The sequence below is a fragment of the Kitasatospora sp. NPDC041988 genome (genome assembly GCF_055588525.1).
The window spans coordinates 117,613-173,994 of the sequence record NZ_JBVJCO010000011.1 but is presented as its reverse complement, the minus strand read 5'-3'; the positions used below and the strand labels follow the sequence as shown (position 1 = coordinate 173,994).

Below are 56,382 nucleotides of genomic sequence, written 5' to 3'. Positions count from 1 at the left end.
GGCGAGGACGACTCGATGCTGGCCGAGGTGTCGGCGGCGGCCGTCGTCGCGGCCCACAACCACGTGCTGCGGCGCTGGCTGCGGGCCGGCGGTCGGGGGGACGTGGAGGCGCAGCTGGACCACTCCTTCGAGGTGATCCGGCGGACCTTCTGGGCCGCCTCCGCTCCCGGCGCCCGCCGGCGCGGGTCACTGGTGGCACCCGGTGCCAGTGTGACGGGACTGGAGGAGGCGGCCGCAAGCGCACTGAGTGCCAGCCCCGGAGGTGAGGTACTCATCACAGTGGCCCGGACCGACGCTCCGCTGGATGTCGTGGTGGACAGCATCAGGGCCGCGCTGAGCGGCGCCAGGGGGGCCTGACCTCCATCATTTTCGCAGGTCAAAGCCGTTTGAGGCGATTTCGAGGGCCCGTACCGGAGTGCCGGTGCGGGCCCTTTGCACAGCCGCGCACGGGCGCTCGAACGCGGATTTGGTTCACCTGAATTGATGACACCCGGTGTCTTTACGAGTGGCACAGGGTGCCACTACCTTGTTACCCACCAGTCCGCGGCGCCGCGGCTCCCCACCTCGGCGCGCCGTCGTCCGGCGCTCCCACACCCCGGGAGCTGTGCCCCGCACGCCAGGCCCACCAGCCACACCACCCACCACCCATTTCAGCGAAGCCGGTGTCCGCTCCCGGCTCCCCCAGACGCCCTGTGCCCCTCACACAGGTACGCCTTCGGAGGCAGCCATGCAGGAAATCCTCGACGCGATCCTCAGCGACAACGCCACGTCGGAGGACTACGCCGCGATCAAGCTCCCCGAGTCCTACCGAGCCGTCACGCTCCACAAGGACGAGGAGCAGATGTTCGCGGGCCTCGACAGCCGCGACAAGGACCCGCGCAAGTCCCTTCACCTCGACGATGTCGCCCTGCCCGAGCTGGGCCCCGGCGAGGCGCTGGTCGCCGTCATGGCGAGCGCGGTGAACTACAACACCGTGTGGAGCTCGATCTTCGAGCCCGTCTCCACCTTCGGCTTCCTGGAGCGCTACGGCCGGCTCTCGCCGCTGACCAAGCGCCACGACCTGCCGTACCACGTGGTCGGCTCGGACCTCGCGGGCGTCGTGCTGCGCACCGGAGCCGGGGTCAACGCCTGGAAGCCGGGCGACGAGGTCGTCGCCCACTGCCTCTCGGTCGAGCTGGAGTCCCCGGACGGCCACAACGACACGATGATGGACCCGGAGCAGCGGATCTGGGGCTTCGAGACCAACTTCGGCGGCCTGGCCCAGCTCGCGCTGGTGAAGACCAACCAGCTGCTGCCCAAGCCGAAGCACCTCACCTGGGAGGAGGCCGCCTCCCCCGGCCTGGTCAACTCCACCGCCTACCGCCAGCTCGTCTCGCAGAACGGCGCGGGCATGAAGCAGGGCGACAACGTCCTGATCTGGGGCGCCAGCGGCGGCCTCGGCTCGTACGCCACCCAGTACGCGCTGGCCGGCGGCGCCACCCCGATCTGCGTGGTCTCCAACGACCAGAAGGCCGAGATCTGCCGGGCGATGGGCGCCGAGGCGATCATCGACCGCTCCGCCGAGGGCTACAAGTTCTGGAAGGACGAGCACAACCAGGACCCGCGCGAGTGGAAGCGCCTCGGCGCGAAGATCCGCGAGTTCACCGGCGGCGAGGACGTGGACATCGTCTTCGAGCACCCCGGCCGCGAGACCTTCGGTGCCTCGGTGTACGTCACCCGCAAGGGCGGCACCATCGTCACCTGCGCCTCGACCTCCGGCTTCATGCACCAGTACGACAACCGCTACCTGTGGATGTCGCTGAAGCGCATCGTCGGCTCGCACTTCGCCAACTACCGCGAGGCGTTCGAGGCGAACCGCCTGATCGCCAAGGGCAAGATCCACCCGACCCTGTCGAAGGTCTACTCCCTGGAGGAGACCGGCCAGGCGGCCCTCGACGTGCACCACAACAAGCACCAGGGCAAGGTCGGCGTGCTCTGCCTGGCTCCGGAGGAGGGCCTGGGCGTGCGCGACGAGGAGTTCCGCGCCAAGCACCTGCCGGCCATCAACCGCTTCCGCGACATCTAAGGGCGATCCGATGACCGACCAGAAGCGTGACCGGCCCTGGCTGATGCGCACGTACGCGGGGCACTCGACCGCGAGCGACTCCAACGCGCTCTACCGGCGGAACCTCGCGAAGGGCCAGACCGGCCTCTCCGTGGCCTTCGACCTGCCGACCCAGACCGGCTACGACTCCGACCACATCCTCGCCCGCGGCGAGGTCGGCCGGGTCGGGGTGCCGGTGGGCCACGTCGGGGACATGCGCACCCTGTTCGACGGCATCCCGCTCGAGCAGACCAACACCTCGATGACGATCAACGCCACCGCGATGTGGCTACTGGCGCTCTACCAGGTGGTCGCCGAGGAGCAGGGCGCCGACATCGCCAGGCTCACCGGCACCACCCAGAACGACATCGTCAAGGAGTACCTCTCGCGCGGGACGCACGTCTTCCCGCCCGGGCCCTCGGTGCGCCTGATCACCGACATGATCGCCTACACGGTCGGCAACATCCCCAAGTGGAACCCGATCAACATCTGCAGCTACCACCTCCAGGAGGCCGGGGCCACCCCGGTCCAGGAGATCGCCTACGCGATGTGCACCGCCATCTCGGTGCTGGACGCGGTCCGCGACTCCGGCCAGGTGCCGGCCGAGCGGATGGGCGAGGTGGTCGCCCGGATCTCCTTCTTCGTCAACGCCGGCGTGCGCTTCGTCGAGGAGATGTGCAAGATGCGCGCCTTCGCCCAGCTCTGGGAGAAGGTCACGCTGGAGCGGTACGGAATCCAGGACCCGAAGCAGCGCCGGTTCCGCTACGGCGTCCAGGTCAACTCGCTGGGCCTGACCGAGGCGCAGCCGGAGAACAACGTCCAGCGGATCGTGCTGGAGATGCTCGCCGTCACGCTCTCCAAGGACGCCCGCGCCCGGGCCGTCCAGCTGCCGGCCTGGAACGAGGCGCTCGGCCTGCCCCGGCCGTGGGACCAGCAGTGGTCGCTGCGCATCCAGCAGGTGCTCGCCTACGAGTCCGACCTGCTGGAGTACGGGGACATCTTCAACGGCTCCGAGGTGATCGAGGCCAAGACCGCCGCGCTGCTGGCCGGCGCCGAGGCCGAGATCGCCAAGGTGCTGGAGATGGGCGGGGTGATCCCGGCTGTCGAGTCCGGCTACCTGAAGTCCAACCTGGTCGCCTCGCACGCCGCCCGCCGGGCCCGGATCGAGTCCGGCGAGGACAAGATCATCGGGGTCAACTGCTTCGACACCACCGAGGAGAGCCCGCTCACGGCCGACCTCGACACCGCGATCATGGTGGTCGACCCGGCCTCCGAGCAGTCCGTGCTCGCCTCCCTGGAGAAGTGGCGCGAGCAGCGCGACGAGAGCGCGGCGCTGCGCGCACTGGAGGAGCTCAAGGCCGTCGCCGCCACCGACGCCAACCTGATGGCCGCGACGCTCGCCTGCGCCCGCGCCGGGGTCACCACCGGCGAGTGGTCCTTCGCCCTGCGGGAGGTCTTCGGCGAGTACCGCGCGCCCACCGGCGTCGGCGGCGCCCCGGTCGCCGTGGCGGCCGAGCCCGGCGGCGAGCTGGCCGCCGTCCGTGCGGCGGTCACCGCGACCGCCGCCGAGCTGGGCAGCGGCAAGCTGCGCCTGCTGGTCGGCAAGCCCGGCCTGGACGGGCACTCCAACGGCGCCGAGCAGATCGCCGTCCGGGCCCGCGACGCCGGGTTCGAGGTGGTCTACCAGGGCATCCGGCTGACGCCCGAGCAGATCGTCTCCGCGGCCGTCGCGGAGGACGTGCACTGCGTCGGCCTGTCGATCCTCTCGGGCGCCCACTCCGAGCTGGTGCCCGACGTCCTGCACCGGCTGCGCCGGGCCGGGGTGGAGGATGTCCCGGTGATCGTGGGTGGCATCATCCCGGCAGCGGACGGCGAGGCCCTCAAGGCCGCCGGCGTCGCCGCCGTGTTCACCCCGAAGGACTTCGGCATCACGACCATCATCGGCCGGATCGTGGACGAGATCCGGCTGGCCAACAGGCTCCAGCCGTGGACGCCCACCCCCGCCGCGTCCAGCAGCTGATCTCGGAAGGAATCGACCACCCCTCATGGCTAACGTCAACCGCCTGCGCCCCCGCCGCTCCTGCCTCGCCGTGCCGGGCTCCAACCCGCGCTTCCTGGAGAAGGCCCAGGGCCTCCCGGCCGACCAGGTCTTCCTCGACCTGGAGGACGCCTGCGCCCCCCTGGTGAAGGAGAGCGCCCGGCACAACATCGTCGACGCGCTGAACAACGGCGACTGGGGCAAGAAGACCAAGGTCGTCCGGGTCAACGACTGGACCACCCACTGGACGTACCGCGACGTGATCACGGTCGTCGAGGGCGCCGGTCCGAACCTCGACTGCATCATGCTGCCGAAGGTCCAGGACGCCGAGCAGGTCAAGGCGCTGGACCTCCTGCTCACCCAGATCGAGAAGACCATGGGCTTCGAGGTCGGCAAGATCGGCATCGAGGCGCAGATCGAGAACGCCAAGGGCCTGATCAACGTCGACGCGATCGCCGAGGCCTCCCCGCGCCTGGAGACCATCATCTTCGGCCCGGCCGACTTCATGGCCTCGATCAACATGAAGTCCCTGGTGGTCGGCGAGCAGCCGGCCGGCTACCCGGCCGACGCCTACCACTACATCCTGATGCGCATCCTGATGGCCGCCCGCGCCAACGACCTGCAGGCCATCGACGGCCCCTACCTGCAGATCCGCAACCAGGAGGGCTACCGCGAGGTGGCCGGCCGCGCCGCCGCGCTCGGCTTCGACGGCAAGTGGGTGCTCCACCCGGACCAGGTCTCCGCCGCGAACGAGATCTTCTCGCCCTCGCAGGAGGACTACGACCACGCCGAGCTGATCCTCGACGCCTACGACTGGTGCACCTCCGAGGCGGGCGGCGCCAAGGGCTCCGCGATGCTCGGCGACGAGATGATCGACGAGGCCAGCCGCAAGATGGCCCTGGTCATCGCGGGCAAGGGCCGGGCCGCCGGCTTCCAGCGCACCTCCAAGTTCGAGCCCCCGCAGGCCTGACCCCCTAAGGACCACTGAGATGCAGTTCGGACGCACCTACGAGGAGTTCGAGGTCGGCGCGGTCTACAAGCACTGGCCCGGCAAGACGGTCACCGAGTACGACGACCACCTCTTCTGTCTGCTCACCATGAACCACCACCCGCTCCACATGGACACCAACTATGCGGAGAAGACGACGGACTTCGGCAAGAACGTCGTGGTGGGCAACTACATCTACTCGCTGCTGCTCGGCATGTCCGTCCCGGACGTCTCCGGCAAGGCGATCGCCAACCTGGAGATCGAGTCGCTGCGGCACATCGCGCCGACCTTCCACGGCGACACCATCTACGGCGAGACGACCGTGCTCGACAAGTGGCCGTCCAAGTCCAAGGACGACCGCGGCATCGTCTACGTCGAGACCAAGGGGTACAAGCAGGACGGCACGGTCGTCTGCATCTTCCGCCGCAAGGTGATGGTGCCGACCGAGACGTACATCAAGGAGCGCGGCGGCGAGCAGCCCGGCCGTCCCACTCCCCTCTCCTGAGCCCAGGAGACCCACGGACCCCGGAGCTCCCGTACCTCGGAGCTCCTGGACCCCGGACGGGTAGGCCGCCGTCATCGGCCGATCCCCACCCGGAACGGGGGCCCTGCTGCCGCAGCCACGCCGGCAGGGCCCCCGGCAATCCCCCCCCCGCTCTTCGCTCTCTCCCCCACCCTCCGTTGCCCGCCGCCACCCTTTCCAGGGCGTGCCGCGCGCGACACCCCTTCTCTCTTCGCCACAGGAGCCGCACGATGGGACGCCTCGCACAGACCGACGGCCTCACCGAGATCCAGCGGGACATTCTCGCCACCGTGCGGGATTTCGTCGACAAGGAGATCATTCCGGTCGCGACCGAGCTGGAGCACAAGGACGAGTACCCGACCGCCATCGTCGAGGGCATGAAGCAGCTCGGCCTCTTCGGGCTCACCATCCCCGAGGAGTACGGCGGCCTCGGCGAGTCGCTGCTCACCTACGCCCTCGTGGTGGAGGAGATCGCCCGCGGCTGGATGTCCGTCTCCGGCATCGTCAACACGCACTTCATCGTGGCGCACATGATCAACGCGCACGGCACCCAGGAGCAGAAGGACTACTTCCTGCCGAAGATGGCGGCCGGCGAGATCCGCGGCGCCTTCTCGATGTCCGAGCCCGGCCTCGGCTCCGACGTTTCGGCCATCTCCACCAAGGGCGTCAAGGACGGCGACTTCTACGTCCTCAACGGCCAGAAGATGTGGCTCACCAACGGCGGCACGTCCACCCTGGTCGCGGTGCTCTGCAAGACCGACGAGGGCGGCAACACCCCGTACAAGAACATGACCACCTTCCTGATCGAGAAGACGGCGGGCTTCGGCCCGAACCCGACCGTCCCCGGCCTCACCGTGCCCGGGAAGATCGAGAAGATGGGCTACAAGGGCGTCGACACCACCGAGCTGGTGCTCCAGGACGTCCGCATCCCGGCCGACCGCGTCCTCGGCGGCGTCCCGGGCAAGGGCTTCTACCAGATGATGGACGGCGTCGAGGTCGGCCGCGTCAACGTGGCCGCCCGCGGCTGCGGCGTCGCCCGCCGCGCCTTCGAGCTGGGCATCTCCTACGCCCAGCAGCGCTCCACCTTCGGCAAGAAGATCGCCGAGCACCAGGCGATCCAGTTCAAGCTCGCCGAGATGGCCACCAAGGTCGAGGCCGCCCACCAGATGATGGTGATGGCCGCCCGCAAGAAGGACAGCGGCGAGCGCAACGACCTCGAGGCCGGCATGGCCAAGTACCTCGCCTCCGAGTACTGCAAGGAGGTCGTCGAGGACGCCTTCCGCATCCACGGCGGCTACGGCTTCTCGAAGGAGTACGAGATCGAGCGCCTCTACCGCGAGGCCCCGATGCTGCTCATCGGTGAAGGTACTGCGGAGATCCAGAAGATGATCGTCGGCCGCCGCCTGCTGGAGGAGTACCGCATCGCGGAGTGACCGACGGTGCCCGGCTCCCCGGTGCGGCGACGCGCCGGGGAGCCGGGCGAACGGCCCGATGACGGCCGGACGACGGGCGTGCGGGCCCGTCCCGGCACCCCGCCGTGCCCACCACGGCCCCGGCCTGGTCCGCCTGGGGTCCGGCACGGCTCCCGAAGCGGCCGCAGGGCGTACAGCTGCTGTCACGCGCCTTGCGGCCGCTTCGGCGCACCCTCACCCGCCCCACCGGGCGACGACACCGCGCCCCACCCGGGGTACGGCGCCACGCCGCGCCCGGTTCCGTCGGCCCGCCTGTTGAGACAAGAGTCACCAGCCCCGTCCGGACCCTTGGGAACCGGAGCGGGTCGAGCTACGGTCGTATACCAAGGAGGCGCAGCGGCGCCTCACGCAGGACACGTGAACGAGCAGGCGGGTTGCCCACCCACCGTGTGCTCCCGATAGCATCCACCGGGACAGCAGCCGTCCCTCTATTACTCGATCCCCGCGGTGGCCCCCGTCCAGCGGCCATGATCCCCCGCGACAAAGGTCTTCGATGCCCATCAGCCCGTCCCCTCACACCTCCGTCACGGACCGCGATGCCCTCGCAGCCACGACGGCCGGTCGGCGACCCCGCGTGACCATCGCGCGCGGAGCCACCCCCTGGTTCGTCCCCACCCTCGCCACGGCCGCCGTGACCACCGCCCTCACCCGGCGCAGTGGCAAGTGGGCCCTGGCGGCTGTTCCTGCCTGTGCGCTCGGCGCGGGCATGCTGTGGTTCTTCCGCGACCCCGAGCGTGAGATCGGCACCGGCACGGTGATCTCGCCCGCCGACGGCGTGGTGCAGAGCATCGACGCCTGGCCGGACGGCCGCACCCGGGTGGCGATCTTCATGAGCCCGCTCAACGTCCACGTCAACCGGGCGCCCCTGCCCGGCACGGTGACGTCCGTCGAGCACGTCGCCGGTGGCTTCGTGCCCGCGTTCAACAAGGACAGCGACCAGAACGAGCGGGTCGTCTGGCACTTCGACACCGAAATCGGCGACATCGAGATGGTGCAGATCGCGGGGGCCGTGGCCCGCCGGATCGTGCCGTACGTGGACGCCGGTACCAAGGTCGAGCAGGGCGATCGGATCGGTCTGATCCGCTTCGGGTCCCGGGTCGACACCTACCTGCCGGCCGGCGTCGAGGTCGGCGTCGAGGTCGGCCAGAAGACCACAGCCGGGGTGACGCGCCTTGACCGTGACTGAACCTGAGACGATCGTCGGTCTGGACGACGAGGAGACGGCCCTGCGCCGCCGCCGCTGGGCGCGCGACCGCGAGCTGCGTGCTCCGCGCTCTCCGCAGCACCTGTCCACCGCCGACTTCCTGACCCTGGGGAACGCCGTCTGCGGCTTCCTGGCGATCTACTCGATCACCACCGGGGTCCTGGTCCCGCACATCACCAACCCGGACGCCGCGCCGGACAAGCACAGTGCCGCCACCGCGGTGACGCTGCTGCTGATCGGTTCGATGTGCGACCTCTTCGACGGGCTGGTGGCGCGCAAGCTGCGCTCCTCCGCCCTCGGGGCCGAACTCGACAACCTGGCCGACCTGATCAGCTTCGGCATCGCGCCGGCCTACTTCGTCGCGGTCTGGGGCATGGTCTCGCCGGGCTCCGACAGCCGGCTCTCGGCCCTGATCGCGCTGACGGTGCTGCTGTCCGTGGTGCTGCGGCTGGCCCGCTTCTCGGCCGTGAAGATGCGGCCGGGGGTGTTCCAGGGCATGCCCTGCCCGATGGGCGCCATGACGGTGATCGCCATCGTGCTGCTCGACCCGCCGTTCCTGCCCGGTCTGCTGGCCATCGCGGGCACCGCGTACCTGATGATGAGCCGGATCGAGTACCCGAAGCCGCAGGGGCTGCTGGCCACCGCCACGCTCTGCTGGATCGTCCTCTCGATCGGCTGCCTGGCGGCCTGGGCGACCGGCCTCAAGGGCGGCGACTACCTGCTGCACATCGGCGCCTACGGCCAGATCACGCTGGCCGCGATGGCCCCGCTGCTGGTCATCCGGCGCAAGGTCGGCCAGAAGGTCGGGGACGTGCGGGCGCGCCGCGCCGAGTCTCGGCTCGACTGAACACGGCACAAGCGACGAAGGGCCCGGATCCGGTGAACGGATCCGGGCCCTTCGTCATACCCGGTGTCGTCCGGGTGACGCGGGTGTCCGGGCGGCTCAGGCGCCGCCGCGGTGGACGCTGAAGGCCGAACGGCGGGCCGCGCGGGCCACGCCGGGGTCGGGGTGGACTCCGGAGACGGCGTTCAGCACCGAGGCCGCCCGGGGGTGCCCGGACTGCCGGGCGCGGGCGAACAGCCGGACCGGGTCACCGGCCGAGGCGCCCTCGACATGGCCCACCAGCAGCTCGGTCTCCCCGTGGTCCAGCACGGCCGCGGCGGTGTCGACCCAGAGCCAGGCGGCGTCCTCCGCCCCCAGCACGTCCGCCGGGGCCACGCCCTCGTCCGACTGCTCGGCCAGCCAGAGCAGCGCGTACGGGCGCAGCACCGGCTCGTCCACGGCGGCCCGGACGGCCTGCTCGGCGGTGGAACCGGCCACCCGCAGCGCCTCGAAGGCGAGGCCGCGCACCAGGGCGTCGTCGCCCTGCGCGGCGTCCAGCAGCTCGGCCACGGCCCGGTCGGCCGGGCGGGCGGCCACCCAGGCGCGGAACTCGGCGCGGGCCGGGCCCGGCGAGTAGTCGGCGCAGGCGTTGAGCAGCTCGAAGGCGCTCTGCTCGATGTGGCCGGCGGCGGTCTGCGCGACGGTGCAGATCTCCTCCAGCTTGGCCCGGACCGCCCAGTGCCCCAGCGGGGACAGCTCGGCCGCCTCGTCCTTGCGGACCACCGCGCCGACGGCGGCCAGGCCGTCCAGCATCCAGTCCAGGACGGCGGCGACGTCGGCGGTCGCGGCCGGGGTGTCGATCTGCGGCTCGCGGCAGGTGCCGCGGACGGCCGAGACGGCGGACGCGGCGTGCGGCACGGGCGACAGGCCCAGCGCACCGGTGCCGCCGCCGACCCGGCGCTCGTCCAGGCCTCGGCGCAGCAGCTCCAGCAGCTCGCTGTCGGCGACCGGGCCGGCCACCAGGTGCAGGAAGGAGAGCAGCTGCGGCGCCTGGTCGACGGCCTGCCCGGCGAGCACCGCGAAGACGCCGCGCAGGGCGGCCGGCGGCACCGGGGCGAGGAGCGTCCAGGCGTCGAACAGCGCGGACCAGCCGCGGACCACGGCCTCGTCGTCGTGCTCCCAGGCGTGCAGGCGCCAGCCGGGGGCGGCGCCGCCGTCCCGGGCCTCGACCAGGCCGACCAGCAGGGCCTGGCCCCACGCGTTGGCGGCGGCGCCGACCGTCATGGCCAGCGCGCGGCCGGCCGCGCGGGCGTCCTCGGGGAGCAGCTCGCCACGCTTGTCGACCTCGGCGAGCTCACCGGCCCAGCGGGCGATCCGGACGGCGTCGACCAGCATCCGCCGGGCCAATGGGGCCAGCTCGGCGGGAGCGGGGAAGCCCTCGGGCACCGGGACCCGGCCGCGGCCAGGGGTGGGTGCGGGGCCTCGTCGGCGGGGTACGCCGGGGCCGCCCGGCCGGGCGCCGGCGGGGTGGTGGGCCGTTCCGGGGAGACGGGTAACCGTCGCACCGGAACCGATCGTCGGCGGGAGCGGGGCATCACGGTCGCGCGGGTTCCGAGACGTCACGTCGTGCAGTCTTCCCCTTGTACCGGCCATCTGTCACATCCGGTTCTTCACGGGCGCCGGGAGGCGGGCACAGGGGGTCCACAAGATCGGGCAACAGAGGCCAAACCGCCTGGCCGGATCTGTGTGGCGTGGGCACGTCAGGACAGCAGGGTGAGGGGTGGGAGGAGGAAGAGGAGGGGGCGAGGAGGCCACGGAGACGGCAGGTGAAGGCGGCACGGCACCCCCGGTGGCACGGCTCGGCCGCCGGGGGTGCCACCGGGGGTGGGAGCGGGGGCAGGACCGGGGTCAGAGGAGCGGCGTGAGCCAGCGGCGGAGGTGCTCCTCGTAGCGGGCCGGGTCGGCGTTCCAGAGGGCCGCGTGGTCGCCGCCCGGGAAGGCCAGGAGGCTGACCACGTCGGAGCGGTGATCGGCGAGCCGGGCAGCGGCCTGCCAGGGCGCCACCGGGTCGTCGGGGCCGTGCAGGACGAGGGTGGGCACCCGCAGGTCGGTACCGTCCGCGATCCGGGCGAAGTCGGCCAGGTCGACGCCGGTGCGGCCCTCCGCCGCGAGGACGCCGAGTCCGGCGGCGGCGCCGCGGAAGCCGGCTCGGGCGGCGCCCCGGCGGGCGGTGGCGGGCAGGTCGAGGACGGGCGAGTCCAGGATCAGGCCGCTGACCGAGGACGCCCAGGCGGACCGGGCGGCGGTCTGCAGGGCGATGGTGGCGCCGAGCGACCAGCCGTAGAGGAGGATCCGGCCGGCGCCGCTGTCCAGGGCGAGCCGCACGGCCGCCTCGACGTCCCGCCACTCGGTCTCGCCGAAGTGGCCGAGGCCGTCCGGGGACGCGGGGGCGCCCGCGTCCCCGCGGTAGGTGACGGCCAGGACGGGCAGGCCGAGCCGGTCCAGCAGCGGAAGCACCGGGAGGGTCTGCTGCCGGTCGGCGCCGGCGCCGTGGATCAGCACGACCCAGGTACCGCGCTTGCCGTCGAGGTACCAGGCGGGCAGGGCCCCCAGCTCGCCCGCCGCGGAGGTCTCGGAGTACGGCAGGCCGAGGGCGCTGGTCGGGTCGCCGAGGTGGACGCGGGGGGTGAAGCGGACGGCGGTGCCGGGTGTCAGGGTGCCGCGGTCCGCGCGGGCCAGCCGCCGGGTGACACCCTGCTCGTCGCTGTGCAGGATCTCGTCGACCACGGCGTGCCCGCCGTCGCCCCACTCCACGGCCCAGCGGCCGGGGCGGGCGCTCTCCGGGCTGCGGGTGAAGGTGGCGCGTCCGGCGGCGAGGGCCTGGACCAGGACGGGGCCGGCGGCCCGCTCCCGGCCCGCCGGGCGGACCATCCGCTCGGAGGCCCGTCGGCCGATGACCAGCACGGCGGCCCCGGTACCGACGACGGCGGCCGCCACGGCGGCCGCGGTTCCCCAACGCATATCGCTCCCCGCTCTGTTGGTCGCGGACTGGGCAGTGTGCCCACCAGTGTCGCGGACTGGGCAGTGTGCCCACCAGTCCACTCGCGGGGGCGGCGGCCGGCCACCGGACACGGCCGTCCGGGTCATGCCGGGCTCGCTCCGGGGCGCGTGCCGGGAAGACGCTCAGGCCGGGATCTCGGTCTCCAGCCGCCCGAGCAGCTCCCAGAACCGCTCGCCGAGCGGCCGCTCCGGCTGCGTGCTCCGCGCCGCCGGGGCCGGGGAGCCCCAGCTGCCGGCGCCCCAGTGGGAGGAGACCTGGTTCTCGTTCTGCAGCGCCGTCAGCACGGCGGCGAGCTCGCTCTCGTCGACCGGCACGATCCGGCCGATCGCCCGGACGTGCGCCTGCCAGCGGCCGTCCACACACTGCCGCAGCCGCTGGTCGAGCTCGTCCCGACGGCCCGTCACCGCGACCAGCTCGCGCAGGGTCAGGCCGAGCACCTGGGCGAGCGCGTACGTCTGCTCCTGGTCACCGTCCCAGCGGCCGGTGGCCTCGGCCCGCTGGTAGTGGTGCAGGGCCATGCCGATCCTGCGGGCCGCGTTCTCCTGGTTGAGCTCGCGGGCGACCCGGAAGTCCCTCAGCCCGGCCGGGCGGACGCCCATCAGCTGGGCCGGCGGGCACCAGAGGGCGCGGGCCAGCGCGATGAACTCCTCCTCGGTGGGGCGCAGCTCGCCGCTCTCCCAGCCGAGCACATGGGCGGGCAGCAGCCGCACGCCGTGCGCGGCCATGCCCTCGGCCACCCGCTCGGGGGTCAGGCCCAGGCCGGCGCGATGCGCGCGGGCGGCCGCGGGCGAGAAGGGCACCGGGGGCACGGCGGGTGGCTGTCTTCGTCGCATGGCCCGACGGTAGGGGTCGGTGGTTGGACTGCCCCAGCCGCCGAACACACGAAGCGCGACTGTAGGGCTCTACAGGCCGCTGGACGATCGCACAGGCTGTCATGCCCCTGCGGGGGGTGACGATCAGAGGTAGCGACGGGGACGGAAACGGGGCGGGAAACATGAAGACCGTGTGACCAAACCCTCCGTGACCTTGGTTGACTCGCGGTTCGGCCGCGTGATGGGATCCTTCAGCCAATACGGAGGCATGCAGAGGAAGCCGGTGAGAGTCCGGCGCGGTCCCGCCACTGTCACCGGGGAGCACGTCCGGACGATGCCACGGCGGGCCGTCAGAAGCCGCTGGAAGGCCCGGGAGTGCGTTCGACCCGGAAGCCAGGAGACTCTCGCCCCCGGTACGTCGATCCAGGGCGCGGACCCTGAGTGAGGACACGCACGCCATGCAGGCTGCCCCGCCCCTCCGAGCCCTCTGCTGTCCGCCGTGCGCCCGCTGACCCGCGCCGCCGCCTTCGCGCTGGGTGCCGCCGCGGGGTATCTCGCCGACGCCCGGTTCGCCGACCCGCGCCGCGGCCACCCGGTGGCCGTCTTCGGCAGCGCGGCCGGCCGGCTGGAGAAGCGGCTCTGGCGCGACCACCGGGCCGCCGGCACCGCCTACACCGCGCTCTGCGTGGGCACCGTCGCCGCCGGCGCGGTGGCCGCCGAGCGCGTCCTCGGCCGCCGGCCGCTGGGCCGGGCCGCGCTGGCCGCCGCCGCGACCTGGACGGTGCTCGGCGGCACCTCGCTGACCCGCGAGGCCCGGACCATCGCCCGCTCACTGAACGCCGGCGACCTGACGGCGGCCCGCGCGCGGCTGCCGCACCTGTGCGGGCGCGACCCGAGCGCGCTGGACGAACAGCAGATCGCCCGCGCGGTGGTCGAGTCGGTCGCCGAGAACACCGCAGACGCCGTGGTGAACGCGCTGGTCTGGGGCACGGTCGCGGGCACGCCCGGGCTGCTGGCGTTCCGGGCCGTCAACACCCTGGACGCGATGGTCGGCCACCGTTCGCCGCGGCACGCCCGGTTCGGCTGGGCCTCGGCGCGGCTGGACGACGTGGCGGGCTGGCCGGGCGCCCGGCTGACCGCCCTGCTGACGGTGGCCGCCGCGCCCGAGCCCCGGACCGCCTGGCGGGTCTGGCGCCGGGACGGCTCCGCGCATCCGAGCCCCAACGCGGGCCAGGCCGAGTCGGCCTTCGCCGGAGCGGTCGGCGTCCGGCTCGGCGGGACCCTGAACTACGGCTCGCGCGTCGAGCACCGGCCGGTGCTGGGCGCGGAGCTGCGGCCGGTGACGGTGGACGACATCGAACGCGCCTGCCGGCTCTCCCGCCGGGTGGGCGCGCTGGCACTGGGTACGACCGTGGCCGGGCACCTGGTGATCCGGGCTTTCACGAGAAGGAGGGGGAACGCATGAGCAACGCGCTGCTGGTCGCCGGAACGACCTCGGACGCGGGCAAGAGCGTGGTCACCGCGGGTATCTGCCGCTGGCTGGCCCGGCAGGGTGTCGCCGTCGCGCCGTTCAAGGCGCAGAACATGTCGCTGAACTCCTTCGTCACCGCCGACGGCGCCGAGATCGGCCGCGCCCAGGCGATGCAGGCCCAGGCGGCCAAGGTGGAGCCCGAGGCGGCGATGAACCCGGTGCTGCTCAAACCGGGCGCGGACGGCCGCAGCCAGGTGGTGCTGCTCGGCCGCCCGGTGGCCGAGGTGGGCGCGCTGGACTACCGCGAACGCAAGCCCGTCCTGCTGGAGCGCGCCCTGGAGTGCCTGGCCGACCTGCGCCGCCGCTACGACGTGGTGGTCTGCGAGGGCGCCGGCTCTCCCGCCGAGATCAACCTGCGGGACCGCGACATCGCCAACATGGGCCTGGCCACCGCCGCCGGGCTGCCGGTCGTGGTCGTCGGCGACATCGACCGCGGCGGGGTGTTCGCCGCGATGTACGGGACGCTGGCGCTGCTCTCGGCACAGGACCAGCGGCACGTGGCCGGCTGGTTCGTCAACAAGTTCCGGGGCGACGCGCGGCTGCTCGCGCCCGGCCTGGAGATGCTGCGCGAGCTGACCGGCCGCCCCGTGCTGGGCACCCTGCCGATGCTGCCGGACCTCTGGCTGGACGCCGAGGACTCGCTCGACCTGTCGACCGTGGTCGACCGGACCGCCGGGCGCGGGCCGCTCGGCGCGGACGTGCTGCGGGTGGCCGTGGTGCGCTTCCCCCGGCTCTCCAACTTCACGGACCTGGACGCGCTGGCCCAGGAGCCGGGCGTCCTGGTCCGCTGGGCCACCCGGCCCGAGGAGCTGGCCGACGCCGACCTGGTCGTCCTGCCCGGCACCCGTGCCACCGTCGCCGACCTGGCCTGGCTGCGCGAGCGCGGCCTGGAGCAGGCGATCAGGGCGCGGGCGGCGGCCGGACTGCCGGTCCTCGGGGTCTGCGGCGGCTACCAGATGCTGGCGCGCACCATCGTGGACGAGGTCGAGTCCAAGGCCGGCGCCGTCGACGGCCTCGGGCTGCTGCCCACGCACGTCCGCTTCGGTGCCGAGAAGGTGCTCGGCCAGCCGGTCGGCGAGGCGTACGGGCAGCGGGTCGAGGGGTACGAGATCCACCACGGGGTGGTGTCCGTCGAGGGCGGGGAGGCGTTCTTCTCTGATGACCAGGGGCAGAGCCTGGACGGCTGCCGGGTAGGGGCGGTCTGGGGCACGACCTGGCACGGTGCGCTGGAGAACGACGGATTCCGGCGCGAACTGCTGCGCGAGGTGGCCGGGTTGTCGGGCCGGGCGTTCGTGCCCGCGCCGGACGTCTCGTTCGCCGAGGCGCGCGAGGCCCGGCTCGACCGGCTGGGCGACCTGATCGAGGAGCACGCGGACACCGACGCGCTGTGGAAGCTGATCGAGGGCGGGGTGCCGGCCGCGGGTTCGCTGCCGTTCCTGCCGCCCGGGGCCCCCTTGGAGAATCATGAGTGACGTCCGCTACCCCTTCACCGCGATCGTCGGCATGGCCGACCTGCGGCTCGGGCTGCTGCTCAACGCGGTCTCCCCGGCCGTCGGCGGCGTGCTGGTGCGCGGCGAGAAGGGCACCGCCAAGTCGACCATGGTGCGCGCGCTGGCCGGCCTGCTGCCGTCCATCGCCACCGTCGACGGCTGCCGCTTCGCCTGCGACCCGGCCGCGCCGGACCCGCACTGCCCGGACGGCACGCACGGCGGTCCGTCCGCGTCCGAACGCCCGGCCCGGCTGGTCGAGTTGCCGGTCGGCGTCTCCGAGGACCGGATCGTCGGCTCGCTCGACCTGGAGCGGGCGCTCGCCGAGGGCGTCAAGGCGTACGAGCCAGGGCTGCTGGCCCAGGCGCACCGCGGCGTGCTCTACATCGACGAGGTCAACCTGCTCCAGGACCACGTGGTGGACCTGCTGCTGGACGCCGCCGCGATGGGCCGCTCGTACGTCGAACGCGAGGGTGTCTCGGTGCGGCACGCGGCGCGGTTCCTGCTGGTCGGCACGATGAACCCGGAGGAGGGCGAGCTGCGGCCGCAGCTGCTCGACCGGTTCGGCCTGACCGTCGAGATCGCCGCCACCCGGGAGCCGGCCGAGCGCGCCGAGGTGGTCCGCCGCCGGCTGGCGTACGACGCCGACCCGGCCGGCTTCGCCGCGCGGTTCGCCGAGGACGAGCGGGCGCTCGCCGAACACATCACCGTCGCACGGGAGCTGCTGCCGAAGGTCGAGCTGACCGATGTGGCCCTCCGTCAGATCACCGCCGTCTGTGCCGCGTTCGAGGTCGACGGGCTGCGCGCGGACATCGTGATGGCGCGCACCGCCGTCGCGCTGGCCGCCTGGGCGGGGCGGACGGAGGTGCTGGAGGAGGACGTCCGCAAGGCCGCCCAGCTGGCACTGCCGCACCGCCGCCGGCGCAACCCCTTCGACGCGCCCGGGCTGGACGAGGAGCAGCTGGACCGGACGCTGGAGGAGCACGCCCAGCCCGAGGACCCGCAGCCCGAGGACCCGCGGCCGGACGACCCGCAGCCGGAGGGCCCCGAGGACGACGGCCCCGGTCCGGACGGCGGCGGCCCCGACAACGGCGGCGGCGGCGCGCCCGAGCCGGCCGGGCCCCCGGCCCCCGAGGGCGCCGACGCCCCCGCCCCCGAGGACGCCCCCCAGGACGCCCCCGGGCAGCAGCCGGTACCGGCCCAGCACCCCGCCCCCGCACGGGAGTCCGCCCCGGTGGCGGCCGGCGATCCGTACCGGACGAAGCTGTTCAAGGTGGACGGCACCGGGAAGGGCGCCCAGGGCCGCCGCTCCCCCGCCGAGACCGACGGCGGCCACACCATCCGCGCCCGCCGCCCGCAGGGCCGGCTGGCCCGGCTGCACCTGAGCGCCACCCTGCAGGCCGCCGCGCCGCACCAGGTGGCGCGCGGGCGGGCGTCCCGGGCGCTGGTGCTGCACAAGGACGACTTCCGCGAGCAGGTCCGCCAGGGCCGGGAGTCCAACCTGGTGCTCTTCGTGGTGGACGCCTCCGGCTCGATGGCGGCCCGGCAGCGGATGACCGCCGTCAAGGGCGCCGTTCTCTCGCTGCTGATGGACGCCTACCAGCGCCGCGACAAGATCGGCATGGTCACCTTCCGCGGCGCGGCCGCCGAGCTGGCACTGCCGCCCACCTCGTCCGTCGAGGTCGGCGCGGCCCGGCTGGAGTCGCTGCCCACCGGCGGCCGGACCCCGCTGGCGGCCGGGCTGCTGCGGGCGCACGAGGTGCTGCGGGTCGAGCGGATGCGCGACCCGCACCGCCGTCCGCTGCTGGTCGTGGTGACCGACGGCCGGGCCACCGGCGCCCGGGACGCCGTCGCGCAGTCGCGGCGGGCGGCCGGACTGCTGGCCGCGCAGGGCGTGGCGAGCGTGGTGCTGGACTGCGAATCCGGGCCGGTCCGGCTCGGTCTGGCCCGTACGCTGGCGGCGCAACTCGGCGCCTCCGCCGTGACCCTGGACGAGCTGCGCGCCGAGGGCGTGGCCTCGCTCGTCCGCGAGAACCGCTCCACTCATGCGATGCGAAAGGCGGCCTGATCCCGATGCCCAAGGGTATTCCCGAGAGCGTTCCCGAGGACGGCCTGACGACCCGTCAGCGCCGCACGCTGCCGATCACGGCCGTGCACACCGGCCCCGGCAAGGGCAAGTCCACCGCCGCGTTCGGCATGGCGCTGCGGGCCTGGAACCAGGGCTGGCCGGTCGGGGTCTTCCAGTTCGTGAAGTCCGCCAAGTGGAAGGTCGGCGAGGAGAACGCGTTGCGCGTGCTCGGCGCCTCCGGCGAGGGCGGCACGGTCGACTGGCACAAGATGGGCTCCGGCTGGTCCTGGATCCAGCGCTCCAGCGAGATGGAGATGGACAGCGAGGCGGCGGCCAAGGAGGGCTGGGAGCAGGTCAAGCGCGACCTCGCCGCCGAGACCTACCGCTTCTACGTGCTGGACGAGTTCACCTACCCGATGCACTGGGGCTGGGTCGACCCGGACGAGGTGGTGTCCGTGCTGAAGGACCGCCCGGGCAGCCAGCACGTCGTCATCACCGGCCGGTACGCCCCCGGGGCACTGACCGACTTCGCCGACCTGGTCACCGAGATGACCAAGGTCAAGCACCCCATGGACGCCGGCCGCAAGGGCCAGCGCGGTATCGAGTGGTAGCCCGTTGAGAGTGGCAGCCTGTTGAAAGTAGTGGGCCGTTGAACACCATCCCCCGTCTCGTCGTCGCCGCGCCGTCCTCCGGCTCCGGCAAGACCACCGTCGCCACCGGCCTGATCGCCGCGCTCGCCGCACGCGGGCTGGCGGTCTCCCCGCACAAGGTCGGCCCGGACTACATCGACCCGGGCTACCACGCGCTGGCCGCCGGGCGGCCGGGCCGCAACCTGGACGCGTTCATGTGCGGACCGGAGCGGATCGCGCCGCTCTTCCTGCACGGCGCGGCCGGCGCGGACGTGGCGGTGGTCGAGGGCGTGATGGGGCTGTTCGACGGCGCGTCGGGGCGCGGCGAGCTGGCGTCCACCGCGCACGTGGCCAAGCTGCTGCGGGCACCCGTGGTGCTGGTGGTGGACGCCTCCTCGCAGTCCCGCTCGGTGGCCGCGCTGGTGCACGGCTTCGCCTCCTGGGACCCGGAGGTCCGGCTCGCCGGGGTGATCCTCAACCGGGTCGCCTCCGACCGGCACGAGCTGCTGCTCCGCGAGGCACTGGAGGAGGGCTCCGGCGTGCCCGTGCTGGGTGCGGTGCGCCGCTCGGCGGCGGTCGCCACGCCCTCCCGCCACCTCGGCCTGATCCCCGCCGTGGAGCGCTCGGCGGAGGCGCTGAAGGCGGTGGCCGACATGGGCGGGCTGATCGCCGCCTCGGTGGACCTGGACGCGGTCCTGGCGCTGGCCCGGACCGCTCCGCCGCTGGACGCCGCCCCCTGGGACGCCACCGCCGAGGTCACCCCGGTCGCCGGCGCGCCCCGGATCGCGGTGGCCGGCGGCGCCGCCTTCTCCTTCTCGTACGCGGAGAACGCCGAGCTGCTCACCGCGGCCGGCGCCGAGGTGGTCCCGTTCGACCCGCTGCACGCCGGCGCGCTGCCCGAGGGCACGGCCGGCCTGGTGATAGGCGGCGGCTTCCCCGAGCTGTACGTCCGGGAACTGAGCGCGAACAGGCAACTGCGCACGGCGATCGCCGCGTTCGCCGCCTCGGGTGCGCCGATCGCCGCCGAGTGCGCCGGACTGCTCTACCTCGGGCAGGAGTTGGACGGCCTGCCGATGTGCGGCGTGCTGGACACGGCGGCCCGGATGACCGAGCGGCTGACCCTCGGGTACCGGGAGGCCGTGGCACTGCACGACTCGCCGCTCGCGCCGGCCGGCACCCGGGTGCGCGGGCACGAGTTCCACCGCACGGTCTGCGAGCCCGCGGCGGGCGAACGGCCCGCCTGGGGCTGGCGGTTGCCGACCGGCCCGCGCACCGAGGGCTTCGCCGGCGGCGCCCTCGACAACGTTCACGCTTCGTATCTGCACCTGCACTGGGCAGGATCACCGCAGCTCGCCGCCTCCTTCGCGGCCGCCGCGGCCGCGCATCGGGCGGGCTGAGCGGGAGGTCGTCGGTCCAGGCCGTCGGTCTAGGGTGGCGGGATGAGCGCTGCACAGGTGATCGTCCTCAACGGAGGCTCCAGCTCGGGGAAGTCGAGCATCGCCCGCCACCTCCAGGAGCTGCTGCCCGACCCGTGGCTGACCCTCGGGGCCGACACCCTGGTCGACGCGCTGCCCGCCGCGCTGCGCGACGGGCAGGACGGCGACGGCCAGGGCATCGGCGGGCTGGACGACGGCGACGGCACGGTGACCGTCGGGCCCGCCTTCGCCGCACTGGACGAGGCCTGGACCATCGGCGTCGCGGCGATGGCCCGGGCCGGCGCCCGGATCATCGTCGACGAGGTCTTCCTCGGCACCACCGCCTCGCAGCAGCGCTGGAGCCGGGCCCTGGACGGCCTGGACGTGCTCTGGGTCGGCGTGCACTGCACGCCCGAGGTCGCCGCCGCCCGGGAACGGGCCCGGGGCGACCGCGCCACCGGCATGGCCGCCGCCCAGGCCGAGGCCGTGCACCACGGCGTCCGGTACGACCTGGAGGTGGACACCTCCCGCACCGACGCGGCGGCCTGCGCCCGACTCGTCGCGGAGCGGGCCATCCGCTGAACGCGGCCCGCCGGCGCTACGGTTGACTGGGTGCCGAAGCCGTTCCAATCAAGTGGTCAGGAGTGGGTCTTGGACCCAGGTCTGGTCACCGCGAGCATCCCGAACGGTGTTCGGGACGCCCCCCACCGCGCCCGCCACTTATGTGCACGGAAACGACCTCAACCCCCAGCAGTTCACAACCCCCCGCACGAGCCGGTGGTGACGGTGGCGGAGTGGTCGCCCTACGGCTCCCGGTCGAGCAGCGCGGCGAGGTAGCCCGCCACCTCCTCGCGCAGCTCGGCCGGTTCCGGCGTACGGCCGTGACCGCTGCCGGCCGTCACGTTGATCAGCACGCCCTCGCACCAGCGGACCAGCCGGCGGGCGTCCGCGTCCGGCGTGCGGGAGCCGCAGCGCTCCAGCGCGGAGACCGCGAAGTCGACGAAGCCCGCGCCCAACCGGTCGTAGACGGCGCGCAGTTCGGGGCGGCGGGTGGCCTCCAGGGCCAGTTCGAAGCGCGCCACGGTGAGCGCGCGGCCGGCCGTCAGCGCCTGGTACACGGCGCCGGCGGCGACCTGGGCGAGCACGTCGCGCGGCCCGGCCTCGGGGTTGGCCGGTACGGCCGCCGCGAGGACGCCCGGCGACTCCAGCACCGCGATCCGGGTCAGCGCCAGCTCCAGCAGGGCGGCCCGGGTCCGGGCGAGGTTGGAGGTCGAACCGGTGGGCAGTCCGGCCGCCTCGTCCACCGCGCGGTGGGTCAGCCCGCGCAGGCCGCGCTCGGCGATCAGGGCAATGGCGGTGTCGGCGATCAGCGTCGGACGCGGGGGTGTCATGGGTCCGATTTTCGCGGGTTCCGGGATAAGCACCCAACTCACACTACAGATGTAGTACGGTGCTCTCGACACCGAAACTACAGGTGTAGTCCGAGAGGAGTCCCCATGGACCAGGCAGAGCCACAAGCCGTCGTCATCGGCGGAGGCATCGGTGGGCTGGCCGCCGCCGTCGCCCTCCACCGCCAGGGCGTCACCGTCTCCGTCCACGAGCGCGCCGCCTCGCTCGAACCCGTCGGCGCCGGCCTCGCCCTCGCCCCCAACGCGCTCCGTGCCCTCGACCGACTCGGCGTCGGCGACCGGCTGCGCGCCCTCGCCTCCCCACATCCCGCCGTCGGCCTGCGCCGCCCCTCCGGCCGCTGGCTCGCCCGCACCGGCAGCGACGCGGTCGAGGCGTTCTTCGGCGACAAGGTGATCGCCGTCCCGCGCACCGCCGTCATCGACGCCCTGGTCGACGCCCTCCCGGCCGGCAGCATCCGCACCAACTCCCCCGCCGAACTGGCCGACCCGGGCGACGCCGACCGGCCGGCCGTGGTCCGCACCCGAGCGGGCGAGCGACCCGCCGAGCTGGTGGTCGCCGCCGACGGCATACGCTCCGCGAGCCGCGCCCTGCTCTTCCCGCACCACCCCGGCCCGCGCTACTCCGGCTTCACCACCTGGCGCACCATCATCGCCGAACCGCCGCGCGCGCCGTTCGCCGCCGGCGAGATCTGGGGGCGCGGCCGGCTCGTCGGCGTCGTCCCGCTCGCCGACGGCCGGGTGTACGTGTACGGCGCCGCCCTCGCCCCCGCCGGGGCCCGCGCGACGGACGGCGACGAGCGGGCCGAACTGCTGCGGCTGTACGGCAACTGGTGCGCGCCCGTGCCGGAGCTGCTGGCCTCGGCCGACCCCGCCAAGGTGCTGCGCCACGATGTCCGGGAGATCGCCGACCCGCTGCCCGCCTACCACCGCGGCCGGGTCGCCCTGCTCGGCGACGCCGCCCACGCCATGTGCCCGTTCCAGGGCCAGGGCGCCTGCCAGGCCATCGAGGACGCGGTCGTCCTCGCCGCCGGCATCACCCCCGGCACCGACCCGGCCGCCACCCTCCCCGCTTACACCGCCGCCCGCCTCCCCCGCGCCACCTCGGTCGTCGCCGGCTCCCGCCGCATCGGTACCCTGATCGCCCGCCGCTCCCCGCTCGCCGTCCTGCTCCGCGACGCCGCCCTCACCCTCGGCGGCCTCCTCCCCGACCGTGTCCTGCTCAGCCGCGCGGGCGCGACCTACGACTGGCACCCCCCGGCCCCTACCGGCACGCATCAGCCGGAGCCCCGCAGCAGCGGCCGGTCATCCTGCTGACCTCGGACACCGACGACATGACCGAGCTCTGTGGCGACCGCGTGCGACTCGTCGCCGTCCGACCGGGCTCGCGCGATTCGTGGCCGCGTCGGTTCCCTCTCGTTCCGCTCGCCCTCGCAGGAGATCGCATTCGCGGGGCATGCGGGTGAACGGCCGGGTGGGGCGGTTCGGCGGGCGGGTTCCGCGCGGTATCCCTGCTCGGGCTGAGTAGCCGTCAGGGTGGCCGGTGAGCGGCCCGGAACACAGGTGGGTTCATGAGAGCGTTTCCTCGAAGTCGGCGTGCCGTGGCCGCCGCCGTCACGACGGTGGCGGCCATGGTCGTGACGGTCGGTCCGGCGGGCGCGGTGCCCGTCCAGGACGACGGCGGGCTCAGCCCCGACATCCTCGCGATCATGCACAAGCCCGCCTACGAACACGCACAGTGGGGCCTACTGGAGATCGACGACACGACCGGCGAGGTCATCCACTCCCAGTACCCGAACCAGTTCTTCATCCCCGGCTCGACGGCCAAGCTGGTCAGCGTGTCGGGCACCTGGCACACGCTCGGCGGGGAGCACCGGTTCACCACGCCCGTGCAGGCCCTCGGCAACCGGTCTGGGTCGGTGCTGGACGGGTCGCTGGCCCTGGTCGCACAGGGCGACCTCACCATGGGCGGCCGGACGAAGCCGGACGGCTCGGTCGACTTCACCCCGATCGACCACACCTACGCCGACGACGTCCCCGGCGCGACGCTCACCCCCGAGGACCCGCTCGCCGGCCTCGACTCGATCGCCCAGCAGGTGCGCGCGTCCGGCATCACCGAGGTGCACGGGGACGTCGCGATCGACCCCCGGCTCTTCGCCCCCGACCCCGGGCTGGACCCCACCCCGACCCCGCTGATCGTCAACGACAACCTGATCGACCTGCTGTCCACCGCCACCACCCCCGGGCAGCCGGCCCAGCTCAGCTGGCGGCCGCAGGTCGCGCCATACCAGGTGGAGTCGACCGTGCGGACGGTCGAGGCCGGCGGCACCACCGACATCGCGGTCTCCGCCTCGCCGGACGGCACGCACATCACCCTGTCCGGCACCATCGCGGCCGACGCGCCGCCGACCCTGCGCGTCTCCCACGTGCAGGACCCGAACGCCTTCGGCCGCACCGCCCTGATCGAGGCGCTCGCCCGCGCCGGCGTCACCGTCACCGCCCCGCCCACCGGCCCCAACCCGACGGGCCTGCTGCCCGACTCCTACGACGGCACCCAGCGCGTCGCCGCGTACGTCTCCCCGGTCTACGAGCAGTACGCCCGGCTGATCCTCAAGGTCAGCCACAACCTCGGTGCCAACCTCGGCATCTGCCTGATGGCCGTCACCACCGGCAGCCACCGGTGCGAGGACGGTTTCCCCGTCCTGAGGGACTTCCTGACCGGCGCCGGGATCGATCCGACCAAGGTCCAGCTGCTCGACGGGCGGGGCGGCAACCCGGTGGACCGGGTCACCCCCGACGTGGAGAACGAGATCCTGCACTACTGGCAGGGCACCCCCGACGCCGACCGGTTCCGGGAGGCGCTGCCGATCCTCGGCGTGGACGGCTCGCTCGCCTCCGCCTGCGACGGCTGTCCGACCTGCCCGGGCAAGGGCAAGGTGTGGGCCAAGCCCGGTTCCGTCATCGGCTTCGACGCCGTCAACGACCGGCTCGCCGTCGGCGGCGAGACGCTCGGCGGCTACCTCGCGGCGGGCCACGGCCGGCTGCACACCTTCTACCTGGCCGTGAACGGCGCCTCCACCCCGAACATCAACACGTTCTTCGACGTGCTCAACGACCTGAACCGCATCGCCGGCCTCCTCCAGGAACAGGCCGAGGCGCGGTCCTGACGCCGCACCTTCCGCTCCACGATGAGGGCCCCGGCTGCCTGGCAGCCGGGGCCCTCGCCGATCCACCCGGGCTCAGCTCCGGCCGGCCAGCGGGGTGACCCCGTCGAGGATGCGTTCCAGGCCGAAGTCGAGCGGGTCGCCGGCCTGGGGGGCGAAGGCTCCGGCGGCGATCGCGGCGGTGAGCGCGGGGAACCGGTGGCCGTGGCGCTCCAGCACCTCGCCGGCGAGGCGGTTCCACTCCTCACCGCCCTCCTCGTCCGCGTCGGCGAGCTGCTGGGCGAGGCTGCGGATGTGGCCGATGATCAGCAGCACGGTGTCGTGCTGCTGCACCGCGGAGAGTCCGGTCGGGGCCAGCGCGGCCAGGGCGGCGTCCATCCAGGCGAGCTGGTTGGGGCCCATGAGCTGGCGGCGCATGGCGGTGGCGGCCAGGATCCAGGGGTGGCGGCGGTACAGCGCCCAGCACTGGCGGGCCCACTCGGTCAGCCGGGGGCGCCAGCCGTCCTGGTGGCCGATGGATTTGGGGGGCGCGCCGAGGGCGGAGTCGACCATCAGGTCGACCAGTTCGGCCTTGCCGGGGAAGTACCGGTACAGCGCCATGGTGGTGACGCCGAGTTCGGTGGCGACCCGCTGCATGGAGACCGCGTCCAGGCCCTCCGCGTCGGCGATCCCGATGGCGCCGGCGACGATGCGCTCGGCGGTCAGTGAGGGCTTCGGGCCGCGGCGGGGCTGGTCCTGCTCCCCCCACAGCAGCGCCAGGCTCGCCTTCGGGTCGCGCTTCTTCTCCCGGCTCCCGGCCATACGCGTCAGCTCCCTTGTGGTTCTCGTGCTGGTTCCGGCGGGCGATTGACGCCCTCTCAGAACTGTGTATAACATACACTCAATTGCGTATCCGATACACAGTTCAAGGGAGTCACCCCATGCTCGGCACCGTTCTCCTCGCCTCCGCCGTCGCCGCCCCCGTGGCCGCAGCCCTCGGCCACCGCCGGATCAAGCAGGCCGCGGGCACCCGGCTGATGCGGATCGACACGCCGAACGGCATCGACGAGCAGGGCTTCGTCCGCATCGGCGGGATCGAGCAGTGGATCTCGATCCGCGGCGAGGACCGCACCAACCCGGTGATGCTGGAGATCCACGGCGGGCCCGGCGCCTCCAACTCCGTCTACGGCCCCCGCACCCGGTCCTGGGAGAAGCACTTCACGATCGTCCGCTGGGACATGCGCGGCGCCGGCAAGACCCTCGGCCGCGGCGGCGCCGACGGCCAGGGCGAACTGAGCTTCGCCCGGATGTACGAGGACGCCGTCGAGGTCACCGACCACGCGCGGAGCAGGCTCGGCGTCGACCGGGTCCTTCTGGTCGCCAACTCCTTCGGCAGCACCTTCGGACTGCGCCTGGCCCGCCGGTACCCCGACCGCTACAGCGCCTACGTCGGCACCGACCAGAAGATCCACGACGCCGGCCGCGACACTACCGACCACCTGGCCCTGCTGGCCCGGCTGCACGCCGCCGGCAAGCGCAAGGAGCTCGCCGCCGTCGAGGAGATCGGCCCCGACCCGCGTACCTGGACCGCCGAGCAGCACGGCGCGTACGCCAAGATCGTCGCCACCACCGACCCGCTGACCTTCTCCACCATGAAGTCCGTGGTCATGAAGTCGCTCTGGTTCTCCCCGCTGCACTCACTCAGCGAGCTGGGCACCCTCGGCAAGGGCATGAAGCTCTCCGAGCAGATCCTCCCCGCCACCGCCGGCTTCGACGACCGGGCCGACGGCACCTGCTTCGACCTGCCGTTCTTCGTCTTCCAGGGCGACCGGGACGTCCTCACTCCCACCGACCGCGCCAAGCGGTTCTTCGACGACGTGCAGGCCCCGGTCAAGGAGTTCGCCCTGATCGAGAACGCCAGCCACTTCGCGTCCTTCCGGCACCCCGACCGGTTCCTCGACCTGATGCTGGCCAAGGTCCGGCCCGTCGTCACCGGTGGCCTCCAGACCGCCGGCCGGTGAACGCCGGCGCTGGGGTAGCTCCGCGGGGGGAGGCGCTCCTTCGTGCAGACGACGTGCCGCCGGCGCCGGTCCGGCACCGTGAAGCCATGCAGATCGAGCCTTCTCCGGGTGCCGCCGCCGACCGCCTGGTGCCGCGTCCGGGCCGGTGGCCGGGGTACGCCGTGGCGGTGTGGGGCGTCCTGTTCGCGGTGCCCAGCTTCGTCTGGGCACTGGGCGGCACGGTCGGCGCGGAGTCGACGGTGGCACCGGAGCTGGTGAAGCTCGCCCGCGACGGGGTGCCGTGGTTCCTGGCCGTCCTCTGGGTGACCGGGCTCCTCAAGCTCTTCGGGGCGCTGGTCGGCATCGGCCTGACCAGGCCGCGCGGCCTGCGGACCGGCCGGTTCCTGGTGTTCTGCGGCGGCGGTGCGACCGTCCTGCTGGTCTGGCACGGCTGCCTCTTCGTCGCGCACGGGGTGCTGGTCGAGGCCGGGGCCTTCTCCGTCGAGCCCGCACTGCTCGGGCTGACCCGCTGGTACCTCTACCTGTGGGGGCCGTGGTTCGTCGCCGGCGGGCTGGCGTTCGCCGCCGCCACCGTGCGCCGTGTCCGCGCGGACGCCGACCGGCCTGGCCTGCGGCTGCTCGGCGCGGCGGGCGCGCTCGGCGCCCTGCTCCTGTCGTTGGTGCTGACCGTCGCCGGGGTCGGCTGAGGAGCCGGGCCGGACGAGGGCCGGGAGCCGGGTCAGCCGGTGGCGCGGACGTAGATGTCGGCTGCGCCGGGGAGACCGCCGGGGTCGGCGGCGACGTAGATCCGGCGGCCCGGGCCGAGGCGGGCGGGGGTCGGCACGGGGGCGGGCGTGGGGGTGGGCGTCGCCGTGGCGGTGGGCGTGGAGGCCACGGCCGGCTCGGGATCGGCGGGGGCGGGCTGCGGCTCCTCGGCTGGGAGGGCGGCCTGCGCGGGCTCCTCGGTGTCGTCCACCGGGGGCGGGGAGGCGACCGGTTCGGCCGGCAGGGCCGGCTCGGTCTCCGAAGGCGTCACGTCAGGCGTAGGCGTGTCCGTGGGAGTGGCCGTGGGAGTGGCCGTGGCCGTGGCCGTGGCCATGGGAGTGGCCGTGGGGGTGAGCGTGGGCAGGGCGGTCGGGCCGGGGACGGCGGTCACCGCCCCGGGCAGCTCCGGCGCCTCGGCCGGCTCGTCGCCGCCGAGGGCCGCCGCAAGGTCGGACGGCAGCGGTGCGCTCGGGCCCGGCGCCGGCAGGTCGTAGGTGCGCAGGAAGTCGCCCAGCCCGACGTCCTGGCCGCCGGCCAGCCGGTAGTGCAGATACGCCACGGGCGCGCCGTCGACCGTCCGCGTGTACACCGCGCCCACCGGCACGTAGTACCGCCCCGCGCCCGGATGCTGGGAGGGGTGGAGACCGGCCAGCAGCTCGGCGCGGTCGCGGTCGGTCTCGATGACGCCCCGGCCCAGCGTGAGCGCGTTGATGCCGCGAACCGCCAGTGCCGCCGCGACCGCCACGAAGAGCACCAGGCCCATCGCGACCGTCCGCCGCAGCACCGGCCGGCCGTGCAACGCCGGCCAGGAGTCGCTCACCATCCGTTCCGGCGCGGCCCGCCCCGTTTGCTTCACCGCTCCCCCAGCTCCCCCGACTCGCACCACTCGCGCCACGCGCGCCACTCGCACTGCCCGACGTGGACCCTACGCTCGTGGTCACGGGAGGTACCAACCGCCCCTGTCAGCCCAGATAGGCCGGGGCCACGGCCGCTTCCATCGACCGCCGTGCCGAGCCGCCGCCGTCCGCGGGGACGGTCCACAGGTCGGCGCCGAAGTCGCCGGGGAGCGCGTAGAGCAGGGTGGAGCCGTCGGTCCAGACCGCCTGGTCGTCGATGTTGCGCTGCTCGGCGGTGGCGGTCTCGGTCATGGTGGCCAGGTCGAGCACGTAGAGCCGCCAAGGCGCGTCCGCGGGCAGGCCGGGGACGCGCTTCTTGTAGGCGATCCGGGTGCCGTCCGGGGAGAGCGAGGGGCACTCGACGTTCTGGTGGAGGGTGGTGAGGGTGCGGGCGGCGAGGTCGCCGCGGACGAGGTAGGTCTGGCCGCCGGTGGCCGCGGTGGCGTAGAAGGTGTCGTCGTCGGCGAAGGTCACGCCCCAGATGTTGACGTCGGGCGCCCGGTACGGCTTGCCGTCCTTGATCAGGTCGAAGGCCTCCAGGTTCTCCCGGAGGTTCCAGTCGCGGACGTCGACGATCGAGGTGCGGGTGGAGAAGTCGGTGCCGGCGTAGGAGTCGCCGCTGACGAAGACCGTCCAGGCGGCGAGGTGGCCGGAGGGCGAGACCCGGGAGCGGGTGGGGATGCCGGCGGCCGGGAAGGAGTGCAGCTCGCGCAGGTGGTCGTCGAGGACGACGGCACGGTAGGTGTCCTGCAGCGCGCCGCGCTCGGCCTGGAGGCAGATGCCGGTGCCGCCCGCCGTGAAGAAGCGCAGGCACTGGACGCCGGAGGAGGTGCGCGGGCCGTCCGGGTGGTCGGCGGGGACGGTGGCGAGCTCGTCGCGGTGCGGGCCCCAGGCCATGTTGCGGAACACCAGCTGCCGCCCGTCGGACGGCTTCCGGAGCGAGACCGGGCCGGGGGTGACCACCGGGCCGCCGGGCTGCACCTGGTCCTTGCGGGCCGACTGGCCGGACGCGTACAGCACGGCTCCGGTGCCGACCGAGCCGAGCAGCAGCACGGCGACCAGCAGGATCAGCACCCTGGTACGGCCTTGGATCGGTGGGGTCACGAGGGCACCTCGGAGTCGGCGACGGGGGTGACGGGGGTGTCGTGGGAGTCCCGGAGCACGAAGGCGGCCCCGAGGACGCAGCCGGCCAGCGCGGCCGCCGACCAGGCCAGTGCGGCGCTGCCGCCGACCGCGCTCCACAGCGCGCCGAACACCAGCGAGCAGGCGAACCGGGCCAGCGCCTGCCCCGTGCCGACCAGCGCCAGCCCGGCGCCGCGCTGCGCGGCCGGGACGGCGTCGGCGGCCGCGGCGGCCAGCACGCCGTCGGTCGCGGCGTAGAACGCGCCGTGCAGGACCAGCACGCAGACCACCACGGGCAGCCCGCGCAGCGGCGAGAGCAGCAGCCCGTACGCCAGCAGCAGGACGCCGTGGCCGGCCAGGAAGAGCCGGCGCCGGCCGATCCGGTCGGCCAGCGCGCCGAGCGGGACGGCGAGCAGCAGGAACGCGGCGGCGGTGCCGAGCGGCAGCAGCGGGAAGAGGTCGACGGCGAGGCCGAGCCGGCGCTGCACGAGCAGGTAGAGGAAGGAGTCGCTGACGGTGGTCAGGCCGAGCAGCACCGCGCACAGGGCCAGCCGGCGCAGCCCGGGCAGCCGCAGCAGGGCGAGGCCGTCGCGCAGACCGGGAGCCGGGGCCGACCGGTCGTCGGCCGATGCCGGGCTGCCCGGGACGAAGAGCAGCAGCACCAGCACACCGAGCAGCGCGACGCAGGCGCTGACCGTGAACACCGCGTTGTAGCCGTGCCGTTCACCGCCGTCGGCGAGCAGCGGCCCGCCGGCCAGGCGGAGCACCAGGAAGGCGATGAGCGGTCCGAGCAGCGCGCCCGCCGTGTCCATCGCCCGGTGGACACCGAACGCCCGCCCCCGGTGGGCGGGTTCGGTGGCGAGCGAGATCATCGCGTCCCGGGGCGCGGTGCGCAGCCCCTTGCCGGTGCGGTCGACGGCGAGCACCGCGCCGATCAGCGGGACGGTGTGGACGAGCAGCAGCAGCGGCTTGCAGAGCGCCGACAGCCCGTACCCGGCCGCCGCGACCGCCTTGTGCCGGGGCGCGCCGTCCGCGCCGCGCCGGTCGGCGAGGTGACCGCCGGCCAGACGGACCAGCGCGCTGAACCCGTTCTGGATGCCGTCCAGCAGCCCGAAGCCGAGCGGGGAGAGGCCGAGCCCGGTGAGCAGGTAGAGCGGCAGCACCGCGCTGACCATCTCCGAGGAGACGTCGGTCACCAGGCTGACGGTGCCCAGGACCAGCACGGTGCCGGGCACGGCGGCGGCCGCCCGCCGCCCCGGCCGGGGGGCCGGGGCGACGGGGGCCTTGGAGCTGCGGGATTCCGCGACGTACACGGGCGTCAGTTCCAGATGCCGGTGATGGTGGCGGCGGAGGCGGCGTTGCCCGCGTGGGTGGTCAGCCCGGCGAGGTCCTCCAGCGTGCGCAGCACGTTGTAGTGGTTGTAGGTGGTGGCGGTGGTGGCGCCCGGCGTGACGTGCGCGCCGTAGAAGACGGTGGGGATGCGGTTTCCGGAGAGCCTGTTGTCCTCGTCGAAGGTGACGACGAGGATGCTGTTGTTGTTCTTGGCCCAGGCCGCGTACGCGCCGAGCTTGTTCTTGATCCAGGTGTCGCCGGTGGAGACCGAGCAGTCGTGCATGTCGTTGCACAGGTCCGGCACGACGAAGGAGACCTTCGGCAGGGTGCTGTAGTCGGTCGGGAACTGCGTGAAGGTGTACGCGGTGTTGGTCGGCACGTTGCTGAAGCCGAACCACGGGTTGTGCTTCTGCGCGTACTTGCCGCTGCTGCAGGTGGTCGAACCCTGGCTCGGCAGACCCTCGTTGTAGCTGCCCCAGGTCTTGCCGGCGGCGATCAGCTCGGAGCCCAGGTTCGGCGCGGAGATCGAGCCGACCGGCACGCAGCTGTCGTCCGTGCGGCCCTGGTTGGAGCCGGAGAACAGCTGGTAGTAGTTGGGCTCGCTCGGGTGGGTGATCCCGAACGACTGGGTGAGGGTGGCGCCGCCGGCCTTGAGGGTGTTGTTGATGTACGGCGCGCTGGAGCTGCCGATGATCTGCGAGTACGCGTGGTTCTCCAGCACGACGACGACCACGTGGTCGGGCGTGGGGAGGGTCGCGGCCTGCGCGCTGGAGCCGGTCGCCGCCCAGAGGCCGAGCGAGCCGGCGACCAGGCCGAGGCCGGCCGTCAGGGCGGTGAGGGTACGGCGAGGGCGGGTGCCGCCGGTGCGGGCGTCGCTGTCGCTCGTGCGGAGTCGTGCGAAAGGCATGGTGTCCTCCGTTGCGTCGGGAACTGCCGTCGGGAACTGCCAGGTCTGGAGCGCCGCAAACAGTAGGAGCGCCGCGGTGGCGGTCACGGCACAAGGAAGGTGAAGAACAGGCGAACAGGCGCTGCGCGGGGGCGGTGGAGGTCACAGGCGCCTCGATTGACCCGTTCGTCGCGACCGTGGTGGGATCTCGTGGGCCGGCGAACGGCTGTCGAGCGGCTGTTCAGCGGCTCATGGGCGGCTACCGGGTGAAGGGAAGGCGACGTGATCGGGCTGCTGGCCCTCGGTGAGGCGGGTCGCCCGCTCGCCGACGCGGTGCACGGGCTCTGGCCGGGCAGCCGGGTCTTCCGCGCGGAGGACGACGGCGAGAGCCCGGGCGAGCTCCTCGAACTGGCCCTGGGCAGCTGCCGGCAACTGGTCTGTTTCGCGCCCGTCGGTTCGACCCTGCGGCTGCTGCTCCGCCGCCCGCCCATCGGTCGTCCCCTGCCGGGCCTGGTCTGCGTCGACCCGGAGCGGCGCTTCGCCGTGTCGCTGACCGGAACCGCCGGGGGCGCGGACGACCTGGCCGGCGAGGTGTCGGCCCTCCTCGACACCTGCCCGGTGATCACCAGCAGCCGGCCGCGGCACCCGCGCACCCCCTCCCCCCTCGCCGCCGTCGAGCGCTACGCCGCCGTCGAGCGCTACGCCGTCGTCGGGCAGGACGCCGTCGTCGAGCGCTACGCCGGCGTCGAGCGCTACGACCTCCCCGGGTGGGACGAGGACGTCCTCACCTGCCCCCCGCCGCCGACCCGGCCCCCGGGCCTGCGCGCGGGCGGCCTGGTCATCGGGGTCGGCCTGCGCGAGGCGGCCGCGGCGCCCGAAGTGACGCAGCTGATCCGCCGCACGCTGCGGGAGGCCGGGCTGCCGGCCTCCGCCGTCGCCCGGCTCTCGACCCTGACCGGCAAGGGCGACCACCCCGCCGTCCGCCGGGCCGCCGCCCTGCTGGGCCTCCCGGTGGACGAGCACACGGCCGAGGAGCTCTCGGCCGTCGCGGTGCCCAACCCGTCCGCGTCCGTCGGCGAGGCGGTCGGCACCATGAGCGTGGCGGAGGCGGCCGCGCTGGCGAGCGCGCCGGGAGGCGAACTCGTCGTCCCCAAGCAGAAGTCGGCCACGACTACGGTGGCGGTCGCCCGCGCGGCGGTGCGCGGCCGGCTCGCGGTGATCGGCCTCGGCCCCGGGGAGCGCGACCTGATCGTCCCGCGTGCCGAGGCGGAGCTGCGGCGCGCGTCGGTGGTGGTCGGCGCGCCGGGCGCGTTGGCGCTGGCCGCCGAGTTCCTGCGGCCCACCGCCCGGCGGCTCACCGCCGAGGACTGCGCCGGCGCGGCGGCCGGACTCGCCGCACGGCGGGAGAGCGTCGCCCTGGTCGCCCTCGGGGACGGGCTCCGGTACGACCCGCCGCCCGCCGACGGCTACGACCTCGTCCGCGTTCCCGGCCTGCCCCTTCCCACCGCCGCTCACGCTCATGGAGACCGCTCGTGACCACCGCCGACCATGACCTCCGCCACCACGGTGACGCGGAGGTGCGCGCCGACGGGTTCGGCCTGGTCGACCTCGCCGTCAACGTCCGCACCGGCACGCCCCCGCAGTGGCTGCGCGAGCACCTCGCGGCGACGCTCGGCGAGCTGGCCGCGTACCCGGACGGTGCGGCGGCCCGCGCCGCCGTGGCCGCCCGGCACGGGCGGCCGGTGGAGGAGGTGCTCCTCACCTCGGGGGCGGCGGAGGCCTTCGTACTGCTGGCCCGGGTACTGACGGCACGCCATGTCGTGGTGGTCCACCCGCAGTTCACCGAGCCCGAGGCCGCACTGCGGGACGCCGGGCACGCGGTGCAGCGGGTGCTGCTCTCGCCCGCCGACGGCTTCCGGCTCGGCGACGTACCCCCCGAGGCCGACCTCGTGGTCCTCGGCAACCCCACCAACCCCACCTCCGTCCTGCACCCGGCCGCCGCCGTCGCCGCCCTCGCCCGGCCCGGCCGCACCCTGGTGATCGACGAGGCCTTCATGGACACCGTGCCCGGCGAGACCGAATCCCTCGCCGCCGCACGGGGGCTGCCCGGCCGGGTGGTCGTCCTGCGCAGCCTCACCAAGACCTGGGGCCTGGCCGGCCTGCGCATCGGCTACGCCCTCGGCCCGGCGCCGCTCATCGCCGCACTCGGCGCCGCCCAACCCCTCTGGCCGGTCTCCACCCCCGCCCTCGCCGCGGCCGAGGCCTGCTCCACCCCGGCTGCCCTGGCCGAGGCCGAGCAGGCCGCCCAGCTGCTCGGCGAGCACCGTGACCACCTGCTGAAGGGCCTGGCCGCCTTCCCCGCCGTCCAGGTGCACGGCGAACCGGCCGCCTCGTTCCTCCTGATCGAACTGCCGGACGCCGCCACGGTCCGCGAGCGCTTGCGCGAGCGCGGCTTCGCCGTCCGCCGCGGCGACACCTTCCCCGGCCTCGGGCCGGACTGGCTGCGGATCGCCGTCCGGGACCCGGCGACCACGGACCGCTTCCTGGCCGCGCTGGACGGGGTGCTGAGCGCGGGCTGACCCCGGGTTGACCGCGGCCCCGGGAGACCCCCGCGGAGGCCCCGAGGCCACCGGCGGCGGGCAGCGCATCCGCCGGGCACCACCTCGGTGATCAGCGCAGGCCGACCGCGTCCCCCACCTTCACCGTCCCCGGCTCCAGCACCTGCGCGTACACACCGGCGCAGGGCAGCGCCGCCATGCCCTCCAGCGGGACCAGGCGGTTCCGTTCGGCGAGGACCCTCAGGGCGGCCGTGCTGCGCGGCAGCTCGCCGTGGGCGAGGGTGGGGACGGCGCAGCGGGGGGTGGGGACGAGGACACGGAGGCGGAGGGCCGGGCCGATCGTCAACTCCCGCCCGATCCAGGCGTTTTCGACGAAGCCCTGACCCCCGGTGCGGATGACCACGTTGGGGCGGTAGCGCTCGGGTTCGACGTTCACGGCGTCCACGGCGGCCAGGGCATTCACGGCGTTCACGGCGTTCACGGCGTCCAGGGTGGACGTGGTGAGCAGGTGCACCGGGGCGAAGTCGAAGAAGGTGCCGGCCGGGGCGGCGCGGCCGATCTCGTTCACCGTGACGGCGACCTCCTCCTCGATGCCGCGTGCCAACACCTCCTCCGGCACGGCCCGTTCGACGGTCGCGCCGGCAGGGCGCTCGGTGATCAGGCGGACCTTCCGGCCGAGGGCTTCGGAGAGTTCGGTTGCGTCCACCGGCGAGCCGTCAGGCCCGGAGATCTCGACATCGCCGGCACGGCACGCGGCCGTGAAGCCGAGCATCCCCGCCCACAGCCGCGGGTTCTTGGCGCTCACCACCCGCCCGCTCTCCTCGTCGACCAGCGCGCGCACCCGGTCGCCGTCGAGGCCGCGCCCGGCCACGGCAACCTCGCCCAGCTCCTCCCCCAGCATCGACTTCACCGGGTACCGTCGCAGCCGTTCCACCGTGCCGATCCTCATGCGAGAGCCTCCGGCCGCCGGTGCGGTTCGGCGGCGTACGGGCCGCGGAGGCCGTCCGCGTCGGGCAGGAGGAGGGGCGGCGTCATACCGTGCATCCTGGCCCGGACACCGGGCGGCCGACCACCCGTTTACGCACATCCCTTGAGTGAGGGGCCCGTTGACGATCAGTCGGGGACGATCCGTAGCATGACCGGGAGGCATGGACCTCTCTGGCAGACTGTGCGACCGGGTGGGCCCGTTGGGCCGGGGCATGACATGGGGGCAGGGCATTGAGCAGCCGGGGAACCGTGCTCGGAGGTCGTTACACGCTGACCGAGCGGATCGGCGGCGGGGGCATGGGCGCCGTCTGGCGGGCCGACGACGAGGTGTTGGCGCGGCAGGTCGCGGTGAAGATCCTGCATCCGGGGCTGGTCGAGGACGGCACGTTCGTCAAGCGGTTCCGGCGCGAGGCCCAGTTGCTGGCCGCACTCAAGCACCCCGGCATCGTGGACGTCCACGACTACGGCGAGAGCGGTGACGACTCCGAGGACCGGGTCGCCTACATCGTCATGGAGCTGGTGGACGGGCAGCCGCTGGACAAGGTGCTTGCCGACGGCGGGCCGATGGCGCCGGAGCGGGCGCTCGGGCTGCTCGCCACCGCGCTGGACGCGCTGCACGCCGCACACCGGCAGGACATCGTGCACCGCGACGTGAAGCCGTCCAACCTGATGGCCCGGCCCGACGACCGGCTGACGGTGACCGACTTCGGCATCGCGCGGGCCGTGGCGAGCACCAGGATCACGGCCTCCCACGCGGTGATCGGGACGGCGCTCTACATGGCCCCCGAACAGGCCGAGGGGAAGGCCGTCACACCGGCCTCGGACCTCTACTCGATCGGCGTGGTCGGCTACGAACTGCTCACCGGGCAGCCGCCGTTCACCGGCGAGACGGTGCTGGAGGTCGCACTCAAGCACATCCGGGAGCCCGCGCCGGAGCTGCCGGCGGACCTTCCGCAGGAGGTGCGCGCGTTCGTCGCGACCGCGCTGGCCAAGAAGCCGGAGGACCGCTTCGCCGACGCCGCCGCGATGGCGGCCGCGGCGCGGACCGCGATCGGGGCCGACCCGAAGGCGGCGGCCGCACCGGCGGCCCCTCCGGCACCCAGGACTCCCGGGGCGCCCAAGGAGCCGGCGAAGGCGGCGGGCGAGGTGGGCAAGGTCGAGTCCCGTGACGCCACCGAACCGGGCACCCGCCGCAGACGGCGCGGGTTCCTCGTCCCGATCGTCATACCGGTGATCATCACGGCGGGCACCACGACCGCCCTGCTGATCGACCACACCCCGTTCCGGTCCGAGTCGAAGACGCCCGGCGCCCAGCCCACCGTGGCAGCGTCCACGATCGCGGACACCCCCGCCCCGGCGCCGACGGCCCCGCCCGCCACCACGCCGCCGACCACCACACCGCCCACCCAGACCCCGACACCGGGCGCCACCACCCCCGCACCCGCGACGCAGCCCGCCCAGGCCGGCGGCAACCAGGCGGGGGCGACGACGCCGACCACCGGCGCGGGCGCCGCAGCCGGCGGCCAGGGCACCCCACCGCGCGGCAACAGCGGCGGGGCGGGCAACGGCGGCGGCGCGGCGCAGCCCCCGGCCAACACCCCGGCCCCGCCGGCCGCCACCTCCGCCCCCGCCAACCAGCCCCCGCCCGCCGACCCGGCGCCGCAGACACCCACCACTCCCCCGGGCTGCGGCGGCACCAAGTGGGGGTCCATCGTCAACGTGGCGTCCGGCCGCAAGCTCGGCCTCTCCAAGGACAGCCCGTCGGGCGGCCAGGCCGTGATCATGGGCGGGAACACCGCATACGGCTGGGTGCGCTCGGACCCGGACCCCGGTGGCTGGTACCACCTCTACCCGTGCAACCTGAGCGGCCCCGCCCTCGTCCAGGAGACGGACGGGCGGGTGTCGCTCTCGAGCGGATTCAGCTACCTGAGCAGCTGGAAGATCACCGCCGCGAGTACGCCGGGCGCCTTCCACCTGGCGGAGTACATGGGGTCCAGCTGCTTGACCGACAACGGCGCGGGCAACCAGGTCACCATGGTCACCTGCACCCCCGGCAACAAGTCCCAGGAGTTCAGGATCCCCTAGACCCCGCGGGCCACACTGGCCTTGACCTTGACCTTGACCTTGGCCTCGGGCTCGGGCTCGGGCTCGGGCTCGGGCTCGGGCTCGGGCTCGGGCTCGGGCTCGGGCTCGGGCTGGGGCTCGGCGACCAGGATCGCGAGCAGGCCGGGGAAGTGGGCCTCGATGTCGGAGCGGCGGAGGCTGGCCATCCGGCTGTTCCCCCCGTCGACCTGGCGGATCAGCCCGGCCTCGCGCAGCGTACGGAAGTGGTGGGTGACCGTCGCCTTGGAGACGGGCAGCGCGAAGGAGCTGCACGTCCGCGCCGTGCCGTCCGGTGCGGAGGCGAGCTCGCGCACCACGCGGCGGCGCAGCGGGTCGGCGAGCGCGGACAGCACCCTGCCGAGCTCGATCTCCTCGACGGCCGGGTGGCCTTCTTCGTCGGGCATGGCGGCAACCTCCCTCAGGTACGACTTGAATCGTACCTCCGGCGGCTGCTAGCGTCCGCCAGGTACGACCGAAGTCGTACCTAAACAGGGGGAGAACCCGGATGGACCAGCTCGTCACCCTCGTCGGCATCGCCCGACCCAAGCCCGAACGCGCCCAGGAGCTCAAGGAGTTGCTGCTCTCCTTCGTCGAGCCCACCCGGCAGGAGCCGGGCTGCCTGGAGTACCACTTCCACGAGGACCGCGACGAGCCCGGCGTCTTCGTGTTCTACGAGGCATGGCGCAGCCAGGCCGACCTCGACGCCCACCTGGCGCTGCCGCACCTGCGCGACTTCCGGGAGCATCGGATGGACTACCTGTCCGACGACCTGGAGATCCGCTTCCTGACGATGCGGAGCCCGTACACCAGGGCCTGAGGCGCGCCGGACGTGCCTCAGCCGTCCATGGCCCCGGGAGGCCGGTGGACGTACAGGGCGGGCAGGTTGACCACGATCGCCTCCTGTGCGGAGCGGGCGATCACGACGACCGCCTCCCCCTCGCCGGACGGGTTCTCCTCGCGGACACGGGACGCGGCCCGCCTCCTGGCGGCGGCGGGCTGCTGGTGGACCTGGTTCGCGTCAGCAGCGACAGCCGGCCGTGCAGACCCGTCCCAGGCCGACGTGCAGCCGCCGGACGGGGAGGAAGCGGGCCGGAGCGGTCATGGCCCGATTCTCCGGGGCTTCCGCCCCGCCATCAAGACACCCACCCCCGGCCGGACCGAAAACGGCCGCCGGGCCTCCCCTCACGTGGAGGGAAGGCCCGGCGGGATGCTCAGTGGGAGGCGGCTCAGACGAGGCCGGCCTTCTCCAGGGCGGAGCAGCAGGTGTTGACCAGGAGGCGGGTCACCACGTAGGGGTCGACGTTGGCGTTCGGGCGACGGTCCTCGATGTAGCCCTTCTGGTCGACCTCGACCTGCCACGGGATGCGGACCGAGGCGCCGCGGTTGGAGACGCCGTAGCTGTAGACGTTCCACGGGGCGGTCTCGTGCTTGCCGGTCAGGCGGGACTCGATCTCGGCGCCGTACTGGGTGACGTGCTCCAGGACCTTCTCCTGCGAGGCGCCGAGCGACTCGCACGCGGTGATGATCGCGTCGTAGTTCTCGCGCATCGCCTTGGTGGAGAAGTTGGTGTGCGCGCCGGCACCGTTCCAGTCGCCGCGGGCGGGCTTGGCGTCGAGGGTGGCGTCGATGCCGAACTCCTCGGCGGTGCGGTAGAGCAGGTAGCGGGCGACCCACATGTGGTCGGAGACGGTCAGGGCGTCGACCGGGCCGATCTGGAACTCCCACTGGCCGGGCATGACCTCGGCGTTGATGCCGCAGAGCGCGAGGCCGGCGGCCAGGCAGCGGTCCATGTGCAGCTCGACGATCTCGCGGCCGAAGACCTCCTCGGCGCCGACACCGCAGTAGTAGCCGCCCTGCGGGGCCGGGAAACCGCCCTCGGGGAAGCCCAGCGGGCGGGAGCCCTTGAAGAAGGTGTACTCCTGCTCGATGCCGAAGATCGACTCCTGAGCGGCGAACTGCTCGGCGATCGGGCGGAGCAGCGCGCGGGTGTTGGACTCGTGCGGGGTGCCGTCGATCTCGTTGACCTCGCACAGGACGAGGATGTTGTCGCCGCCGCGGATCGGGTCCGGGAAGGTGGCAACCGGCTCGAGAACGCGGTCCGAGGCGTGACCCTCGGCCTGGTTGGTGGAGGAACCGTCGAAGCCCCAGGTGGGGATCTTGTCCGCGTTGGCCAGGATCCGAGTCTTGGAGCGGAGCTTGGCGGTCGGCTTCGTGCCGTCGATCCAGATGTACTCGGCCTTGATTGCCACGGCGTGAACCTCGCAAGCTGGGTGGTGGGTGCCCGCGTAGCGTCGCAAGCCGCCGTTTCCCGGTTGTTCCTCTTATGTAACACCCAGGTGAACCAACCGTCCGCGATGGCACGGTCACGGTGCGGGGGTGCCGTGCGTGGCACCCCGCACCGGCCCGCGGACAGGGGCGGGTGTCACTGCCGGCGGGCGTGTGCGGCCCGGCGGCGGGTGGCCCAGAGGGCGCAGCCGCCGGCCGCGACCAGGGCGGCGGCGCCGACGGCCAGCGGGCCGGTGCTGTCGCTGCCGCCGGTGGCGGCGAGGCCGGCGCCGGTGCCGGACGGGCTCGCGGTGGCCGCGCGCGGGGCGGCGGCCGCCGTGGTGGCGTCCACGGCGGGCTGGACGGCCGGGGTGCCGGCCGGCAGCGGGGCCGTGGGAGCGGCGGTGGAAGGGGTGGGCGTCGCGGCCGGTGCGGCCGGCTTCTCGCAGCTCACCGAGGCGACGGTGATCTTCCCGGTGACCTTGGCGACGTTGAGGTTGAGCGGGTTCACCTCTATCTGCACCTCCAGGGCCGAGGCGGCGGCCGTGGTCGAGGTGGTGGCCCGCTTCGAGAACTCCACCGAGACGCTGCCGACGAGCGGCACGTCCACCTTGGTCGGCCCGTAGAGGCCGAGGGTGACCGGCTTGCCGAGGACGGTCAGCCTGGCAGGCGCGACCACGTTGGCGGTCGGCTGCCCGTCGACCGGGCAGGTGACCTCGGAGCTGAGCGCTTCCAGGCCGAGCAGGGTGGTGGCGGGCAGGCCGGGGGCGTGCACGTCGGCGTTGACCAGCTTGACGGAGGCTGCGGTGCCCTTGGCGTCGGACGTGGTCACCGACCTGCCGACGTCCGCCTTGACCAGGGTGACCGGGCCCTGCTGGTCGACGCCGTCGACCTTGGCGGTGAGGACGGAGCCTTCGCGCTGCGCCGGGGTCTCGACCTTGTTGAGCGCGATGTTCACCGGGACGTCCACCTTGCTCAACAGGCTGACGTCCAGGTCGAGTTCGGCGGTGACGGCGCGCGCCTTCCCGGCCGGGGCGGACGACGGCGCGGGCGCCGGGCCGGTGGCGTGCGCGGACGGCGCGGCTATCAGCGCCGTCACCACGACGACCGCGGCGGCGAGCGAACGGGAGGAACGGAAGGAAGAAGAAGAAGACATGGCGGTACCCCACGGGTGGTGGTCTCGGTGGAGCGCGCCTCCGACATCACCCGCAGGGCGGGGCAAGGGGCTGGCGCTCCGAACGACGAGCCGCCAGTCTTCTCGAACAATCCGTCACATGAGTCACACAGAACGTCATTTCACTCGTTCGAGTGAGGTTGACGCCCAAAGCTGCCCTGCGGACCGTTACGGCAGCCGCCAGTCCACCGGCTGCGCCCCCTGTTGCACCAGCAGCTCGTTGGCCCGGCTGAACGGCCGCGAGCCGAAGAAGCCGCCGTTCGCCGAGTACGGGCTCGGGTGCGCGGACTCGATCGCCGGCACCTCCCCCAGCAGCGGGCGCAGGTTGCGGGCGTCACGCCCCCAGAGGATCGCCACCAGCGGGCCGCCGCGCGCCACCAGCGCCCGGATCGCCTGCTCGGTGACCTCCTCCCAGCCCTTGCCCCGGTGGGCGGCGGGCTTGCGCGGCGCGGTGGTCAGCGCGCGGTTCAGCAGCAGCACGCCCTGCTGCGTCCACGGGGTGAGGTCCCCGCTGGACGGCTGCGGCAGGCCGAGGTCGTTCCCGTACTCCTGGAAGATGTTGATCAGGCTGGCCGGGATCGGCCGCACCTCGGGCCCGACCGAGAAGCTGAGGCCCACGGCATGGCCGGGCGTCGGGTAAGGGTCCTGCCCGACGATCAGCACCCGCACCTCGGCGAGGGGCTGCTGGAAGGCGCGCAGCACGTTCGGCCCCGAGGGCAGGTAGGTGCGGCCTGCGGCCAGCTCGGCGCGGAGGAAGTCGCCCATGGCGGCGACCCGCCCGGCGACCGGCTCCAGCGCGGCGGCCCAGCCGGGTTCGACGATCTCGTTCAGTGGACGCGGTGCCATGGTCGCCACCCTATCGGCCTACAACGACAGCGCGTTCACCCGGATGATCTTCGAACGCCGGGGAGGACGATCACCCCACCGGCCGCCCCGCGCGGCACCACCAGCCGCCGGTCCGCCCCGCGATCACCCCACCGGCTGCCCGCGCAGCACCACCAGCCGCGGGTCCGCGAGCACCCGGACGTCGGCGCGCGGGTCCTCGTCGTAGACCACGAAGTCGGCCGGAGCACCCTCCTCCAGGCCCGGCCGGCCCAGCCACCGGCGCGCGCCCCAACTGGCCGCCGACAGCGCCTCGGCCGGGGTCAGCCCGGCCTTCACCAGCTCGGCCACCTCGTCCGCGACCAGGCCGTGGGCGAGCGAGCCGCCCGCGTCCGTGCCGACGAAGACCGGGATGCCCGCGTCGTGCGCGGCTCCCACGGTGGCGTAGCGGCGCTCGTGCAGCCGGCGCATGTGCGCGGACCAGGCCGGGAACTTGCTCTCGCCGCCGGCCGCCAGGGCCGGGAAGGTGGCGATGTTGACCAGGGTCGGGACGATCGCGACTCCGCGCTCGGCGAAGGCCGGGATCAGCTCCTCGGTCAGCCCGGTCGCGTGCTCGACGCAGTCGATGCCGGCCGCCAGCAGGTCCGGCAGGGACTCGGCGGCGAAGCAGTGCGCCGTCACCCGCGCGCCCTCCTCGTGCGCCGCCGCGATCGCCTCGGCCAGCGCGTCGCCGGGCCAGCAGGCGGCGAGGTCGCCGCGCTCGCGGTCGATCCAGTCGCCGACCAGCTTCACCCAGCCGTCGCCGCGCCGGGCCTCGGCCCGGACGTAGGCGGCGAGGTCGCCGGGCTCGATCTCGTGCGCGTAGTTGCGGATGTAGCGGCGGGTGCGGGCGATGTGTCGGCCGGCCCGGATGATCCGGGGCAGGTCCTCTCGGTCGTCGATCCAGCGGGTGTCGGCGGCCGAGCCGGCGTCGCGGATCAGCAGGGTGCCGGCGTCGCGGTCGGTGACCGCCTGCTTCTCGCTGGTGGCGGCGTCGACGGCGCCGTGCGCGTCCAGGCCGACGTGGCAGTGCGCGTCCACCAGGCCGGGCAGCACCCAGCCGGTCACCGTCCGGACGTCGGCGGCGCCGGACGGACGCGTGAACGCCACCCTGCCGTCCACCACCCAGAGTTCGTCCCGGACGTCCTCCGGACCGACCAGCACCCGGCCCCTGACGTGCAGCACCGCAGCATCGCTCATGGCCCGCACTCTACCGACGGGAGTGCTCCGTGTAAGCAGCAAAGATGCGGCAGACTCATTCCCGCCCGAACGACCCCGCTCCCGAAAGGCCGGCTGTGAACGAGCGAAGCGAGATCACCATCGAGAGGCACCCCTTCCTCGACCTGCCCCCGCTCGGCGCCGCCGGCTTCGCGGCCATCGAGGACCAGGTGGCCGCGCTGCTGCACACCACCGCCGACGTGATCGTGACCCAGGGTGAGGCGCTGCTGCCGCTGGAGGCCGCGATCCGGGGCGCCGCGCACCCGGGCTCCACCGCGCTGAACATCGTCACCGGCCCGTACGGGCAGACCTTCGGCAACTGGCTGCGCGACTGCGGGGCGACGGTCGTCGACCTCGCCGTCCCGTTCGACAGCGCGGTCACCGCCGGCCAGGTCGCCGAGGCACTGGACGCCAACCCGGCGATCGACTTCGTCTCCCTCGTCCACGCCGAGGCCGCCACGGGCAACACCAACCCGGTCGCCGGGATCGCCGCCGTGGTCCGCGAGCACGGCGCGCTGCTGATGCTCGACGCCGTCGCCTCCGTGGCCGCCGAGCCGCTGCTCACCGACGCGTGGGGCGTCGACCTCTGTGTGATCGGCGGCCAGAAGGCGATGGGCGGCCCGGCCGGGGTCTCCGCCGTCTCGGTCTCCGCGCGCGCCTGGGAGCGGATCGCCGCCAACCCGGCCGCCCCGCGCCGCTCCTACCTCTCCCTGCTGGACTGGAAGGAGCGCTGGACGGACGCCGGGCGCACCGTACTTCCGCACGCCCCGGCCCAGTTGGAGATGCTGGCGCTCGGCGCCTGCCTGGACCGGATCAGCGCGGACGGCCTGCCCGCCGTGATCGCCCGCCACCGCGCCGCCTCCGCCGCCACCCGCGCCGGCGTCCGCGCGCTCGGCACGCTCAGCCCGTTCGTCCCCGAGGACGCCCACGCCGCCCCGGTCGCCACCACCCTGCGCACCCCGGACGGCCTGCACGCGGCCGAGCTCGCCGCCGAGCTGCTCCGCCTCGACCCCGCCCTCCCCGTCCAGCCGGGCGGCGGCGCCCTGGCCGCCTCGATGCTCCGCGTGAACCACTACGGTGCGGCGGCCTCCCTGGAGACCGTCCGGGGCTGCCTGTCCGCCCTCGCCACGGCGACCGGCGCGGCCGCCTCGCCGGCCCTGGCGGCGGCCGAGGCCGCCTGGACCGCGACCGCCGAGGGCTAGAAACGCCGAGCGGCCCCCGTGTGCGCACGGGGGCCGCTCCGGATCTCCGCTCAGTGCCCGCCGGCGTCCACCACCTCGACGCCGCGGATGTTCCGTTCGATCTCCTCCACCGGCAGGGCGACCGCCAGGGCCCAGTAGTAGATCACCAGGGAGAACACCACCACGACGAGCATGTCCCACCAGAGCGGCAGATTGCCCTGGGAGCCCTCGCCGAAGGAGCCCTGCCAGGAGGTCACGCCCATGCCGACCAGGTAGACCGGCAGCCACTGCCCCGCCTTGAAGTCCATCCGGGGCGCGTTCGGCACACCCTTCGACACCGCGTACGCGGAGTAGCCACCGAGCAGCAGGTAACCGATCAGGATCGCCAGGCCCAACCGCCACAGGGTGTCCCAGCCCGCCCAGTAGATGACCAGGCTCGCCACCGCGAAGGCGAGCGGCGAAATGATCGTGCCGCCGGGCAGGTGGTACGAACGCTCCAGCGCCGGCAGCCGCTTGCGCAGCACCCCGAAGGCCAGCGGCGCGCCCGCGTACATCAGCACGACGGCCGAGGTGATGAAGCCGACCAGCCGCTGCCAGCTCGGGAAGGGCAGGAAGCAGAGCACGCCGGCGACCCACGCGATGATCAGGCCCAGCCACGGTACCGAGCGCTTGTCGGTGAACTGCAGGTGCTGCGGCGCGTAGCCGTTGCGGCTCAGGCCGTAGGTGACCCGCGAGCTGGAGGTGATGTAGACCAGCCCGGTACCGGCCGGCGAGATGATCGCGTCGATGCGGAGGACGCTGGCCAGCCAGCCGAGGCCGATCAGCGTCGAGAGGCCCGCGAATGGCCCGCTGATCCCGGGGAAGTCGAGCGCGGGCCAGCCGCCGGCGAAGGTCTCCGGTGGCAGGGCCCCGATGAAGACCACCTGGAGCATGACGTAGATGATCGTGCCGATCACGACCGACCCGAGGACGGCCCGGGGGATGTCCCGGCGGGGGTTGCGGCTCTCGCCCGCCCACTGGATGGCCTGCTCGAAGCCGAGCAGCGCGAAGATCACCCCGCTGGTGCTGATCGCCACCAGTACGCCCTTGGCCCCGTCCGGCGCGAAGCCGTGGGCGGTGAAGTTGGAGCCGTGGAACTCCGTGAAGCCGAGCACGAAGATGGTCAGGACCGGGACGAGGACCTTCCACACGGTGGCCACGCTGTTGGTGTGGGCGAGCAGCCGCACGCCGAGGAAGTTGATCGCGACGAAGACGCCCAGCAGCGCGGCCGCGACGAAGAACCCTTCGGTGGTCAGCGTCTCGTTCGGGTTCAGCAGACCGTCCGCCCAGGACCAGTGCTGGGCGTAGTTGATCATCGCCTGGACCTCGATCGGCGCGATCGTCGCGGCCTGCAGCCAGGTGAACCAGCCGAACGACATCCCCGCGAAGCCGCCGAACGCGTAGTGCGGATACCGCGCCGTACCGCCCGCCACCGGGAACAGCCCGCCCAGCTCGGCGTGGACCAGCGCCAGGAGGATGATCGCCACCGCCCCGATCCCCCACGAGATGAGCGCCGCCGGCCCCGCCGCCACCGCCGCTTTCTCCGCTCCGAACAGCCAGCCGGAGCCGATGATCGCACCGACCGAGGCCCAGAGCAGCCCGATCATGCCGACTTCGCGTTTCAGCCCGGTGTGCCCCGAAGCCATCGGGGCCTGAGCAGTGGGGTGAGCCATGGGGCGGCCGCCTCTCACGTCGGGGAAATCCACCCCGACAGTGCCGCAGCACCGGCAGATCCCCCACGCCGCAACGCGCTGCCACCCGCTCCTGTCACCCGAACGGCCACTCGCCACGCGGGAGCCACGCCTCGGGGGCGCTTGTTCCCGCGGGGTTCATCACGGCGACACCCCGATCTCACCGGGGACCGGCAGGCTCCGGCCAGGGGTGAAGTTGGCTATACAACTCCCCCGGGACACCGCCGAGGAGGAGACCCATGACCGAGCTGCCGCCGTACTGGCTGCGCGACAACTGCCCGTGTGCCGAATGCCGGGATCCGCGGAACGGGCAGAAGCTGTTCCGGATCGACGACCTGCCGGACGATCTCGCCGTCGCCGCGCAGGCCGAGCTGAACGGGCACCTGGAGGTGCTCTGGTCGGACGGGCACCGGTCGCGGTACCGGCTGGAGTGGCTCGACGAGACGGCCGAGGGGGACGGTCGGACGGAGACGGAGAAGCGGCTCTGGGTGGCGGCGGACTTCGCCCGCGGCATCCCGGAGGCGAACTGGGCGGCGTACCTGGCCGACCCGGCCGAGCAGGCCGCCGTCCTCGGCGCCGTCCGGCGCAGCGGGTTCGCCGTCCTGCGCGGGGTGCCGGCCATGGAGCGCCAGGTGCTGGCGGTGGCGGAGAGCTTCGGCTACGTCCGGGTCACCAACTACGGCGAGCTATTCGACGTCCGGGTCGAGCCCGACCCCAACAACCTCGCCTTCACCAGCGTCGCGATCGCCCCGCACACCGACAACCCGTACCGGGACCCGGTCCCGACCCTCCAGCTGCTGCACTGCCTGGAGAACTCGGCGACCGGCGGGGACTCCGGGCTGGTGGACGGGTTCAAGGCCGCCGCGGTCCTGCGCGAGGAGGCGCCGGAGGACTTCGCCGTCCTCATCCGCACCCCCGTGCCGTTCGTCTTCCGCGACCGCCGGACCGAACTGCGTGCCGACCGGCCGCTGATCGAGGTGGACGCGCTCGGCCGGATCCGCGAGGTGCGGTTCAACAACCGGTCGATCGGCACCCTGCGCGGGAGTGACACAGCGGCCTTCTACGCCGCCTACCGGCGCTTCGCCGCGATCACGCTCCGCCCCGAGCTGCAGCTGGAGTTCCGGCTCGACCGCGGCGACTGCCTGGTCTTCGACAACACCCGCCTCCTGCACGCCCGTACGGCCTTCGAACAGGACGGCTCGCGCCACCTCCAGGGCTGCTACGCCGACCTCGACTCCCTGTCGAGCACTATCGCCGTGCTGCGCCGGCGCGCCGCCGCGCTGGACACCATCGCCGAGCTGTTCTCGGGCGAGGGCGCCGGGGAGTACCTGGGCGAGGCGGTCACCATGGCCGAGCACATGCTGCAGGCCGGCGCGGCCGCCGAGGCGGCGGGCGCGCCAGACCACCTCGTCGCCGCCGCGCTGCTGCACGACGTGGGCCACTTCCACGGCACCCTGCACGGGCGGGACCTGATGGAGGGCCAGGACAACCGGCACAGCGACACCGGCGCGCAGTGGCTGGCCCGATGGTTCGGCCCGGAGGTCACCGAGCCGGTCCGGCTGCACGTGGCGGCCAAGCGCTACCTGTGCGCGGTCGAGCCCGGCTACCGCGAACGGCTCTCCGAGGCCTCCGAGTTCACGCTCCGGGTGCAGGGCGGCCCGATGGGCGAGGAGCAGGCCGCCGCGTTCGCCGCCACCCCGGGCGCCGAGGACGCCGTCGCCGTGCGGCGCTGGGACGAGCAGGCCAAGGAGGCCGACGCACGCACGCCCGGCTTCGATCACTTCCGCCCGCTGCTGGCGTCCCTCATGCGCTGAACGGGGAGCGGGCGGCCCGGCCGGGCCGCCAGCCGGGGGTCAGTCCTGCTCCCGGGCGTGCCGCGAAAGTGCCGATGTGGCCAGCGAGTTGTGCACACTGAACGCCACCGTGCCCGGCAGGTAGCGGTCCTGGGACCACTCCACCGGGGTGCCGGTCGGGTCGGTGGTCCGCCGCCGCTCGCGCAGCAGCGGGCCGCCGCGGCGGCAGCCGAGCAGCCGGGCGTCCTCCGCATTGGCGGCGACGATGTCGATGGTGTGGTCGGCGTCGGTGAACAGGATGCCATGCTCGCGCAGGACTTCGGTGTGCGAGACCACGTCGGCCGGCAGCTGGGCGACGATCTCGCCGACGCGCGGCGGGTAGATCGTCCGCTCCACCATCACCGGCGTGCCGGAGAGCGTGCGCAGCCGGACGGTCACATACACCTCGGAGCCCGGCTCCAGCCGCAGTTGCTCGCGCTCGGCGGCGTCGGCCGGGCGGCGGACCAGCGAGTCCAGGATGCCGCCGGGCTCCTCGCCCATCGAGTACGCCCAGTGCGTGAAGCTGAGCAGCTCGGAGAAGCTCTGCACCCGGGCGGTGCCGAGCACCACCCGCCGGGTGCCGCGCCGGGAGGTGACCAGCCCGTCCGAGCGGAGCACGGCCAGCGCCTGGCGGACGGTGCCGCGCGAGACGCCGTACTGCTCCGCCAGCGCGCCCTCGGCGGGCAGCCGGCCGGCCTCGCCGTACGTGCCGGTGGTGATCGCCTCACGCAGGTCGGCGGCCACCTTGCGGTAGAGCGCTCCGGCGGCGCGGTCCTGGCCGGCCGGCGCGGCCGCAAAGGCGGAGGCGGAAGCAGCGGGGGCGGAGGCAGCGGGGGCCTCGGGGCGTTCGGGCTCCAGTGCCACGTCAGTCAAAGTCCCTCCTGGGGCGGTGTCCTGCGCAGCCGTACCGGCGCGGACAGCCCGACCTTATCCCGCTGCGCCTTCGAAGCATCGCATCCGGTTGATCACTCCCCGATGGCCCGATTCGACCGTTCCCACAGCCGACTCCGGTTCTGGGCCAGCCGTTCACCTTCCCGTCACCGGACTCCGGCGTACTTACCCCCGTCAGCGAAGTTGGCTAGTCAACTCGGACGGTTTCGAACAGCCGGCCCAGGGACCCGAAGAGCCGTTCGCGCGACCCGATCCCCCGATCTCGACATCTCTCGCAGTACCCCCCGATCAGGAGACTGACCCGTGACCGTGCACCGTGCCCGCGCCGCCGCCTTCGCGGCCGTACTGACCGCCGCCGCGCTCTCCCTCACCGCCTGCGGTTCCGCCGGTTCGTCCACCGCGAAGTCCGGCGACGCCGCCAAGGCCGGCGCCAAGGACGCCAAGGACGCCACCTCCGCCGCCGACCTCGGCGGCATGGACGCCCTCGTCGCCGCGGCCAAGAAGGAGGGCAAGCTGCACGTGATCACGCTGCCCAAGGACTGGGCCAACTACGGCAAGATCATGGACTCGTTCAAGGCCAAGTACGGCATCGAGATCGAGGACGAGAACCCGGACGGTTCCAGCCAGGACGAGATCAACGCGATCACCTCCCGCAAGGGCCAGGACCGCGCCCCCGACGTGGTCGACCTGGGCAGCGCCTTCGCGATCCAGGCGGTCAAGGACGGCCTGCTCGCCCCCTACAAGGTCGCCACCTTCGACAAGGTGGCGGACAGCATGAAGGACCCGAGCGGCGCCCGCGTCAACGACTACGGCGGCTACATCTCCATCGGCTGCGACGCCAAGAAGATCGCCAACTGCCCGAAGACCTTCGCCGACCTGCTCAAGCCCGAGTACAAGGGCCAGGTCGCGCTGAACGGCAACCCGACCAAGTCCGGCTCGGCCTTCGGCGGCGTCTACGCGGCCGCGCTGGCCAACGGCGGCTCGCTGGACAACATCCAGCCCGGCATCGACTACTTCGGCAAGCTGAAGCAGTCCGGCAACTTCAACCCGGTCGAGTCCACCCCGGCCACCATCGAGAAGGGCGAGACCCCGATCTCGATCGACTGGTCCTACCTGAACGCCGGCTACAGCGACCAGTTCAAGGACAAGGGCGTCGACTGGAAGGTCTCCGTCCCCAGCGACGGCAGCTACGCCCAGTTTTACAACCAGGGCATCAACAAGTACGCCCCGCACCCGGCGGCCGCCCGCCTGTGGCAGGAGTACCTGTTCAGCGCCGAGGGCCAGAACCTCTTCCTCGGCGGCTACGCCACCCCGGCCACCTTCGACGCCCTGAAGAAGGACGGCACCCTCGACGCCGCGGCCGCCGCCAAGCTGCCCACCGTCGAGAAGCCCTTCACCACCTTCCCGACCCAGGACCAGATCACGGCCGCCAAGAAGGTCGTGACCGAGAACTGGACCAAGGCCATCGCGGGCTGACACCCGGCCGCAGCAACCCGAACGGGCTGATCCACTCATGACCACGGCTCCCACCCCGGTGCCGACCACCCCCGCCGCCACCGACCTCGGTGGCGGCGCGGGGGCGTCCGCCACCGCCACGACCACCACCCCCACCCCCGGCCGGCGCGCCCGCCGGCGCCCGCGCGGCGGCGCCTGGCTCGCCACCGTGCCGCTCTTCCTCTTCTTCCTGATCGGCTTCGGCCTCCCCACCGTCGCCATCGTGATCGGCGCCTTCACCACCTCCACCGACGCGGAGGGCGGTGGCGGCCAGTTCACCTTCGACAACATCACCGCCTCCGTCCAGGGCGCGTACTGGACGGCGATGGTCAGCAGCCTCAAGCTGTCCGCGCTCACCGCGCTGCTCGCCACCCTGATCGGCCTGCCGATCGCCCAGGCCGTAGTGACCTCCCGGAACGGCTGGCTGCGCCAGGCCGTGCTGACCGCCTCCGGCGTGCTCGCCAACTTCGGCGGCCTGCCGCTCGCCTTCGCGTTCGTCGCCACCCTCGGCAACGCGGGCGAGGTCACCAAGCTGCTCCACCTGACCGACCACGGCTGGTCGCTCTACTCCTTCACCGGCCTGACCATCGTCTACCTGTACTTCCTCATCCCGCTGATGGTGCTCACCATCACCCCGGCCCTGGACGGCCTGCGGGTGCAGTGGCGCGAGGCCGCCCACAACAACCGGGCCACCACCGTGCAGTACTGGCGCCACGTCGCACTGCCGATCCTGCTGCCCTCGCTGCTCGGCGGCTTCGTACTGCTCTTCGGCAGCGCCTTCGCCGCGTACGCCACCGCCGCCGCCATGGTCGGCGCGACCGTGCCGCTGGTCAGCCGCTCGATCGCGGACGCGCTCTCCGGCAACGTGCTGGTCGGCCAGGGCAACCTCGCGCTCGCCCTCAGCCTCAACATGATCGTGGTGGCCGTCCTGGTGATGGCCGTGTACCTCCCCCTCCAGCGCCGGAGTGCCCGATGGCTCAGCTGACCTCCGCCCCTTCCAAGTCCCCGCGCCGCCCGGTGCGTTGGTGGCGCGGCGCCGTCCTGCTGCTCGCCGGTGTCTACTTCGTCGTGCCGCTGGCCGCCGCCGGCTACTTCTCGATCGACGACTCGAAGGGCTTCTCCTTCGAGGCCTACACCGGCCTGCTGAGCGCCGAGGGCTTCCTCGACAGCCTCTGGCTCACCCTCGGGCTCGCCGTCGTCACCGTCCTGGTGCTGCTGCTCCTGCTGGTACCGGCGCTGATCGCCGTCCGGCTCGGCGTACCGAAGCTCCGTCCGGTGATCGACGTGCTCTGCACCCTGCCGCTGGTCGTCCCGCCGGTCGCACTGACCGCCGGCCTGATCGGCGTGCTCCGCTGGGGCCCGGACTACCTGATGGACACGCCGTTCTTCCAGACCTTCGTGTTCGTCCAGGACCCCGACTTCCCGCTGGTCCTGGTCATCGCCTACGTGCTGATGGCGCTCCCGCTCGCCTACCGGGCGCTGGACGCCGGCCTGCGGGCGGTCGACGTGCGCACCCTGGTCGAGGCCGCCCGCAACTGCGGCGCGAGCTGGCCGCGCGCCGTGTTCACCGTGGTGCTGCCCAACCTGCGCGGCGCACTGCTGAACGCCTCCTTCCTGACCCTGGCGCTGGTGCTCGGCGAGTTCACCGCCGCCTCGATCCTCGGCTACCAGCCCTTCCCGGTGTGGATCTACTCGGTCGGCAACAGCCAGGCCCACATGTCGGTCGCGGTCTCCATCCTGAGCCTGCTGATCACCTGGCTGCTGCTGCTCCTGCTGGCCACCGTCGGCCGCGAGCGCCGCCACAAGACCACCACCTCCTGAAACCCCCGGAGTTGCCCACCATGACCACGGTTACCGCCCCCGCCGCCGGCGTCCCCCTCGCACCCGGCAGCGCGACCGTCGAATTCCGCACGCTGCGCCGCTCGTTCGGCGCCACCACCGCGCTGGACGGCCTCGACCTGACCGTCCACCCGGGTGAACTCCTCGCCCTGCTCGGCCCGTCCGGCTGCGGCAAGACCACCGCGCTGCGCATCCTCGCCGGCTTCGAGCAGCACGACTCCGGCCAGGTGCTGGTGGACGGCCAGGACATCACCCGGATCCCGGCCCACCGGCGCGACGCGGGCATGGTGTTCCAGTCGTACAGCCTCTTCCCGCACCTGACCGCCGCCGACAACGTCGCCTTCGGGATGCGCATGCGCGGCACCGGCAAGGCCGAACGCCGCAGGCGCGCCCAGGAGCTGCTGGAGCTGGTCGGCCTTCCGCAGCACGCCGACCGCTACCCGCACCAGATGTCCGGCGGCCAGCAGCAGCGCATCGCACTCGCCCGGGCCCTGGCGTTGCAGCCGCGCGTGCTGCTGCTCGACGAGCCGCTCTCCGCGCTGGACGCCAAGGTCCGACTCTCGCTGCGCGAGGAGATCCGCCGCCTCCAGCAGGAGCTGGGGATCACCACCCTGTTCGTCACCCACGACCAGGAGGAGGCCCTCTCGATGGCCGACCGGGTCGCGGTGCTGCGCTCCGGCCGGCTGGAGCAGTGCGCCACCCCGTCCGAGCTGTACGCCCGCCCGGCCACCGCCTTCGTCGCCGAGTTCGTCGGCACCATGAGCCGGATCCCGTGCTACCGCTCCGGCGACGGCGTGGCGACCCTCGGCCGTCGGCACGAGGTGGACGGCGCGGTTCCCTCCGGCGGCGAGCTGGACGTGCTCGTGCGGCCCGAGAACGTGTCGTTGACCCCGGCCGCGGACGGCCAGGCACTGGTGGTCTCCGCGTCCTTCCTCGGCGCCGTCACCCGTCTCACCGTCCGCCTCGACGACGGCACCGAAGTCAAGGCCGACCTGCCGACCGAGGCCGCCGCCGCCCTGCCGACCGGCTCACGCGCCGCGATCGCCCTGCCGGATCGGCCCGTCCTCGTGGACCGCCGTACCGTGTGAACCACCATCTCCCAGGAACCACCGAAGGTACCGCCATGCCTGCATCCGCCATGCCCGCCGCCGTCCTGTTCGACATGGACGGCACCCTGGTCGACACCGAGCACCTCTGGTGGGAGGCCGCCGCCGAACTCGCCGACGAGCTCCACCACTCGCTCACCGACCAGGACGCCCCCGAAGTGCTCGGCCAGGCCGTCGAGCACACCGCCGCCCACCTGCACCGGGTCAGCGGCACCGAACTCAGCGAGGCCGAACTCGCCGACCGGCTCGGCGAGTCCTTCGCCGGCAAGGTCGCCGCCTCCACCGTCCCCCGGCCGGGCGCCCTGGCCCTGCTCGCCGAGCTGCGGGAGGCCCGGGTGCCCACCGCGCTGGTCTCCGCGTCCCCGCGCCGGGTGGTCGACCTCGTCCTGGGCACCATCGGCCGCGACTGGTTCGCCGTCACCCTGGCCGCCGAGGACACACCCCGCACCAAGCCCGCGCCCGACCCCTACCTCGCGGCCGCCGAGCGGCTCGGCCTCGACCCGGCGGTCTGCGTCGCCGTCGAGGACACCCCGACCGGCGTCGCCTCGGCGACCGCGGCGGGCTGCGCGGTGCTCGCCGTGCCGTCCAGCGACGTGGCGATCCCCGACGGCTCCCGCGTCACGCTGCTCGACAGTCTGGTCCACGCCGACCTCGCCCTGCTCGGGAAGCTCGGCGCCACGCCGGCGGTTTGACCGGCCATGGCCTATCTTCTACTCGCCCTCGCCATCATCAGCGAGGTCTGCGCCACCAGCGCCCTCAAGCTCACCGAGGGCTTCACCCGCCTCTGGCCGAGCATCGGCGTCGCCGTCGGCTACGTGCTCTCCTTCGCGCTGCTGGGCAAGGCACTGAAGCACATCCCGGTCTCGGTCGCGTACGCGGTGTGGTCGGGCGCCGGGACGGCCGCCGTGGCCGGGATAGGCGTGGTCGCCTTCGGCGAGTCACTCGGCCGGCTCCAGTGGCTGGGCCTGGCCCTGATCATCGTCGGCGTGGTGGTGCTCAACCTGAAGGGCGGTCACTGAGCCGCGTCGGGTGTGCGAGCATTTCGGACATGCTGACCTTCGAGACCCTCGCCAAGTGGCTGGAGACGCGGTACGGGTGGCAACGCCCCGAGCGGCGGATCGCCGATCGCGGCTTCGCGTACTCGGTCGACACCCAGCCGGACGCCTACCTCGACGGAGACCAGGGTGCGATGACCTGGGGCAACGGCCCGCTCATCGTGCTCAAGCGCACCGGAGCCGTATGGTCGCTGGGCTCCAGCCCAGTGTTCCTCCCGTTGTTCCAGGCCCGCACCGAGGCCGAGTTCGAGAAGGCGGTGGCGACGGCGATGCCCGGCGTGGACCCGCAGCGGCCACACGAGGTCATCCCCTTCTGAGAGCCGCTCGGAGTGGGAAGTCGGCCGGTCCGACTTCCCACTCCGAGCCCGGTGCTGCGATCAGCCGGCCGTCGCGTCCTCGATCGGCCAGGCGATCTCCAGGCGGTTCTCCGGGTGGCCGGGCGTGCCGGTCCAGTGGCGGAAGATCTCCTGGACCGGGCCGGCGAACGCGAAGCCGTGCTCGGTGATCCAGCTCGCGACGGCGTCGTACGCGGTGTGGATCTGCGGGAACACGGCCGCCGCGCCCTCCACCACCGTGCTCGCGTAGGTACCCTCCGGGACGTCCAGCACGTACATCCCGTCCGGCAGGTCCGCCGGCTGCGCGCCGGTCGCCGAGAACGGCAGGCAGGCCTCGACCAGGGTCTCGCTGTCCTCGTTGCACAGTCCGTGGTAGCGGGCGAACGCCGGCCCGGCGAAGGTGAGCGGGCCCTGGCCCGCGACGCTGTACATCTCCCGATACGCAGGGAGCATGAACCCGTCCAGGGCGGGCTGGTTCAGCGTCGCACTGCGGACCAGCGCGCGTACTGCGGTGCCCTCGCGGATGGTGACACGGTGCTGCATTTCTTCTCCCTCGGTCAGCCGGGCCAACAGGCTGTGGACGACGGAACGCTGGACCTCCAGCCGGCGCTCGGCACCCGTCAGGTGTTCGCGCACGGCCGCCGCCAGCTCCGCACCGTCCTCGCCGCCCGCGAGCAGGCAGCGCACCTGCTCGATCGGCATGTCGAGTTGCCGCAGCGCCCGGATCAACTGGGCCGTCCGGAGCTGGTCGCGCCGGAAGTAGCGGTAGCCGCTCTCCGGATCGACCAGGGCCGGCGCCAGCACGCCGCTTGCGTCGTAGTGCCGCAGGGTGGTGACCGAGAGGCCACTGGCCTGCGCGAACTGCCCGATCGGCAGCAGGTTCGTCCTGTCCACGGAGGAGACTGTGCCGTCTCGGGTTACCCGAGAGTCAAGCGGTGGCCCCGCTGCCCGGGGTGTGCCCGGTGATGTGTCAGTCCCATGCGCAACGGTGGTCACCATGACAGACGGAATCACCTGGCTCGCCGCTCCCCAGTCCATCGCCTACGGGGGCTACAGCGTGGTGCTGGCCCGCGGTCTCGACGCGGAGGAGCTGGTATCGCGGCTCACCGCGGCCGTGTTCGGGCTGAAGCGCACCGCACGCCCCCTCGGCGAGCTCACCGGCAGCGAGCTGACCGAGGAGTTGGAGGACGAGTACGGCGACGCCTTCGACGGGATCGGCCTGCGGTACGGGCGGGACGGCGAGTGGTCGTTCGTGGTCAGGTACGGCGGCTGGCAGGGAGAGTTCGGCAGCGAACCTCCACTGTCCCGCGGCGGCGCCCACGTCTACTTCCTGGAGTACGAGGAGGAGAACGGGAAGCCGGTGCCGCCGCAGTTCGCGTACCTCCACGACGAGCGCCTGATGTGCGCGTTCAACCTTCATCTGGACGGCTCGTGGGGCTACGACGGCGTCCGCGGGGACCGGGAGGTGGCCGCTCGCGTCGAGGGCATGCTGACCGCCGCCGGACTGCCGGACGAGAACATGGCCCGCCGCGACGTCCACCGCACCTCGCTGGAGATCATCGAGCGGTGCTTCGGCCTCTCGCTGCCCCGGGCGCGCATCGTGGACGGGGCCCTCCCGGCGGTGGACCTGGAGATCGAGTGACCCTTGCCGGCTACCCGCTCCGGGACGACCACCCCGGCCCGGCCAACCTCCTCTTCCTGCTCGTCCTCAGCGTCAGCACCGTTCTCCTCAACGCGACCATCGGCCAAGCGATCCAACGCCGTTCGTCAACGACCAAGACTCAACAGTGAGTTGTCCATCCTTCTGGCGTCCGGTCATGCCTCGTTCACACGGAGTATGTCGCCCTTCGGGTCAATAGGCGTCTAGTTGTTCAGCCAACTAGCCGCTCTCCCCGACCCGAAGGACCCTCGTGGCCACAGGCAGCTCCCTCACCCTCGCCTCGCCCGCCAGCCCCACCGAAGGCGACAAGCTCACCTTCCACTGGAGCACCACCGCCCCCGACCCGAAGAACTGGGTCGGCATCTACGACGGCACCCGCCAGCCCGGCACCGGCTCGTCCCTGCTCTGG

The 56,382-nt window shown here is 73.2% G+C and carries 51 protein-coding genes, 2 pseudogenes and 1 riboswitch (2 of these 54 cut by a window edge); of the genes and pseudogenes, 34 read left to right on the top strand and 19 right to left on the bottom strand.

All coding sequences use genetic code 11. The features are described 5' to 3' along the window. The 8 genes from ACZ6NC_RS14360 to ACZ6NC_RS14325 form a co-directional block, all read left to right on the top strand. On the top strand, window positions 1-357 hold the 3' portion of the coding sequence (locus tag ACZ6NC_RS14360) for a TetR family transcriptional regulator (RefSeq protein ID WP_465732421.1). The gene continues 561 nt to the left of window position 1, outside the view; 357 of the gene's 918 nt are visible here — the last part of the coding sequence; its start codon lies beyond the left edge, outside the window; the stop codon is at window positions 355-357. Between the two features lie 370 nt (window positions 358-727). Continuing rightward, the gene (ccrA, locus tag ACZ6NC_RS14355; RefSeq protein WP_465732419.1) at window positions 728-2,065 is read left to right on the top strand and encodes a crotonyl-CoA carboxylase/reductase; all 1,338 of its coding nucleotides are present in this window, start codon (window positions 728-730) and stop codon (window positions 2,063-2,065) included. 10 nt (window positions 2,066-2,075) lie between these two features. Next, on the top strand, window positions 2,076-4,103 hold the full coding sequence (locus tag ACZ6NC_RS14350) for a protein meaA (protein WP_465732417.1): 2,028 nt from the start codon (window positions 2,076-2,078) through the stop codon (window positions 4,101-4,103). 25 nt (window positions 4,104-4,128) lie between these two features. Continuing rightward, complete coding sequence (locus ACZ6NC_RS14345; protein WP_465732415.1) at window positions 4,129-5,091, top strand: HpcH/HpaI aldolase/citrate lyase family protein; 963 nt, start codon at window positions 4,129-4,131, stop codon at window positions 5,089-5,091. Window positions 5,092-5,110: 19 nt separating this feature from the next. After that, the gene (locus ACZ6NC_RS14340; protein WP_030059972.1) at window positions 5,111-5,614 is read left to right on the top strand and encodes a MaoC family dehydratase; all 504 of its coding nucleotides are present in this window, start codon (window positions 5,111-5,113) and stop codon (window positions 5,612-5,614) included. Between the two features lie 248 nt (window positions 5,615-5,862). Further along, window positions 5,863-7,065, top strand: a complete 1,203-nt coding sequence (locus ACZ6NC_RS14335) for an acyl-CoA dehydrogenase family protein (protein ID WP_465732413.1) — start codon at window positions 5,863-5,865, stop codon at window positions 7,063-7,065. A 532-nt stretch (window positions 7,066-7,597) separates the two neighbouring features. Next, entirely contained in the window at window positions 7,598-8,290 is a 693-nt protein-coding gene (locus ACZ6NC_RS14330; RefSeq protein WP_465732411.1) for a phosphatidylserine decarboxylase, read from the top strand. Next, a complete protein-coding gene (locus ACZ6NC_RS14325; protein WP_374105984.1) occupies window positions 8,277-9,155 on the top strand; it encodes a CDP-alcohol phosphatidyltransferase family protein in 879 nt (292 codons plus the stop codon). The genes ACZ6NC_RS14330 and ACZ6NC_RS14325 overlap by 14 nt, the downstream gene beginning before the upstream one ends. Window positions 9,156-9,251: 96 nt before the next feature. Here the strand turns inward: ACZ6NC_RS14325 and ACZ6NC_RS14320 are convergent, their stop codons facing one another. The 3 genes from ACZ6NC_RS14320 to ACZ6NC_RS14310 all read right to left on the bottom strand — a co-directional run bounded on the left by ACZ6NC_RS14320 (window position 9,252) and on the right by ACZ6NC_RS14310 (window position 13,025). Next, the gene (locus ACZ6NC_RS14320) at window positions 9,252-10,577 is read right to left on the bottom strand and encodes a hypothetical protein (protein ID WP_465732409.1); all 1,326 of its coding nucleotides are present in this window, start codon (window positions 10,575-10,577) and stop codon (window positions 9,252-9,254) included. A gap of 462 nt (window positions 10,578-11,039) precedes the next feature. After that, on the bottom strand, window positions 11,040-12,152 hold the full coding sequence (locus ACZ6NC_RS14315; protein ID WP_465732407.1) for an alpha/beta hydrolase family protein: 1,113 nt from the start codon (window positions 12,150-12,152) through the stop codon (window positions 11,040-11,042). A 162-nt stretch (window positions 12,153-12,314) separates the two neighbouring features. Further along, on the bottom strand, window positions 12,315-13,025 hold the full coding sequence (locus tag ACZ6NC_RS14310) for a transcriptional regulator (protein ID WP_465732405.1): 711 nt from the start codon (window positions 13,023-13,025) through the stop codon (window positions 12,315-12,317). A 224-nt stretch (window positions 13,026-13,249) separates the two neighbouring features. Next, a riboswitch (cobalamin riboswitch) is annotated at window positions 13,250-13,410 on the top strand. Between the two features lie 93 nt (window positions 13,411-13,503). Between ACZ6NC_RS14310 and ACZ6NC_RS14305 the strand changes: the two genes are divergently transcribed. The 6 genes from ACZ6NC_RS14305 to cpt are packed head-to-tail and all read left to right on the top strand — an operon-like array spanning window position 13,504 to window position 20,716. Further along, the gene (locus tag ACZ6NC_RS14305; RefSeq protein ID WP_465732403.1) at window positions 13,504-14,469 is read left to right on the top strand and encodes a cobalamin biosynthesis protein; all 966 of its coding nucleotides are present in this window, start codon (window positions 13,504-13,506) and stop codon (window positions 14,467-14,469) included. Continuing rightward, window positions 14,466-16,007, top strand: a complete 1,542-nt coding sequence (locus ACZ6NC_RS14300) for a cobyric acid synthase (protein ID WP_465732401.1) — start codon at window positions 14,466-14,468, stop codon at window positions 16,005-16,007. The genes ACZ6NC_RS14305 and ACZ6NC_RS14300 overlap by 4 nt, the downstream gene beginning before the upstream one ends. Beyond that, window positions 16,000-18,090, top strand: coding sequence for a putative cobaltochelatase (locus ACZ6NC_RS14295; RefSeq protein ID WP_465732400.1), 2,091 nt, complete (start codon window positions 16,000-16,002; stop codon window positions 18,088-18,090). Before ACZ6NC_RS14300 ends, ACZ6NC_RS14295 begins: the two co-directional genes overlap by 8 nt. Window positions 18,091-18,095: 5 nt before the next feature. Continuing rightward, window positions 18,096-18,701, top strand: coding sequence for a cob(I)yrinic acid a,c-diamide adenosyltransferase (gene cobO / locus ACZ6NC_RS14290; RefSeq protein ID WP_465732398.1), 606 nt, complete (start codon window positions 18,096-18,098; stop codon window positions 18,699-18,701). Between the two features lie 38 nt (window positions 18,702-18,739). Then, complete coding sequence (locus ACZ6NC_RS14285) at window positions 18,740-20,116, top strand: cobyrinate a,c-diamide synthase (RefSeq protein ID WP_465732396.1); 1,377 nt, start codon at window positions 18,740-18,742, stop codon at window positions 20,114-20,116. A gap of 42 nt (window positions 20,117-20,158) precedes the next feature. After that, window positions 20,159-20,716, top strand: a complete 558-nt coding sequence (gene cpt, locus ACZ6NC_RS14280) for a chloramphenicol phosphotransferase CPT (protein WP_465732394.1) — start codon at window positions 20,159-20,161, stop codon at window positions 20,714-20,716. Between the two features lie 221 nt (window positions 20,717-20,937). Here the strand turns inward: cpt and ACZ6NC_RS14275 are convergent, their stop codons facing one another. Beyond that, the gene (locus ACZ6NC_RS14275; protein ID WP_465732392.1) at window positions 20,938-21,525 is read right to left on the bottom strand and encodes a TetR/AcrR family transcriptional regulator; all 588 of its coding nucleotides are present in this window, start codon (window positions 21,523-21,525) and stop codon (window positions 20,938-20,940) included. A 105-nt stretch (window positions 21,526-21,630) separates the two neighbouring features. Between ACZ6NC_RS14275 and ACZ6NC_RS14270 the strand changes: the two genes are divergently transcribed. Both ACZ6NC_RS14270 and ACZ6NC_RS14265 read left to right on the top strand, forming a co-directional pair. Then, entirely contained in the window at window positions 21,631-22,857 is a 1,227-nt protein-coding gene (locus ACZ6NC_RS14270; protein WP_465732390.1) for an FAD-dependent monooxygenase, read from the top strand. Between the two features lie 284 nt (window positions 22,858-23,141). Beyond that, window positions 23,142-24,707 carry a D-alanyl-D-alanine carboxypeptidase/D-alanyl-D-alanine-endopeptidase gene (locus tag ACZ6NC_RS14265; RefSeq protein ID WP_465732388.1) on the top strand — a complete coding sequence of 522 codons (1,566 nt, stop codon included), beginning with the start codon at window positions 23,142-23,144 and terminating at the stop codon, window positions 24,705-24,707. A 72-nt stretch (window positions 24,708-24,779) separates the two neighbouring features. Here the strand turns inward: ACZ6NC_RS14265 and ACZ6NC_RS14260 are convergent, their stop codons facing one another. Further along, a complete protein-coding gene (locus ACZ6NC_RS14260; protein WP_465732386.1) occupies window positions 24,780-25,505 on the bottom strand; it encodes a TetR/AcrR family transcriptional regulator in 726 nt (241 codons plus the stop codon). 119 nt (window positions 25,506-25,624) lie between these two features. On the opposite strand from ACZ6NC_RS14260, the gene ACZ6NC_RS14255 reads away from it, so the two are divergent. Next, window positions 25,625-26,704: an alpha/beta fold hydrolase gene (locus tag ACZ6NC_RS14255; RefSeq protein ID WP_465732384.1), complete on the top strand. Its 1,080-nt coding sequence runs from the start codon at window positions 25,625-25,627 to the stop codon at window positions 26,702-26,704. An 86-nt stretch (window positions 26,705-26,790) separates the two neighbouring features. Further along, window positions 26,791-27,390, top strand: a complete 600-nt coding sequence (locus tag ACZ6NC_RS14250) for a DUF3995 domain-containing protein (protein ID WP_465732382.1) — start codon at window positions 26,791-26,793, stop codon at window positions 27,388-27,390. A 32-nt stretch (window positions 27,391-27,422) separates the two neighbouring features. On the opposite strand, the gene ACZ6NC_RS14245 is transcribed toward ACZ6NC_RS14250, so the two are convergent. The 4 genes from ACZ6NC_RS14245 to ACZ6NC_RS14230 form a co-directional block, all read right to left on the bottom strand. Beyond that, window positions 27,423-28,304, bottom strand: coding sequence for a hypothetical protein (locus ACZ6NC_RS14245; protein ID WP_465732380.1), 882 nt, complete (start codon window positions 28,302-28,304; stop codon window positions 27,423-27,425). Window positions 28,305-28,410: 106 nt separating this feature from the next. After that, window positions 28,411-29,448 carry a TolB family protein gene (locus ACZ6NC_RS14240; protein ID WP_465732378.1) on the bottom strand — a complete coding sequence of 346 codons (1,038 nt, stop codon included), beginning with the start codon at window positions 29,446-29,448 and terminating at the stop codon, window positions 28,411-28,413. Beyond that, entirely contained in the window at window positions 29,445-30,779 is a 1,335-nt protein-coding gene (locus tag ACZ6NC_RS14235) for an MFS transporter (protein WP_465732376.1), read from the bottom strand. Before ACZ6NC_RS14235 ends, ACZ6NC_RS14240 begins: the two co-directional genes overlap by 4 nt. A 5-nt stretch (window positions 30,780-30,784) precedes the next feature. Further along, complete coding sequence (locus ACZ6NC_RS14230) at window positions 30,785-31,705, bottom strand: alkaline phosphatase family protein (protein WP_465732375.1); 921 nt, start codon at window positions 31,703-31,705, stop codon at window positions 30,785-30,787. A gap of 261 nt (window positions 31,706-31,966) precedes the next feature. On the opposite strand from ACZ6NC_RS14230, the gene ACZ6NC_RS14225 reads away from it, so the two are divergent. Then, complete coding sequence (locus ACZ6NC_RS14225) at window positions 31,967-33,220, top strand: cobalamin biosynthesis protein (protein ID WP_465732373.1); 1,254 nt, start codon at window positions 31,967-31,969, stop codon at window positions 33,218-33,220. Further along, complete coding sequence (gene cobC, locus ACZ6NC_RS14220; RefSeq protein WP_465732371.1) at window positions 33,217-34,263, top strand: Rv2231c family pyridoxal phosphate-dependent protein CobC; 1,047 nt, start codon at window positions 33,217-33,219, stop codon at window positions 34,261-34,263. The genes ACZ6NC_RS14225 and cobC overlap by 4 nt, the downstream gene beginning before the upstream one ends. 91 nt (window positions 34,264-34,354) lie before the next feature. On the opposite strand, the gene ACZ6NC_RS14215 is transcribed toward cobC, so the two are convergent. Next, the gene (locus ACZ6NC_RS14215) at window positions 34,355-35,191 is read right to left on the bottom strand and encodes an MOSC domain-containing protein (protein WP_465732369.1); all 837 of its coding nucleotides are present in this window, start codon (window positions 35,189-35,191) and stop codon (window positions 34,355-34,357) included. A 287-nt stretch (window positions 35,192-35,478) separates the two neighbouring features. On the opposite strand from ACZ6NC_RS14215, the gene ACZ6NC_RS14210 reads away from it, so the two are divergent. Further along, window positions 35,479-37,314, top strand: a complete 1,836-nt coding sequence (locus tag ACZ6NC_RS14210) for a serine/threonine-protein kinase (RefSeq protein WP_465732367.1) — start codon at window positions 35,479-35,481, stop codon at window positions 37,312-37,314. A gap of 116 nt (window positions 37,315-37,430) precedes the next feature. Here ACZ6NC_RS14210 and ACZ6NC_RS14205 read toward each other — a convergent pair. Beyond that, window positions 37,431-37,736: pseudogene (locus ACZ6NC_RS14205) on the bottom strand (ArsR/SmtB family transcription factor); the annotation flags it as partial. Window positions 37,737-37,837: 101 nt separating this feature from the next. On the opposite strand from ACZ6NC_RS14205, the gene ACZ6NC_RS14200 reads away from it, so the two are divergent. Continuing rightward, window positions 37,838-38,149, top strand: coding sequence for a putative quinol monooxygenase (locus ACZ6NC_RS14200; RefSeq protein WP_465732365.1), 312 nt, complete (start codon window positions 37,838-37,840; stop codon window positions 38,147-38,149). Window positions 38,150-38,166: 17 nt separating this feature from the next. Here ACZ6NC_RS14200 and ACZ6NC_RS14195 read toward each other — a convergent pair. The 5 genes and pseudogenes from ACZ6NC_RS14195 to ACZ6NC_RS14175 form a co-directional block, all read right to left on the bottom strand. Next, window positions 38,167-38,292 (bottom strand): annotated as a pseudogene (locus tag ACZ6NC_RS14195) (cupin domain-containing protein); the annotation flags it as partial. Between the two features lie 266 nt (window positions 38,293-38,558). Next, entirely contained in the window at window positions 38,559-39,581 is a 1,023-nt protein-coding gene (glnII, locus tag ACZ6NC_RS14190; protein WP_465732363.1) for a glutamine synthetase, read from the bottom strand. 173 nt (window positions 39,582-39,754) lie between these two features. Further along, the gene (locus tag ACZ6NC_RS14185; protein ID WP_465732361.1) at window positions 39,755-40,753 is read right to left on the bottom strand and encodes an SCO1860 family LAETG-anchored protein; all 999 of its coding nucleotides are present in this window, start codon (window positions 40,751-40,753) and stop codon (window positions 39,755-39,757) included. A gap of 186 nt (window positions 40,754-40,939) precedes the next feature. Beyond that, window positions 40,940-41,617, bottom strand: coding sequence for a uracil-DNA glycosylase (locus ACZ6NC_RS14180; RefSeq protein WP_465732359.1), 678 nt, complete (start codon window positions 41,615-41,617; stop codon window positions 40,940-40,942). A 123-nt stretch (window positions 41,618-41,740) separates the two neighbouring features. Beyond that, on the bottom strand, window positions 41,741-42,832 hold the full coding sequence (locus ACZ6NC_RS14175) for an amidohydrolase family protein (RefSeq protein WP_465732357.1): 1,092 nt from the start codon (window positions 42,830-42,832) through the stop codon (window positions 41,741-41,743). A 95-nt stretch (window positions 42,833-42,927) separates the two neighbouring features. On the opposite strand from ACZ6NC_RS14175, the gene ACZ6NC_RS14170 reads away from it, so the two are divergent. Further along, entirely contained in the window at window positions 42,928-44,052 is a 1,125-nt protein-coding gene (locus ACZ6NC_RS14170) for a pyridoxal-phosphate-dependent aminotransferase family protein (protein WP_465732355.1), read from the top strand. Window positions 44,053-44,102: 50 nt separating this feature from the next. Here the strand turns inward: ACZ6NC_RS14170 and ACZ6NC_RS14165 are convergent, their stop codons facing one another. Beyond that, on the bottom strand, window positions 44,103-45,743 hold the full coding sequence (locus tag ACZ6NC_RS14165) for an APC family permease (protein ID WP_465732353.1): 1,641 nt from the start codon (window positions 45,741-45,743) through the stop codon (window positions 44,103-44,105). A 257-nt stretch (window positions 45,744-46,000) separates the two neighbouring features. Between ACZ6NC_RS14165 and tmpA the strand changes: the two genes are divergently transcribed. Beyond that, window positions 46,001-47,575 (top strand): 2-trimethylaminoethylphosphonate dioxygenase, encoded by a 1,575-nt coding sequence (tmpA, locus tag ACZ6NC_RS14160; RefSeq protein ID WP_465732351.1) that lies wholly within the window; start codon window positions 46,001-46,003, stop codon window positions 47,573-47,575. Between the two features lie 39 nt (window positions 47,576-47,614). Here the strand turns inward: tmpA and ACZ6NC_RS14155 are convergent, their stop codons facing one another. Continuing rightward, window positions 47,615-48,457, bottom strand: a complete 843-nt coding sequence (locus ACZ6NC_RS14155; protein ID WP_465732499.1) for a GntR family transcriptional regulator — start codon at window positions 48,455-48,457, stop codon at window positions 47,615-47,617. Between the two features lie 330 nt (window positions 48,458-48,787). Here ACZ6NC_RS14155 and ACZ6NC_RS14150 point away from each other — a divergent pair, with 330 nt between their 5' ends. The 7 genes from ACZ6NC_RS14150 to ACZ6NC_RS14120 are packed head-to-tail and all read left to right on the top strand — an operon-like array spanning window position 48,788 to window position 54,295. Continuing rightward, window positions 48,788-49,960 carry an ABC transporter substrate-binding protein gene (locus ACZ6NC_RS14150; RefSeq protein WP_465732349.1) on the top strand — a complete coding sequence of 391 codons (1,173 nt, stop codon included), beginning with the start codon at window positions 48,788-48,790 and terminating at the stop codon, window positions 49,958-49,960. Between the two features lie 37 nt (window positions 49,961-49,997). After that, window positions 49,998-50,963: an ABC transporter permease gene (locus ACZ6NC_RS14145; RefSeq protein WP_465732347.1), complete on the top strand. Its 966-nt coding sequence runs from the start codon at window positions 49,998-50,000 to the stop codon at window positions 50,961-50,963. Continuing rightward, window positions 50,951-51,799 (top strand): ABC transporter permease, encoded by an 849-nt coding sequence (locus ACZ6NC_RS14140; protein ID WP_465732345.1) that lies wholly within the window; start codon window positions 50,951-50,953, stop codon window positions 51,797-51,799. Before ACZ6NC_RS14145 ends, ACZ6NC_RS14140 begins: the two co-directional genes overlap by 13 nt. Window positions 51,800-51,819: 20 nt before the next feature. Then, entirely contained in the window at window positions 51,820-52,905 is a 1,086-nt protein-coding gene (locus ACZ6NC_RS14135; protein WP_465732343.1) for an ABC transporter ATP-binding protein, read from the top strand. A 35-nt stretch (window positions 52,906-52,940) separates the two neighbouring features. Beyond that, window positions 52,941-53,615 carry an HAD family hydrolase gene (locus tag ACZ6NC_RS14130; RefSeq protein ID WP_465732341.1) on the top strand — a complete coding sequence of 225 codons (675 nt, stop codon included), beginning with the start codon at window positions 52,941-52,943 and terminating at the stop codon, window positions 53,613-53,615. 6 nt (window positions 53,616-53,621) lie between these two features. Beyond that, entirely contained in the window at window positions 53,622-53,942 is a 321-nt protein-coding gene (locus tag ACZ6NC_RS14125; RefSeq protein ID WP_465732339.1) for a DMT family transporter, read from the top strand. 29 nt (window positions 53,943-53,971) lie between these two features. Beyond that, window positions 53,972-54,295, top strand: coding sequence for a hypothetical protein (locus ACZ6NC_RS14120; protein WP_465732338.1), 324 nt, complete (start codon window positions 53,972-53,974; stop codon window positions 54,293-54,295). Window positions 54,296-54,355: 60 nt separating this feature from the next. Here the strand turns inward: ACZ6NC_RS14120 and ACZ6NC_RS14115 are convergent, their stop codons facing one another. Then, window positions 54,356-55,207, bottom strand: a complete 852-nt coding sequence (locus ACZ6NC_RS14115; protein WP_465732336.1) for a MerR family transcriptional regulator — start codon at window positions 55,205-55,207, stop codon at window positions 54,356-54,358. A gap of 103 nt (window positions 55,208-55,310) precedes the next feature. Here ACZ6NC_RS14115 and ACZ6NC_RS14110 point away from each other — a divergent pair, with 103 nt between their 5' ends. The 3 genes from ACZ6NC_RS14110 to ACZ6NC_RS14100 all read left to right on the top strand — a co-directional run. Beyond that, a complete protein-coding gene (locus ACZ6NC_RS14110; RefSeq protein ID WP_465732334.1) occupies window positions 55,311-55,955 on the top strand; it encodes a DUF6461 domain-containing protein in 645 nt (214 codons plus the stop codon). After that, window positions 55,952-56,104 (top strand): hypothetical protein, encoded by a 153-nt coding sequence (locus ACZ6NC_RS14105; protein ID WP_465732332.1) that lies wholly within the window; start codon window positions 55,952-55,954, stop codon window positions 56,102-56,104. Before ACZ6NC_RS14110 ends, ACZ6NC_RS14105 begins: the two co-directional genes overlap by 4 nt. Window positions 56,105-56,223: 119 nt before the next feature. Then, window positions 56,224-56,382, top strand: the beginning of a protein-coding gene (locus ACZ6NC_RS14100; protein WP_465732330.1) for an endonuclease/exonuclease/phosphatase family protein. 1,263 nt of this gene lie beyond the right edge of the window; only the first 159 of its 1,422 coding nucleotides appear in the window; it begins with the start codon at window positions 56,224-56,226; its stop codon lies beyond the right edge, outside the window.

Coding starts and splice junctions, on each gene's coding strand:
- ccrA (WP_465732419.1), top strand. CDS start 728: ATGCAGGAAATCCTCGACGCGATCCTCAGCGACAACGCCACGTCGGAG.
- ACZ6NC_RS14350 (WP_465732417.1), top strand. CDS start 2,076: ATGACCGACCAGAAGCGTGACCGGCCCTGGCTGATGCGCACGTACGCG.
- ACZ6NC_RS14345 (WP_465732415.1), top strand. CDS start 4,129: ATGGCTAACGTCAACCGCCTGCGCCCCCGCCGCTCCTGCCTCGCCGTG.
- ACZ6NC_RS14340 (WP_030059972.1), top strand. CDS start 5,111: ATGCAGTTCGGACGCACCTACGAGGAGTTCGAGGTCGGCGCGGTCTAC.
- ACZ6NC_RS14335 (WP_465732413.1), top strand. CDS start 5,863: ATGGGACGCCTCGCACAGACCGACGGCCTCACCGAGATCCAGCGGGAC.
- ACZ6NC_RS14330 (WP_465732411.1), top strand. CDS start 7,598: ATGCCCATCAGCCCGTCCCCTCACACCTCCGTCACGGACCGCGATGCC.
- ACZ6NC_RS14315 (WP_465732407.1), bottom strand. CDS start 12,152: ATGCGTTGGGGAACCGCGGCCGCCGTGGCGGCCGCCGTCGTCGGTACC.
- ACZ6NC_RS14310 (WP_465732405.1), bottom strand. CDS start 13,025: ATGCGACGAAGACAGCCACCCGCCGTGCCCCCGGTGCCCTTCTCGCCC.
- ACZ6NC_RS14300 (WP_465732401.1), top strand. CDS start 14,466: ATGAGCAACGCGCTGCTGGTCGCCGGAACGACCTCGGACGCGGGCAAG.
- ACZ6NC_RS14295 (WP_465732400.1), top strand. CDS start 16,000: ATGAGTGACGTCCGCTACCCCTTCACCGCGATCGTCGGCATGGCCGAC.
- cobO (WP_465732398.1), top strand. CDS start 18,096: ATGCCCAAGGGTATTCCCGAGAGCGTTCCCGAGGACGGCCTGACGACC.
- cpt (WP_465732394.1), top strand. CDS start 20,159: ATGAGCGCTGCACAGGTGATCGTCCTCAACGGAGGCTCCAGCTCGGGG.
- ACZ6NC_RS14275 (WP_465732392.1), bottom strand. CDS start 21,525: ATGACACCCCCGCGTCCGACGCTGATCGCCGACACCGCCATTGCCCTG.
- ACZ6NC_RS14270 (WP_465732390.1), top strand. CDS start 21,631: ATGGACCAGGCAGAGCCACAAGCCGTCGTCATCGGCGGAGGCATCGGT.
- ACZ6NC_RS14260 (WP_465732386.1), bottom strand. CDS start 25,505: ATGGCCGGGAGCCGGGAGAAGAAGCGCGACCCGAAGGCGAGCCTGGCG.
- ACZ6NC_RS14255 (WP_465732384.1), top strand. CDS start 25,625: ATGCTCGGCACCGTTCTCCTCGCCTCCGCCGTCGCCGCCCCCGTGGCC.
- ACZ6NC_RS14250 (WP_465732382.1), top strand. CDS start 26,791: ATGCAGATCGAGCCTTCTCCGGGTGCCGCCGCCGACCGCCTGGTGCCG.
- ACZ6NC_RS14230 (WP_465732375.1), bottom strand. CDS start 31,705: ATGCCTTTCGCACGACTCCGCACGAGCGACAGCGACGCCCGCACCGGC.
- ACZ6NC_RS14215 (WP_465732369.1), bottom strand. CDS start 35,191: ATGAGGATCGGCACGGTGGAACGGCTGCGACGGTACCCGGTGAAGTCG.
- ACZ6NC_RS14200 (WP_465732365.1), top strand. CDS start 37,838: ATGGACCAGCTCGTCACCCTCGTCGGCATCGCCCGACCCAAGCCCGAA.
- ACZ6NC_RS14185 (WP_465732361.1), bottom strand. CDS start 40,753: ATGTCTTCTTCTTCTTCCTTCCGTTCCTCCCGTTCGCTCGCCGCCGCG.
- ACZ6NC_RS14180 (WP_465732359.1), bottom strand. CDS start 41,617: ATGGCACCGCGTCCACTGAACGAGATCGTCGAACCCGGCTGGGCCGCC.
- ACZ6NC_RS14175 (WP_465732357.1), bottom strand. CDS start 42,832: ATGAGCGATGCTGCGGTGCTGCACGTCAGGGGCCGGGTGCTGGTCGGT.
- ACZ6NC_RS14165 (WP_465732353.1), bottom strand. CDS start 45,743: ATGGCTCACCCCACTGCTCAGGCCCCGATGGCTTCGGGGCACACCGGG.
- tmpA (WP_465732351.1), top strand. CDS start 46,001: ATGACCGAGCTGCCGCCGTACTGGCTGCGCGACAACTGCCCGTGTGCC.
- ACZ6NC_RS14145 (WP_465732347.1), top strand. CDS start 49,998: ATGACCACGGCTCCCACCCCGGTGCCGACCACCCCCGCCGCCACCGAC.
- ACZ6NC_RS14140 (WP_465732345.1), top strand. CDS start 50,951: ATGGCTCAGCTGACCTCCGCCCCTTCCAAGTCCCCGCGCCGCCCGGTG.
- ACZ6NC_RS14135 (WP_465732343.1), top strand. CDS start 51,820: ATGACCACGGTTACCGCCCCCGCCGCCGGCGTCCCCCTCGCACCCGGC.
- ACZ6NC_RS14130 (WP_465732341.1), top strand. CDS start 52,941: ATGCCTGCATCCGCCATGCCCGCCGCCGTCCTGTTCGACATGGACGGC.
- ACZ6NC_RS14125 (WP_465732339.1), top strand. CDS start 53,622: ATGGCCTATCTTCTACTCGCCCTCGCCATCATCAGCGAGGTCTGCGCC.
- ACZ6NC_RS14120 (WP_465732338.1), top strand. CDS start 53,972: ATGCTGACCTTCGAGACCCTCGCCAAGTGGCTGGAGACGCGGTACGGG.
- ACZ6NC_RS14110 (WP_465732334.1), top strand. CDS start 55,311: ATGACAGACGGAATCACCTGGCTCGCCGCTCCCCAGTCCATCGCCTAC.